This is a genomic window from Serratia sp. NA_112.1 (genome assembly GCF_052691715.1).
The window spans coordinates 509,447-566,461 of record NZ_JBQZFO010000001.1; the positions used below are offsets into that span (position 1 = coordinate 509,447).

At 56.6% G+C, this 57,015-nt stretch carries 53 protein-coding genes and 1 pseudogene (2 of these 54 only partly in view); 36 read left to right on the plus strand and 18 right to left on the minus strand.

The features are described from left to right. The 4 genes from ACUTQ5_RS02570 to trpS form a co-directional block, all read left to right on the plus strand. Window positions 1-341, plus strand: partial view of a suppressor of fused domain protein gene (locus ACUTQ5_RS02570; protein WP_445649943.1) — the end only. 763 nt of this gene lie to the left of the window's left edge; only the last 341 of its 1,104 coding nucleotides appear in the window; the start codon falls outside the window, past its left edge; its stop codon occupies window positions 339-341. A gap of 27 nt (window positions 342-368) precedes the next feature. Beyond that, on the plus strand, window positions 369-896 hold the full coding sequence (locus ACUTQ5_RS02575; protein WP_445649944.1) for a cysteine hydrolase family protein: 528 nt from the start codon (window positions 369-371) through the stop codon (window positions 894-896). A 39-nt stretch (window positions 897-935) separates the two neighbouring features. Beyond that, window positions 936-1,208 (plus strand): hypothetical protein, encoded by a 273-nt coding sequence (locus tag ACUTQ5_RS02580; RefSeq protein ID WP_445649945.1) that lies wholly within the window; start codon window positions 936-938, stop codon window positions 1,206-1,208. Window positions 1,209-1,307: 99 nt separating this feature from the next. Continuing rightward, window positions 1,308-2,315, plus strand: coding sequence for a tryptophan--tRNA ligase (trpS, locus tag ACUTQ5_RS02585; RefSeq protein ID WP_445649946.1), 1,008 nt, complete (start codon window positions 1,308-1,310; stop codon window positions 2,313-2,315). A 27-nt stretch (window positions 2,316-2,342) separates the two neighbouring features. Here the strand turns inward: trpS and ACUTQ5_RS02590 are convergent, their stop codons facing one another. Together ACUTQ5_RS02590 and ACUTQ5_RS02595 are read right to left on the minus strand one after the other, a co-directional pair. Beyond that, entirely contained in the window at window positions 2,343-3,701 is a 1,359-nt protein-coding gene (locus ACUTQ5_RS02590; protein ID WP_445649947.1) for an MFS transporter, read from the minus strand. 225 nt (window positions 3,702-3,926) lie between these two features. Further along, window positions 3,927-4,832 carry a GntR family transcriptional regulator gene (locus ACUTQ5_RS02595; protein WP_445649948.1) on the minus strand — a complete coding sequence of 302 codons (906 nt, stop codon included), beginning with the start codon at window positions 4,830-4,832 and terminating at the stop codon, window positions 3,927-3,929. Between the two features lie 138 nt (window positions 4,833-4,970). On the opposite strand from ACUTQ5_RS02595, the gene ACUTQ5_RS02600 reads away from it, so the two are divergent. From ACUTQ5_RS02600 to ACUTQ5_RS02630, 7 genes are all read left to right on the plus strand, one after another. After that, window positions 4,971-5,993 (plus strand): zinc-binding alcohol dehydrogenase family protein, encoded by a 1,023-nt coding sequence (locus ACUTQ5_RS02600; protein WP_445649949.1) that lies wholly within the window; start codon window positions 4,971-4,973, stop codon window positions 5,991-5,993. Window positions 5,994-6,112: 119 nt separating this feature from the next. Next, a complete protein-coding gene (gene phnC / locus ACUTQ5_RS02605; RefSeq protein WP_012005843.1) occupies window positions 6,113-6,946 on the plus strand; it encodes a phosphonate ABC transporter ATP-binding protein in 834 nt (277 codons plus the stop codon). Window positions 6,947-7,051: 105 nt separating this feature from the next. Beyond that, window positions 7,052-7,984: a phosphonate ABC transporter substrate-binding protein gene (gene phnD / locus ACUTQ5_RS02610; protein ID WP_445649950.1), complete on the plus strand. Its 933-nt coding sequence runs from the start codon at window positions 7,052-7,054 to the stop codon at window positions 7,982-7,984. A gap of 261 nt (window positions 7,985-8,245) precedes the next feature. Beyond that, the gene (gene phnE / locus ACUTQ5_RS02615) at window positions 8,246-9,109 is read left to right on the plus strand and encodes a phosphonate ABC transporter, permease protein PhnE (protein WP_445649951.1); all 864 of its coding nucleotides are present in this window, start codon (window positions 8,246-8,248) and stop codon (window positions 9,107-9,109) included. Then, entirely contained in the window at window positions 9,106-10,005 is a 900-nt protein-coding gene (gene phnE, locus ACUTQ5_RS02620) for a phosphonate ABC transporter, permease protein PhnE (RefSeq protein ID WP_445649952.1), read from the plus strand. Before phnE (ACUTQ5_RS02615) ends, phnE (ACUTQ5_RS02620) begins: the two co-directional genes overlap by 4 nt. Before the next feature lie 292 nt (window positions 10,006-10,297). Further along, on the plus strand, window positions 10,298-10,765 hold the full coding sequence (locus ACUTQ5_RS02625; RefSeq protein WP_174353070.1) for a YehS family protein: 468 nt from the start codon (window positions 10,298-10,300) through the stop codon (window positions 10,763-10,765). Window positions 10,766-10,932: 167 nt separating this feature from the next. Further along, window positions 10,933-12,543 (plus strand): AAA family ATPase, encoded by a 1,611-nt coding sequence (locus tag ACUTQ5_RS02630; RefSeq protein ID WP_445649953.1) that lies wholly within the window; start codon window positions 10,933-10,935, stop codon window positions 12,541-12,543. Window positions 12,544-12,648: 105 nt separating this feature from the next. On the opposite strand, the gene ACUTQ5_RS02635 is transcribed toward ACUTQ5_RS02630, so the two are convergent. After that, window positions 12,649-14,148 carry a SulP family inorganic anion transporter gene (locus ACUTQ5_RS02635; protein WP_445649954.1) on the minus strand — a complete coding sequence of 500 codons (1,500 nt, stop codon included), beginning with the start codon at window positions 14,146-14,148 and terminating at the stop codon, window positions 12,649-12,651. Beyond that, a complete protein-coding gene (locus ACUTQ5_RS02640) occupies window positions 14,145-14,756 on the minus strand; it encodes a carbonic anhydrase (RefSeq protein WP_445649955.1) in 612 nt (203 codons plus the stop codon). The genes ACUTQ5_RS02635 and ACUTQ5_RS02640 overlap by 4 nt, the downstream gene beginning before the upstream one ends. A gap of 616 nt (window positions 14,757-15,372) precedes the next feature. Here ACUTQ5_RS02640 and atzF point away from each other — a divergent pair. The 9 genes from atzF (at window position 15,373) to acpA (ending at window position 28,046) form a co-directional block, all read left to right on the plus strand. After that, window positions 15,373-17,202, plus strand: a complete 1,830-nt coding sequence (atzF, locus tag ACUTQ5_RS02645) for an allophanate hydrolase (protein ID WP_445649956.1) — start codon at window positions 15,373-15,375, stop codon at window positions 17,200-17,202. Window positions 17,203-17,204: 2 nt separating this feature from the next. Continuing rightward, a complete protein-coding gene (gene uca, locus ACUTQ5_RS02650) occupies window positions 17,205-20,828 on the plus strand; it encodes an urea carboxylase (RefSeq protein ID WP_445649957.1) in 3,624 nt (1,207 codons plus the stop codon). A gap of 51 nt (window positions 20,829-20,879) precedes the next feature. Next, on the plus strand, window positions 20,880-21,575 hold the full coding sequence (locus ACUTQ5_RS02655; protein WP_445649958.1) for a GntR family transcriptional regulator: 696 nt from the start codon (window positions 20,880-20,882) through the stop codon (window positions 21,573-21,575). 108 nt (window positions 21,576-21,683) lie between these two features. Beyond that, window positions 21,684-22,952, plus strand: a complete 1,269-nt coding sequence (gene urtA, locus ACUTQ5_RS02660; RefSeq protein ID WP_445649959.1) for an urea ABC transporter substrate-binding protein — start codon at window positions 21,684-21,686, stop codon at window positions 22,950-22,952. A 61-nt stretch (window positions 22,953-23,013) separates the two neighbouring features. After that, window positions 23,014-24,594, plus strand: a complete 1,581-nt coding sequence (urtB, locus tag ACUTQ5_RS02665) for an urea ABC transporter permease subunit UrtB (RefSeq protein ID WP_445649960.1) — start codon at window positions 23,014-23,016, stop codon at window positions 24,592-24,594. Continuing rightward, complete coding sequence (gene urtC / locus ACUTQ5_RS02670) at window positions 24,594-25,670, plus strand: urea ABC transporter permease subunit UrtC (protein WP_445649961.1); 1,077 nt, start codon at window positions 24,594-24,596, stop codon at window positions 25,668-25,670. The genes urtB and urtC overlap by 1 nt, the downstream gene beginning before the upstream one ends. Then, window positions 25,667-26,473, plus strand: coding sequence for an urea ABC transporter ATP-binding protein UrtD (gene urtD, locus ACUTQ5_RS02675; protein WP_445649962.1), 807 nt, complete (start codon window positions 25,667-25,669; stop codon window positions 26,471-26,473). The genes urtC and urtD overlap by 4 nt, the downstream gene beginning before the upstream one ends. An 8-nt stretch (window positions 26,474-26,481) precedes the next feature. Next, window positions 26,482-27,180 carry an urea ABC transporter ATP-binding subunit UrtE gene (gene urtE / locus ACUTQ5_RS02680; RefSeq protein ID WP_445649963.1) on the plus strand — a complete coding sequence of 233 codons (699 nt, stop codon included), beginning with the start codon at window positions 26,482-26,484 and terminating at the stop codon, window positions 27,178-27,180. Between the two features lie 17 nt (window positions 27,181-27,197). Beyond that, window positions 27,198-28,046: an acid phosphatase gene (acpA, locus tag ACUTQ5_RS02685; protein ID WP_445649964.1), complete on the plus strand. Its 849-nt coding sequence runs from the start codon at window positions 27,198-27,200 to the stop codon at window positions 28,044-28,046. Between the two features lie 3 nt (window positions 28,047-28,049). Here acpA and ACUTQ5_RS02690 read toward each other — a convergent pair whose 3' ends face one another. Continuing rightward, window positions 28,050-28,562: a GNAT family N-acetyltransferase gene (locus ACUTQ5_RS02690; protein WP_445649965.1), complete on the minus strand. Its 513-nt coding sequence runs from the start codon at window positions 28,560-28,562 to the stop codon at window positions 28,050-28,052. Between the two features lie 144 nt (window positions 28,563-28,706). Between ACUTQ5_RS02690 and ACUTQ5_RS02695 the strand changes: the two genes are divergently transcribed. Continuing rightward, complete coding sequence (locus tag ACUTQ5_RS02695) at window positions 28,707-29,576, plus strand: LysR substrate-binding domain-containing protein (RefSeq protein WP_445649966.1); 870 nt, start codon at window positions 28,707-28,709, stop codon at window positions 29,574-29,576. Here ACUTQ5_RS02695 and sseA read toward each other — a convergent pair. The 4 genes from sseA to ACUTQ5_RS02715 are packed head-to-tail and all read right to left on the minus strand — an operon-like array spanning window position 29,573 to window position 36,823. After that, complete coding sequence (sseA, locus tag ACUTQ5_RS02700) at window positions 29,573-30,418, minus strand: 3-mercaptopyruvate sulfurtransferase (RefSeq protein ID WP_445649967.1); 846 nt, start codon at window positions 30,416-30,418, stop codon at window positions 29,573-29,575. The genes ACUTQ5_RS02695 and sseA overlap by 4 nt on opposite strands. 41 nt (window positions 30,419-30,459) lie before the next feature. Further along, on the minus strand, window positions 30,460-32,679 hold the full coding sequence (locus tag ACUTQ5_RS02705) for a virulence factor SrfC family protein (RefSeq protein ID WP_445649968.1): 2,220 nt from the start codon (window positions 32,677-32,679) through the stop codon (window positions 30,460-30,462). Further along, on the minus strand, window positions 32,676-35,621 hold the full coding sequence (locus ACUTQ5_RS02710; protein WP_445649969.1) for a virulence factor SrfB: 2,946 nt from the start codon (window positions 35,619-35,621) through the stop codon (window positions 32,676-32,678). The genes ACUTQ5_RS02705 and ACUTQ5_RS02710 overlap by 4 nt, the downstream gene beginning before the upstream one ends. Further along, window positions 35,621-36,823, minus strand: a complete 1,203-nt coding sequence (locus ACUTQ5_RS02715) for an SrfA family protein (RefSeq protein WP_445649970.1) — start codon at window positions 36,821-36,823, stop codon at window positions 35,621-35,623. Before ACUTQ5_RS02715 ends, ACUTQ5_RS02710 begins: the two co-directional genes overlap by 1 nt. 114 nt (window positions 36,824-36,937) lie before the next feature. Between ACUTQ5_RS02715 and ACUTQ5_RS02720 the strand changes: the two genes are divergently transcribed. The 3 genes from ACUTQ5_RS02720 (at window position 36,938) to ACUTQ5_RS02730 (ending at window position 38,938) form a co-directional block, all read left to right on the plus strand. Further along, a complete protein-coding gene (locus ACUTQ5_RS02720; protein ID WP_445649971.1) occupies window positions 36,938-37,363 on the plus strand; it encodes an NUDIX hydrolase in 426 nt (141 codons plus the stop codon). A gap of 2 nt (window positions 37,364-37,365) precedes the next feature. Continuing rightward, window positions 37,366-37,656, plus strand: coding sequence for a hypothetical protein (locus ACUTQ5_RS02725; RefSeq protein ID WP_445649972.1), 291 nt, complete (start codon window positions 37,366-37,368; stop codon window positions 37,654-37,656). 151 nt (window positions 37,657-37,807) lie between these two features. Beyond that, complete coding sequence (locus ACUTQ5_RS02730) at window positions 37,808-38,938, plus strand: Gfo/Idh/MocA family protein (protein WP_153857522.1); 1,131 nt, start codon at window positions 37,808-37,810, stop codon at window positions 38,936-38,938. Between the two features lie 87 nt (window positions 38,939-39,025). Here the strand turns inward: ACUTQ5_RS02730 and ACUTQ5_RS02735 are convergent, their stop codons facing one another. The 3 genes from ACUTQ5_RS02735 to ACUTQ5_RS02745 are packed head-to-tail and all read right to left on the minus strand — an operon-like array spanning window position 39,026 to window position 42,155. Further along, complete coding sequence (locus tag ACUTQ5_RS02735; RefSeq protein WP_445649973.1) at window positions 39,026-40,897, minus strand: amidohydrolase; 1,872 nt, start codon at window positions 40,895-40,897, stop codon at window positions 39,026-39,028. Between the two features lie 21 nt (window positions 40,898-40,918). Next, the gene (locus tag ACUTQ5_RS02740) at window positions 40,919-41,464 is read right to left on the minus strand and encodes an antibiotic biosynthesis monooxygenase (protein ID WP_135315703.1); all 546 of its coding nucleotides are present in this window, start codon (window positions 41,462-41,464) and stop codon (window positions 40,919-40,921) included. 46 nt (window positions 41,465-41,510) lie between these two features. Then, window positions 41,511-42,155 (minus strand): hydrolase, encoded by a 645-nt coding sequence (locus ACUTQ5_RS02745; protein WP_445649974.1) that lies wholly within the window; start codon window positions 42,153-42,155, stop codon window positions 41,511-41,513. A gap of 142 nt (window positions 42,156-42,297) precedes the next feature. Between ACUTQ5_RS02745 and ACUTQ5_RS02750 the strand changes: the two genes are divergently transcribed. Both ACUTQ5_RS02750 and ACUTQ5_RS02755 read left to right on the plus strand, forming a co-directional pair. After that, a complete protein-coding gene (locus ACUTQ5_RS02750; protein WP_445649975.1) occupies window positions 42,298-43,206 on the plus strand; it encodes a LysR family transcriptional regulator in 909 nt (302 codons plus the stop codon). A gap of 38 nt (window positions 43,207-43,244) precedes the next feature. After that, window positions 43,245-43,616: a cell envelope integrity TolA C-terminal domain-containing protein gene (locus ACUTQ5_RS02755; RefSeq protein WP_445649976.1), complete on the plus strand. Its 372-nt coding sequence runs from the start codon at window positions 43,245-43,247 to the stop codon at window positions 43,614-43,616. 43 nt (window positions 43,617-43,659) lie between these two features. Here the strand turns inward: ACUTQ5_RS02755 and nudI are convergent, their stop codons facing one another. After that, complete coding sequence (gene nudI / locus ACUTQ5_RS02760) at window positions 43,660-44,085, minus strand: nucleoside triphosphatase NudI (RefSeq protein WP_445649977.1); 426 nt, start codon at window positions 44,083-44,085, stop codon at window positions 43,660-43,662. 243 nt (window positions 44,086-44,328) lie between these two features. On the opposite strand from nudI, the gene ACUTQ5_RS02765 reads away from it, so the two are divergent. Genes ACUTQ5_RS02765 through ACUTQ5_RS02790 form a run of 6 tightly spaced genes read left to right on the plus strand, consistent with a single transcriptional unit; the run spans window position 44,329 to window position 50,060 of the window. Continuing rightward, window positions 44,329-45,393: a fatty acid desaturase gene (locus tag ACUTQ5_RS02765; protein ID WP_445649978.1), complete on the plus strand. Its 1,065-nt coding sequence runs from the start codon at window positions 44,329-44,331 to the stop codon at window positions 45,391-45,393. Window positions 45,394-45,422: 29 nt separating this feature from the next. After that, window positions 45,423-46,355, plus strand: coding sequence for a glycine betaine ABC transporter substrate-binding protein OsmF (gene osmF, locus ACUTQ5_RS02770; RefSeq protein ID WP_445649979.1), 933 nt, complete (start codon window positions 45,423-45,425; stop codon window positions 46,353-46,355). 47 nt (window positions 46,356-46,402) lie between these two features. Continuing rightward, the gene (locus tag ACUTQ5_RS02775; protein WP_445649980.1) at window positions 46,403-47,563 is read left to right on the plus strand and encodes an ABC transporter permease; all 1,161 of its coding nucleotides are present in this window, start codon (window positions 46,403-46,405) and stop codon (window positions 47,561-47,563) included. Then, on the plus strand, window positions 47,560-48,495 hold the full coding sequence (locus tag ACUTQ5_RS02780; protein ID WP_445649981.1) for an ABC transporter ATP-binding protein: 936 nt from the start codon (window positions 47,560-47,562) through the stop codon (window positions 48,493-48,495). The genes ACUTQ5_RS02775 and ACUTQ5_RS02780 overlap by 4 nt, the downstream gene beginning before the upstream one ends. Further along, window positions 48,492-49,271: an ABC transporter permease gene (locus ACUTQ5_RS02785; RefSeq protein WP_445649982.1), complete on the plus strand. Its 780-nt coding sequence runs from the start codon at window positions 48,492-48,494 to the stop codon at window positions 49,269-49,271. The genes ACUTQ5_RS02780 and ACUTQ5_RS02785 overlap by 4 nt, the downstream gene beginning before the upstream one ends. Window positions 49,272-49,280: 9 nt before the next feature. Then, on the plus strand, window positions 49,281-50,060 hold the full coding sequence (locus ACUTQ5_RS02790; RefSeq protein ID WP_445650242.1) for a phosphate/phosphite/phosphonate ABC transporter substrate-binding protein: 780 nt from the start codon (window positions 49,281-49,283) through the stop codon (window positions 50,058-50,060). 2 nt (window positions 50,061-50,062) lie between these two features. Here ACUTQ5_RS02790 and ACUTQ5_RS02795 read toward each other — a convergent pair whose 3' ends face one another. Beyond that, window positions 50,063-50,797, minus strand: a complete 735-nt coding sequence (locus tag ACUTQ5_RS02795) for an SDR family oxidoreductase (protein ID WP_445649983.1) — start codon at window positions 50,795-50,797, stop codon at window positions 50,063-50,065. Between the two features lie 129 nt (window positions 50,798-50,926). Here ACUTQ5_RS02795 and ACUTQ5_RS02800 point away from each other — a divergent pair, with 129 nt between their 5' ends. After that, a complete protein-coding gene (locus tag ACUTQ5_RS02800; RefSeq protein ID WP_445649984.1) occupies window positions 50,927-51,838 on the plus strand; it encodes a LysR family transcriptional regulator in 912 nt (303 codons plus the stop codon). Here the strand turns inward: ACUTQ5_RS02800 and ACUTQ5_RS02805 are convergent. The 3 genes from ACUTQ5_RS02805 to ACUTQ5_RS02815 all read right to left on the minus strand — a co-directional run bounded on the left by ACUTQ5_RS02805 (window position 51,826) and on the right by ACUTQ5_RS02815 (window position 53,957). After that, window positions 51,826-52,002 carry a hypothetical protein gene (locus ACUTQ5_RS02805; RefSeq protein ID WP_445649985.1) on the minus strand — a complete coding sequence of 59 codons (177 nt, stop codon included), beginning with the start codon at window positions 52,000-52,002 and terminating at the stop codon, window positions 51,826-51,828. The genes ACUTQ5_RS02800 and ACUTQ5_RS02805 overlap by 13 nt on opposite strands. A gap of 220 nt (window positions 52,003-52,222) precedes the next feature. Then, a complete protein-coding gene (yedA, locus tag ACUTQ5_RS02810; RefSeq protein WP_445649986.1) occupies window positions 52,223-53,137 on the minus strand; it encodes a drug/metabolite exporter YedA in 915 nt (304 codons plus the stop codon). 166 nt (window positions 53,138-53,303) lie between these two features. After that, window positions 53,304-53,957 carry a helix-turn-helix transcriptional regulator gene (locus tag ACUTQ5_RS02815; RefSeq protein ID WP_445649987.1) on the minus strand — a complete coding sequence of 218 codons (654 nt, stop codon included), beginning with the start codon at window positions 53,955-53,957 and terminating at the stop codon, window positions 53,304-53,306. A gap of 104 nt (window positions 53,958-54,061) precedes the next feature. Here ACUTQ5_RS02815 and ACUTQ5_RS02820 point away from each other — a divergent pair, with 104 nt between their 5' ends. The 3 genes from ACUTQ5_RS02820 to ACUTQ5_RS02830 all read left to right on the plus strand — a co-directional run bounded on the left by ACUTQ5_RS02820 (window position 54,062) and on the right by ACUTQ5_RS02830 (window position 56,717). Next, window positions 54,062-55,516 (plus strand): MFS transporter, encoded by a 1,455-nt coding sequence (locus ACUTQ5_RS02820; RefSeq protein ID WP_445649988.1) that lies wholly within the window; start codon window positions 54,062-54,064, stop codon window positions 55,514-55,516. Window positions 55,517-55,626: 110 nt separating this feature from the next. Further along, on the plus strand, window positions 55,627-56,196 hold the full coding sequence (locus ACUTQ5_RS02825) for a helix-turn-helix domain-containing protein (protein ID WP_445650243.1): 570 nt from the start codon (window positions 55,627-55,629) through the stop codon (window positions 56,194-56,196). A gap of 2 nt (window positions 56,197-56,198) precedes the next feature. Further along, a complete protein-coding gene (locus tag ACUTQ5_RS02830; RefSeq protein ID WP_445649989.1) occupies window positions 56,199-56,717 on the plus strand; it encodes a GNAT family N-acetyltransferase in 519 nt (172 codons plus the stop codon). Here ACUTQ5_RS02830 and ACUTQ5_RS02835 read toward each other — a convergent pair. Beyond that, window positions 56,717-57,015: pseudogene (locus ACUTQ5_RS02835) on the minus strand (5'-nucleotidase, lipoprotein e(P4) family) (its annotated part continues 106 nt past the right edge of the window); the annotation flags it as partial. The gene ACUTQ5_RS02830 and the pseudogene ACUTQ5_RS02835 sit on opposite strands and share 1 nt — an antisense overlap.

Here is a 57,015-nt window from a genome sequence, read left to right on the forward strand (position 1 = left end):
CCGAGGAGAACGCTGTGCAGATGGCCAGCGCACTGGCCGGGTTCGCTCACGCGCCATGGGCTAAAATTACCTGGTTTGGCGAAGGTCATACTCTGGAGTCTGAGGTGGCACCACAGGGCTATGAGGGCTACGTGCTGTCCTCCTCGTTTTACCCCTATAATGAACATCTGAACCTGCCGAAACAGTATAGCGACCCGGTAAATGTTTTTTGGGCCAGCCCGGTTTTTGAAGCCGAGCGCCTGCTGGCGCACGCGACGCCGAATGGCGGTCACGATCTGGTGAGTAAGTTGCGTGAGCAGGGTGTTGACCATATCTTCCGCCCGCGCCAACCGATATGCTGATCGCCGATTAAATTTACGGGAGTTATCATGACGTCCGCTCTGTTAATTATAGATGTGCAGCAAGGGTTGTTTACGCCACCGCCGGCCGATGCCGAAGCGACGCTTGATCGTATTAACAGTTTGAGCAACGCTGCCCGTCGGGCCGGAGTTCCGGTGATTTTTATCCAGCACCAGACCCCGGACGATGAGCTGGCGTACGGCAGCGATGCCTGGCAGATTGACCGCCGTTTGCAGGTGAAAGACGGCGATCATCGGGTGGAGAAAACCACGCCGGACTCCTTCCTGCGGACCGGACTGGGACCGTTGCTGGTGGCTAATGGGGTTTCACACCTGGTGGTCTGCGGTTACTCCAGCGAGTTTTGCGTCGATACCACCACCCGTCGTGCCGCCGGGTTAGGCTACCCGGTGACGCTGGCCGCCGACGCCCATACCAGTCATGACAAAGCGCACGCCACTGGCATACAGATCCGTGCCCATCACAACGCCACGCTGTCGAATATTGAAAGCTTCGGCGTGTTGATCAACGCACTGCCGACGGCGGAAATTCACTTCTGATCGCCAGATAAAAAACGGGCCGGTCTATGTACCCGGCCCGTGAGCGTTATTTCAATCCCGCCCTGCGTGCTGCCACTTTGGCCAGCGCTGACCCGGGTAAATCCGGTGTTGATGCCGGCCCTGTTTGCAAGCCTGCCATCCCCCAGCGTGGTGTTCCGCGAACTGAGCGGCACCGGCAGCCCGGTACCCTATACGTTGGCGCTGAATTGGCAACCTGCGGTGATTGACAACCTGCATACCGGGGGATACCTTAAAAGCATGAATATACCGATGCAATCCACACTCAATCAGTCTTGGTGGCGCCTCTTCTGAAGGCGGCACGGGTATTCACACCTCTTTTCAATGCCGCCGGTTCTGGCGGCATTTTTATTGCGTTGATCCGGTGGTGTATTTACTTTCAGGAGCAAGGCAATGAGCTATACCATTCTGACCGGCGATCGTCCCACCGGGTCGCTGCATTTAGGCCACTACGTCGGATCACTGCGCCAGCGCGTTGAGCTGCAACAAAACCATCAGCAAACGGTGTTGGTGGCGGACCTGCAGGGGCTGACCGATAACGGCAACAATCCGCAAAAAATCAGCACCAACGTACTTAATCTGGTCGCCGACTATTTGGCGGTCGGTATAGATCCGCAGAAAACCACCCTTTGCCTGCAATCCGCGCTGCCGGCGCTGGCCGAACTGACGATGTATTATCTCAATCTGGTTAGCGTGGCGCGGCTGGAACGCAATCCGACGGTGAAAAGTGAAATCCTCGAAAAGGATTTTTCTCGCAGCCTGCCAGCCGGCTTTCTGGTCTACCCGGTTAGCCAGGCGGCGGACATTACCGCCTTTGGCGCCACTCACGTGCCGGTCGGCGACGACCAATTGCCGATGCTGGAGCAAACCAACGAGATCGTACGGCGTTTCAATCGCATCGTCGGCCGGCAGGTCTTGACGGAGTGCCAGCCGCTGTTAAGTAACGTCAGCCGCCTGCCGGGGCTGGACGGGCAGGGCAAGATGTCGAAGTCGCGCGGTAACACCATCACCTTGGGTGCCGACGCCGATCAGGTACATAAGGCGGTGATGAGCATGTTTACCGATCCTGAGCACTTGAATATCAACGATCCCGGCCGGGTGGAGGGCAATATGGTGTTCACCTATCTGGATGCCTTCTGTGACGATGCCGCGCTGGTGGCGGAGCTGAAAGCGCACTATCGCCGCGGTGGGTTGGGCGACATGAAAATCAAACGCCTGTTGGAGGATTGCCTGCAAAGTCTTCTGGAGCCGATCCGCACGCGCCGGGCGCAATACCTGGCCGATAAAGGCGAGCTGTTGAGCATTCTGCAACAGGGCACCCAACGTGCCGACCAGGTCAGTCGGCAAACGCTGGGGCAGGTGAAGGCAGCATTGGGGCTGGATTTCTTTACCCTCAATTGAATGTCAGCTCCTTTGTTGGGAAGGGCGTCAGGCGGCGCTGTCAACGATCGGGTGTTTAACCACGAAGATATACGACAGCGCGCCGATGACAGTAAAGCAGGAGCAGAGGGTAAGGGCCAGGCTGAAAGAGTGGGTGGTATCGAGGATCCAACCGGTGACCACTGGCGCGAACGAGGCAAAGATAAAGCTGGCGAAGTTTTGAATGCTGCCGACCGAAGCGGTCATGCGTGAATTCACCGCCACGTGGATCAGGCCCCAGCAGGAGGTACCGGCAAAGTGAATGCAAAACAGCGCCATGCCGATCAACAATACTGCGCTGTAGGTGGCGGTGGCCTGAGCGACCACGGCGGTAAAGGAAGCAGACAGCAACATACCGGCGACGATACAAATTTTGCGACTTTTCAGCGGTGCCATGCCGCGACGCACCAAAAAGTCGGTGACGAAGCCGTTCGACAACATGCCGGCGGCGCCAAACAGGAACGGAATGGCACTCAGCAGCCCGGTGCTTTTCAGATCCAGATGGTAAGTGGTCTGCAGATAACCCGGCAGCCAGGCCAGGTACAGCCAGGCGGTGTAGTTAATGCCGCTGAAGCCAATCATCATGCCCCACATGGTACGGTTTCTGAATAGCGCACGCCATTCACGAAAGTTCATTGGTTCAGGTCGGGCGCTGACGCTACCGGCATTCAAATAAGCCTGTTCCTGAGCACTCAGGCTGACGTCCTGTCGGTTGCGGTACAGCATGTACCAGCCGATGGACAGTGCGATACCCAATACGCCGATGGTGATAAACATGCCGCGCCAGCCGAAGGCCAGCATCATGGCGGTGAGGATCGGTGGGCTGATCGCCAGCCCAATGGTCGATGCGGCATTAAAAATCCCCATCGGCATACCGCGATCCTTGATATTGAACCAGTCGTTGATCACCTTCACGCCGCAGGGGTTCATGGGAGCTTCGCCAATCCCTAGCCCGATACGTACCCAGATAAATTGGGTAAAGCTGTGGATCATGCCGGACAAAGTCTGGAATGCCGACCAGACAAACATGCCGATCCCCAGCATGATGCGTGGACCTTTACGATCCAGCAGCAGGCCGCAGGGCAATTGGGCGATGCCATAGGCCAGGGAGAATGCCGACAGTAACAGGCCGATTTCGGTACCGCTCAGCCCCATTTCTTGGCGGATGGTGGAGTTCGCCACCGAGAGCGAGCTGCGGTCAAGAAAGTTGATTATGGCGGCCAAAAATAACAGCAACATGGCCGTGGTTTGAATTTTTTTAATTCTGGCCGAACGAACCAGTATTCCCTCCGGCGGCATCGGAATTATGTGATCGGAATAGGGTTCATCCTGTTCTTTCCCGGTATTAATCGTATGACTTCTTTCCATTTCATCCTCCAGAATTTCGCATTAATAATATTTATTATTCCGGGTATTCCCCTGGGTGGTGTCTTAATGAAGGTATTAGCAGGTGGTCGGCAGTAAGCCTAGAGGGTGAAATATTTTAGGCGGTGGGTTTTGTTACGGTTCCGTGCGACAGCCAGTATTTTGCTGCTTTTTATCGGTTTTAAATGACGCCAGGGTGTTTTTTATCGATAAAAAACACTCTGTAGCTCAGGCGATGGTCTGATTAAGTGAGCGGATCATCGACTGTTTGGCAGTATCCAAATGACGGTGCAGCGCGTTGATGGCTTCCTGATCGTTACGGCAAATAAGCGCGCTGAGAATGGTCATGTGTTCTTCAATGGCAATGATATTACGCTGTTTAAGATCGGTCTCATCCCACTGATAATGGAAGTGGAAAATCACCGAAATGATCTCCAGCGACTGATTGAAAAAAGGGTTATTGGCGGCGGAGAGGATCAGCCGGTGGAAGTCGCGATCCAACTGGGAAAACAGGCGATAGTTGTCGCTGATGCTTTCCCGCAGTTGGCGGTGGCGGCTCAGCAACTCCTTGGCCTGCAGCCAGCGTGGGTCATGCGCCGGCAGATTGATAAAGTGGGACAGGGCGTGCGTTTCCAGCATTTGGCGCAGCTCAAACAGCTGTTCGGCATAACGCTGGTCAAACTGCTTCATCCGCCATTGCCCGCGCTTGATGCTGTCGATCAGATTGTAACGGCTAAAATGCAGCAGAAATTCCCGCACCACCACCGGGCTCACATTGACCGCGCGTGCCAATTGCAGCTCGCTGAAGCTGTCCCCGGCGCGCAGTTGTTTCTGATTAATCATCTGGTAGAACGCTTTTTCGAACCTTTTTCCCTGCTCGTCCAGAGAAGGGCTTTGGCAGTCGAAGCCGTCTTCCGGCTGGGGCTGGCGTAAAATCACATAGTCGTCCCCGACCTTTTCCAGCACGCCGCGTTGGAACAAATGCGTCAGCGTATGGCGCACCGTGGTGCGGCTGATATTGTACATTTCGGCCAGCGCGGCCTGGGACGGCAGCGGCGAGCGCAGGTGGTTATTGTTGATGCCATCAATCATTTGGTTAACCACGTTGTGCCGCAGGTTTTGGGTTCTGCTCATGCGAGCCTCGGATGTTTTTTATCTATTTAAAACCAATTTAAAGCGGTTTATTTTGTACTGCTTCACAGAATTTGCTTCCGACTTCATGCTTGTCGACGCTTTTATTTAATAACTGATCCCATAAATAAAGGGGAGGTTATGAAAACAATGAAAGTATTAGTTCTCGAACAACCAACGAAATTAATTTATCAGCAGCGTCCGGTACCTATTCCTGCGCAGGCCGAAGCGGTGATAAAAATGATTACCGTGGGTATTTGTGGCACGGATATTCACGCCTGGTCCGGTCAGCAACCTTTCTTTAGTTATCCGCGGGTTTTGGGCCATGAAATATGCGGCGAGATTGTCAGCCTGGGCAGTCAGACGGCCGGCTGGCAGGTCGGGCAGCGCGTGACGCTGATGCCCTACCTTGCCTGCCATCATTGCGGTGCCTGCCAGAGTGGCAAAACCAACTGCTGCGAGAATATTTCGGTGATTGGCGTACATCAGGACGGCGGCTTTTGCGAGTATCTCAGCGTGCCGGTCAGCAACCTGCTGGCGGTGGACGATGTGGCGCCAGAGGCCGCAGCCCTGATTGAGCCGTTTGCCATCAGCGCTCATGCGGTTCGCCGTGCGGCCATTGCGCCGGACGATCCGTTATTGGTAGTGGGGGCCGGGCCTATCGGCCTGGGGGTGGCGGCAATCGCCAAGGCTGACGGGGCGCAGGTGGTGGTGGTTGAAACCAGCGCCGAACGGCGGCGGCATGTCGAGCAGGTGCTGCAACTACCGACGCTCGACCCACAGGATGACCAGTTTGAAGCCCGGCTGTGCGGCCACTTTGGCGGTATGCTGGCGGCGAAAGTGATCGACGCCACCGGTAGCCGACAGGCGATGAACAATGCCGTCAACCTGATCCGTCACGGCGGCAGCATCGTTTTTGTTGGGCTGTTCAAGGGGGATTTGCAATTCTCGGACCCCGAGTTCCATAAAAAAGAAACCACCCTGATGGGCAGTCGCAATGCAACCGAAGAGGATTTCGCCAAGGTCGGCCGTTTGATGGCGGCAGGGGCGATCACCGCCCAAATGATGTTGTCCCACCATTTCGACTTCGACAGCCTGGCGCAGCATTATGAAGAACAGGTGATCAATAACAAGCAGTTAATTAAGGGCCTTATTCGCTTTTGACCTCTGCGGGGAATGGCGGTATTCGTCATTTCCCGGCCATAAAACCATCATCCCGTTGTCATAAAGTTATTCGTTAATAGGTGCCCATAATGATTAGCCACTGAAACCAGAGAAATCATATGGGTCAGGCACAGTTAAAATTAGCAACCACCGACTTTCCAGGGCAACAACCGCTATCATCCCGCAAGGTGTTATCGGTAAAAGGCCTGGGCAAAGCTTATAAATCACAGCAACGGGTGCTGGACGATATCAACTTCGACCTGCACGTTGGCGAGTTCGTGGCGGTGATCGGCCGTTCCGGCGCCGGTAAATCTACTCTGCTACACACCCTGAACGGCACTATTCCTTCGAGCTGCGGCGAGATGCTGCACTTTGAAGATGACGGTGTGGCACAGGACATCGCACAGCTGAGCGCCCGTCAAATGCGCCAGTGGCGTGCCCGTTGCGGCATGATCTTCCAGGACTTCTGCCTGGTACCGCGGCTGGACGTGATAACCAACGTGCTGTTGGGCCGCCTGAGCCACACTTCTACCCTGAAATCCTTCTTCAAACTGTTTGATGACGCCGACCGCGCCCGCGCCATCGAACTGTTGCAATGGCTCAACATGTTGCCGCATGCGCTGCAGCGCGCCGAGAACCTGTCCGGTGGCCAGATGCAACGCGTGGCGATCTGCCGTGCGCTGATGCAAAACCCCAAAATTCTGCTGGCCGATGAGCCGGTGGCATCACTCGATCCGAAAAACACCCGTCGCATTATGGATGCGCTGCAAAAAGTCAGTGAAAACGACATTGCGGTGATGGTGAATCTGCACTCGGTCGAACTGGTGAAAGAATATTGCACCCGGGTGATTGGTATTGCCCAGGGCAAAATTGTGTTTGACGGTCATCCGTCGCAACTGAACGAACGGATACTGCATCAGCTGTATGGCGAGGAAGCCAATCAAATCCATTGAGACTTTTGACAACATGGGGAAAAAGCGTGGTTTTTCCCTACTTTGTGGTTATCAGTCTGATTGAAACCCTTATTTTCACTTTTACCTTACACACAAGGCATCGTAATGAAAAAAGTATTGAGTCTGACCACCCTGATGGCCGGCGCGATGGTGGTATTTAACGCTACCGCAGCGGACGCGCCTAAAGTACTGAATCTGGGCATTCTCGGTGGGCAGAACGCCACCCAGCAAATTGGTGATAACCAATGCGTTAAACAGTTCCTGGACAAGGAGCTGAGCGTTGACACCAAGCTGCGCAACTCTTCCGACTATTCCGGCGTCATTCAGGGCCTGTTGGGCGGCAAAATTGACCTGGTGTTGAGCATGTCGCCGTCGTCGTTTGCCTCGGTGTACATCAAGGATCCGAAAGCGGTGGATATCGTCGGCATCGCGGTTGATGACGTCGACCAATCCCGTGGTTACCACTCGGTAGTGGTCGTTAAAGCCGGCAGCCCGTATAAAAAGCTGGAAGATCTGAAAGGCAAGGCCGTGGGCTTCGCCGATCCGGATTCTACTTCCGGCTTCCTGATCCCGAACCAGGAATTCAAGAAACTGTTTGGCGGCACGGTAGACAACAAATACAACAATACTTTCTCCAGCGTGACCTTCTCCGGTGGCCATGAGCAGGACGTTCTCGGTGTGCTGAACGGTCAGTTCGAAGGTGCAGTGACCTGGGCGTCGATGATCGGCGACTACAACACCGGCTACACCAGCGGCGCGTTCACCCGCATGATCCGTATGGATCACCCGGACCTGATGAAACAGATCCGCATTATCTGGCAGTCGCCGCTGATCCCGAACGGCCCAATCCTGGTGAGCAACGCACTGCCGGCAGAGTTCAAAGCCAAAGTCGTCACCGCGATCAAGAAGCTGGATAAGGACGATCACCAGTGCTTTATCAAAGCGATGGGCGGTAAGCAGCACATCGGCGACACCACTCTGGCGGAATACCAGAACATCATCGATATGAAGCGTGAGCTGACCAAAGGCGACCGTTAATGCTGCCGGGGCTTGGCCAGGCTGAGCCCCGCTGATTTCCTCACGTCGGAAGCCTATACCCAATAGATTTCATATCGCAGGTAGGCGGCAACTGAGTGAGCCCTCAGGAGCTTGGCTTCACCAAGTGACTGGGGTGAGTGACAAATCTGCCGGGAGCAGATTTGAACGCTGCTTGCAGCGGCCCCGTCAGGGGTGAGGCCCAGAGGATGGGCCGAATAAGGCAGTCAACACCCCTGCGGTTTGAAAGATGAAGGGTATATTTTGAATAAAGATTTTGCACACTATTACCAGCAAATCCGCAGCAAGCAAAAACGCGAGACGTTGATCTGGTCGCTCGGCCTGGTGGTGCTTTATCTGGGCGCCGGCAATATCGCCGAGTTCAACTTGCACACCGTGTGGCTGTCGATCCCTCACTTTTTTGATTATCTGGCGGAAACCATTCCGACCCTGCACTGGAAGTTGCTGTTCGCCGATGGCCATACCGAAGGGTCATTGGCCTACTGGGGTTATCGGCTGAACATTCAACTGCCGCTGATCTGGGAAACGCTGCAATTGGCGCTGGCGGCGACCCTTCTGTCAGTGTTGGTGGCAGGCGTTCTGGCGTTTCTGGCGGCCAACAATACCCATAGCCCGGCAACGTTGCGCATGGCGATCCGCACGCTGGTGGCCTTTTTGCGCACCATGCCGGAGTTGGCGTGGGCGGTGATGTTTGTGATGGCGTTCGGTATCGGGGCTATTCCGGGTTTTCTGGCATTGGCGCTGCACACCATAGGCAGCCTGACCAAACTGTTTTATGAGTCGATTGAAACCGCCTCCAACAAGCCGATTCGCGGGCTGACGGCCTGCGGCGCGACATCGCTGCAACGTATGCGTTTTGGCATGTGGCCTCAGGTGAAGCCGGTGTTTCTTTCGTACAGCTTTATGCGGCTGGAAATCAACTTCCGCCAGTCGACCATTCTGGGGTTGGTGGGGGCGGGCGGCATTGGCCAAGAGCTGATGACCAGTATCAAGCTCGATCGCTACGATCAGGTCAGCATGACGTTGCTGCTGATTATCCTGGTGGTCTCGCTGCTGGATTACACCTCAGGTGAGCTACGCAAACGCGTCGTGGAGGGAAAAAAATGATAACGGCACCCACTATTTCGACGGAAAAGCTGCAAACGCTCAAACAGCAGCACCCGGAGATTTTCTCACAGCAACGCCGCTACCTGCGCACCATCGGTATAGTGACAGCGGCTATCGCGCTGTATTACCTGTTCTTCTTCCAGTTTTTCGGCATTGCCTGGCCGCAGTTTATTAACGGCTGTCATCAGCTTGGCCGCTATTTTATGCGCATGTTTGTCTGGCATGACTTCGTCAACTGGCCGTTTATGTACTACTTCCAGCAGATATTTATCACCATTGGCATAGTGTTCGCCGGCACAATCACTGCCTCGTTGATTGCCTTGCCTCTGTCGTTCTTTGCCGCGCGCAACGTGATGTCGACGCCGTTGCTGCGACCGGTTTCGCTGCTGGTGCGCCGCCTCTTGGATATGCTGCGAGGTATCGACATGGCCATTTGGGGGCTGATTTTCGTCCGTGCCGTCGGCATGGGGCCACTGGCTGGGGTATTGGCTATTGTGATGCAGGACGTCGGGTTACTCGGCAAACTCTATGCCGAAGGGCACGAAGCGGTAGATAAATCCCCCAGCCGTGGTCTGACGGCAGTGGGTGCCAACGGCCTGCAAAAGCACCGTTATGGTATCTTTACCCAATCGTTCCCCACTTTTCTGGCGCTCAGCCTGTACCAGATTGAATCCAACACCCGATCTGCGGCGGTGCTGGGCTTTGTCGGCGCCGGTGGTATCGGCCTGGTCTATGCGGAGAACATGCGGCTGTGGAACTGGGACGTGGTGATGTTCATCACCCTGATCCTGGTGGTGGTAGTGATGATAATGGATAAAGTGTCATCCATCCTGCGCAATAAATACATCATTGGCGAAGACATCCCGCTGTATCAGCAAAAAAGCCAAATCGATTGAGAAACCCCGCTCTGATCCCTATACTGCCGCACATATTCAAGATGTGCGGCCATACCCGTCGTCTTTCAAGCCGCAGCGTTGTTACCTGCTTACAAGGTCCATCCATGGTCCTTGCCCCTACGGGGCCGCTGAGCGCGCGTTCAAATCTGTTTCCGACAGATTTGTCGCTCACCCCAGTAACTTACTCGAGTAAGCGCCTGGGGGTGAGCGAGCTGGGAGCCTGGCTGCGACTTGAAAGCCATAGGGTATTACAATGTGCATGTATCTCGGTTTACAAGCTAAAGGCAATTCTATGATCAACAATGACGTGCTGCGCAGCGTGCGCTACATGCTGGGTATCAACGACGCGAAAATGGTGGAGATTATCAAGCTGGATAATTTCGACGTTGCGGTCTCGGCAATGAGCACTTATGTCATCAAGGAAGGTGAGCCGGGGTTCGAAAACTGCCCGGACGAAGTGATGGCGCACTTCCTGAACGGCCTGGTGTTCTTCAAACGCGGCAAGGATGACAAATTCCCGGCACCGGAAGTGGAACTGCCGATCACCAACAATCTGGTGTTGAAAAAGCTGCGCGTAGCCTTCGAGTTGAAAGATACCGATATGCACGAGATCTTCACCGCGGTTGATTTCCGTATCTCCAAGCCGGAACTGAGCGCGCTGTTCCGCAAAGAAGGCACCAAAAACTTCCGCCCCTGTGGCGATCAGATGCTGCGTTATTTCCTGAAAGGTTTGGCGCAGCGTATTCGCGGCGTAAAATAAAAATCTAAAAAATTTTAAGCGCTGTCGTAAGACGGCGTTTTTTTTGTTGACTATTTACTTGCTGGGAAATATAAGTAAGTTGTCTTATCGGTTTTTTTAAGGTTGATTACTTTTTTTTCATTACTGTGGGATTTAAACTAACGGACAGTATTTTGAGGGATTAAATTTTGAATTTTAACTTCGCTATTCCGATTGAAAATTCTCAAATGAGTTTTACGCTTGAGAATGGGAACTCTATTATATTTGTTGGGGCTAATGGTGGTGGAAAAACACGCCTGGCCGTTAAAATAGAGAATGAGCTAGGGTTAAGTGCACATAGAATTTCTGCACATCGTGCATTAAGTTTAAACCCCTCAGTGGCAAAAATAAGTGAAAGGCAAGCCCTCTCTGGATTACGAACGGGATATGCAGATGAAAGCTCAGGTGTTCAGTATAGGGACGGTCGTCGCTGGGGAGGCAAACAGGCAGTAAACCTGCTGAATGATTTTGATTATCTTATTCAGGCACTGTTTGCAGATCAAGCCAATACCTCCTTAATTGCATATAACAAATATAAGCCTGGTGGCCAGGGGGCTGCATCTGATTTTAAACTGACTAAGCTTGATAGGCTTAATGATATATGGTCACGATTACTTCCACATCGAGTGCTACATATTTCTGGTGATGATATTTTGGTCTCACTGCCAGGCCAGGAAACCATGTATAAAGCCTCCGAGATGAGCGATGGAGAACGGGCCATTTTCTATATGATTGGTCAAGTGCTTGTTGCAGATGATAATCAGGTGTTGATCATCGACGAGCCAGAGCTGCATGTCCATCGTTCTATTATGTCAAAGTTGTGGGATGAGCTTGAAGCGGCACGCTCTGATTGTGCATTCGTGTTTATTACTCACGAATTAGAGTTTGCTGCCGCGCGTACCGCCCAAAAGTATGTTATTCGTGATTACAACCCTGCACCGTTTTGGTCTATAGAGGCGGTTCCGGAAGATACGGGTTTTGGCGAGGAGCTGACTACCCTAATCCTGGGAAGCAGAAAGCCGATTCTTTTTGTCGAAGGGAGCAATAGCAGCCTCGATTTAGCCATATACCGTAGTTGTTATCCCGAATGGACTGTAATACCCCGTTCATCATGTAGTGAAGTTATTTATTCAGTTGTAACATTGCGGCATAACGCTATGTTTACCCGTATAACATGTTCTGGAATTGTCGACGCTGATGACTATGATGAGGATGATAAAACGTATCTTGAAACTCTAGGTATTACCACGCTGTCAGTTTCAGAAGTTGAAAATTTAATTTTATTGCCTGATGTGAGCCGTGCTATTGCTGTTAGCGAAGGCTATGCTGATGATGAACTATCTACCCGACTCTCTAACTTGTCAGAGGCAATATTTAATTCCGTTTCTGTACCCGAGGCTATAGAACTGGTTGTTGCTCAATATTGCCGGCGGCGTATTGACCGAGCACTGAAGAAAATCGACTTGAGCAGGGCAAGGACCATTTCTGAAATTGAATCTGAATATGCTGAAAAGACGAATGATTTAAATATCCGTGAAATGGCTGATGGTTTGATGGGTAAAATTCAGCTTGCAATAGAGACCAAGGATTTACCGATGCTGTTGGCGCATTATGATAATAAAGGTTTTGTATCTTTGGCTGCGACACACCTTAAATCTTGTCAGAAGAGAAATTTCGAGGCTTGGCTACTTAGGGTTTTGAGAAACAAAACAAATCCAGGTGTTACGGCCGCGATATCTGGTTACTTACCGGTAATTTAAAGGTGTAAGTTGTGGCGAACAAGAGGGTTTGGTGAGTTTGTTCGTGGCAAGACGGTTAGCTGTTAGATTGAAGGTGCCGGGCTATTTGCCCGGCGCCGTTTTAAATCAGGATGCATCACGTACCAGAATATTCGTTGGCGGATGCAGACTGATGCTGATCTGTTTTTCCGCCGCCGTTTGGCGGTATTCATTGAGCATTGCGCGGATATCGTCGTCCAGATAATTAATCCCTTCGCAATCGATAATCACCGTGCTGTTGTGCTCAATCTGCCCCAGCAAATGCATCAACCGCATCTTATTGAGGAAGGTCAGGTTTTGCTGACACTGCAGCAGATAATGGTCGTCGTAGCGGGTCAGCCGCAGGGCGTGACGGTTGCTTTGATACAGGCTCCACAGTAGTTGCGCCACCAGGCCGATGGCAATACCCGCCAGCATGCCAAACACCAGAATACCGCCGAGGGTGGCGGCAAAAGGGACGAACTGTTGCAGGCCCTGACGCCACAGAGTGATAAAAATACGGGGGTGCGCCAGCTTAAAACCGGTGTAGATCAGGATGGCCGCCAGGCTGGCCAATGGAATGCTGTTGAGCAGTTCGGCAAACAGCAAGGCGCTGAGCAACAACAGCACGCCATGCAGCAGAATAGAGACCCGGCTGCGTGCACCGGCCTGCACGTTGGCAGAGCTACGCACAATGACGGAGGTAATCGGCAAGCCGCCCAACAGCCCACTAATGCAGTTGCCCACCCCCTGCGCGCGCAGTTCTTTATCGGGTGACGGTTCCGGCATCATTGGCGCCATCTTTTTCAACGCTTCCTGACTCAGCAGGGTTTCCAGACTGGCAACTATCGCCAGAGTAATGGCTACCAGATAGACCGCAGGATTACTCCATGCCTGCCAGTTGGGCAACGAAAATTGCCCTTGCAGGGCTTCAAGGCTATCGACTGCCGGTAATTCAATTCGGGGTAGCGTGTCGATGGCGGGCCAAATCTTCTGGCCCAGCCAGACAAACAGACAACCCCACAACACGGCGACCAGCGGGCCAGGTAATGCCGTCAGCCGCAGGCGTTGTTTGAGCGCTGACTTCCCCCAAAAAACAATCAGTAGCAGCGCACCCAGCGTAAGCATGACTGCCGCCGGGGCAATATCTCCACGGAGTTGCTCGGTGGACGGTGTTTCACTCAGACCATGCCCAGACGGATAGCCCATTGCCAGCGGCAACTGTTGCAGGATCAGTAAAATGCCGATGGCGGCCAACATGCCGTGGATCACGGCTCCGGGGATCAATGCTGCCAGTTTGCCGCCGCGCAGCAGGCCGAAGGCCAGTTGCAATATGCCGGCCAAGAGCAGGGCGAATAAGAAGGTGGAAAAGTCGCCCAGCGTCAACATGGCACCGGTGACAATGGTCACCAGTCCGGCGGCCGGGCCGCTGACTGAAAACGGTGAAGGGCTGAGCAGGGTGACGACTATGCCGCCAATCACGCCGGTGAGCAGGCCAACGAACGGCGGGACACCGCTGGCTTGCGCAATGCCCAGGCTCAATGGCAGGGCAACCAGAAAGACCACCAGCCCGGCGGGCAGGTCAAAACGCAGATTGGCACGATTCATGTGACCTTCCCGGCAGCGTTGCGCTGCTCCAGCACATTCAAAAATCCGTTATGCATATCGTAAATGCAGCCGACCAGCGTCAACCCGGCATTATGTCGCCAGGCGCGTTGGATTAACTGGGTTTTGCTGAGGGTATTGAGTTGGAGTTGTACGTTGATGTGGGCCGCTTTATTCAGGTTGTCGTCATGGGTTTCGGTCTCAGTTGGCAAATGCGGCTCTAGTTTGGCACGTAGCGAATTGAGTCGGCGTGTGAGTGAGTCCTTACTGGGGGTATTAGGATTATTCAGAGCCGCTTTGATCCCACCGCAACCGTAATGTCCGCAAATCACGATGGCCCCGACATCCAGATGTTCGACCGCGTATTGCACCACGCTCATCAAATTATCATCCTGCTCTTCGACCACGTTGGAGATATTGCGGTGTACAAACAGCTCGCCGGGTTGCGCACGAACAATAGTTTCGGCAGGGACCCGGCTGTCGGAGCAGCCAATCCAAAGAATGTGCGGTTTCTGCGCCTGTGCCAACTGTGGGAAGTAATGGGGATCGCGGGATTGTTGCTGAGTTGCCCAACTGCGGTTTTTAACCAGCAGATGATTAATCGATGTCATGATAGCTCCTTGGGTCAGGGTATTAAGTCGCGATAAAAGTCAGCGCTGAAATTCAGGCCGCCGCCACTAGCAATAATTCCTGACCAAGGTTAGTTCAATCACACCACCAATGATAAGAAGGCTTTGTGTAAAGTTTTCTATATTGAGGCGGGTTTGGTTGGTTTCTGGGCTTTTAATTCTATTAGGTTATAAATATATATCCGTTATTTTATGGTCTTTAATTCTGTGTTTTTAATTTTTCCCAGTATTTAAGTTTTGCTTGTCGTTAGTTATATAATTCATCATTCTTTTTTGTTTTTGTATTAAAAATCAGTTAATAAAATTATTTAGTAACTAAATAATTTATCATATCCCCAGGCTAATGATTTCTGATTAATCGTAAATGGGTATTCCATTACACGCATGGAATTCAGGGTTAATTAATGAAATCCATTTCGGTAGATCGCCAAAATACTATTTAGTGCACCTTTTTTGTTCGTCACTTGCCCACGAATAGTGCAGGTTTTTGCTGTTTTATTATAAGTTTTTCTTATATTTCATTGAAATCAGCCGATTAAAAATTGGCACGCCGGTTGCTATATGAATCCCATCTTGTGTACCAGATGGAATTTTGCCGATGACTCAGTCCGTTAGCCTACGCGGTTTCACCCTCAGCGAGTGGCAGCACCATTATCATACCCGCCCGGCCGGCGAGCGCATGGCCAGCGTGCGTGCCTCGCTGGTTGCCTGGCTGGCCAATTTGCCAGCGGATGACAATGCCTGGCTGTATCTGGCCAGCGTTGCACAACTGGAGGCGCAGTACCAACAACTGGCCCAACGGCTTGAAGCCGTCGCCGGGGACATCAGCCGCCTGCCGCTGTTTGGCGTGCCTTTCGCGGTCAAAGACAATATCGACGTCGGCGGCTGGCCGACGACCGCCGCCTGCCCGGAGTTTGCCTATCAGGCGGCGACGGATGCAACCGTGGTTGCCAATCTGCGCGCCGCCGGTGCGCTGGTGATCGGAAAAACCAATCTCGATCAGTTCGCTACCGGCCTGGTAGGCACCCGCTCGCCGCACGGCGCGGTAGTGAACAGTTTCGACAGTCGCTACGTCAGCGGTGGTTCTAGCTCAGGCTCGGCCTCGGTGGTGGCACGCGGCCTGACGCCGTTTTCCTTGGGCACCGATACCGCCGGTTCAGGGCGCGTCCCGGCCGGATTCAACAATATTGTCGGCTTGAAACCGACCAAGGGCTGGTTGTCGAACTGTGGCGTGGTTCCCGCCTGTCGGCTCAATGACACGGTATCGATATTCGCCCTGACGGTGGCGGATGCCGCGCTGGTGGCCGAATTGGCGGGGGGCTATGACCCGGCAGATGCCTATTCCCGCATCAATCCCCATACCGCCCCGGCGAGTTTCCCCGCGGCACCCCGCTTTGCGGTACCGGCACAGCTCGAGTTTTTCGGCGATACCCAGGCCGAGCAGGCATTTCAACGGGCGCTGGAGCAACTGAAAAGCTGCGGCGTAACGCTGGAAACCCTCGACTTTACCCCGTTCCGCGTACTGGCAGAGCAGCTCTATTACGGCCCCTGGGTGGCGGAACGCACCGTGGCGGTTGAAAAGATGCTGAGTACCAACCCGCAGGCGATTAATCCGGTGGTGCGCGGCATCGTCAATAACGGCCTGAAGTACAGCGCCTGCGACGCCTACAAAGCCGAATATCTGCGTGCCGAGCTGGCGCGGCAGATTGAGCAACGGCTGGCTCCCTTCGACGCACTGGTGGTGCCGACCTCACCGACCATTCGCACACTGGCGGAAATGGAGCAGGAGCCGGTGTTGTTCAACTCGCAGTTTGGCACCTACACCAATTTCACCAATCTGGCCGATCTGAGCGCGCTGGCGCTGCCGGCGTCGATGCGTGACGACGGCCTGCCCACCGGTATCACGCTGGTCGCTCCCGCCTGGCACGATCGGGCGCTGGCCGCCTTCGGGCTGCGCTGGCAGCAGGCACAGGATCTGCCGTTGGGTGCCACCGGCCGCCCATTACCATCGGCGAATAGCCTTATACCTTCGACCCAGCACGTGCGGGTGGCGGTGGTGGGTGCGCACCTCAGTGGAATGCCATTGAATTTCCAGCTCACGCAGCGTGCAGCGGCTTTGGTGGAACAAACCACCACCGCGCCGTGCTACCGGCTGTACGCGTTGGCCAATACTCAGCCGCCAAAGCCGGGGTTGGCAAAAACCGAACAGGGGGCCGCTATCGATGTCGAGCTGTGGGATATCCCGCTGGCGCGTTTCGGCGAATTGGTGGCGGAAATACCGGCACCGCTGGGTATCGGCACGCTGTTACTGGCGGATGGTCGCCGGGTGAAAGGCTTTATCTGCGAACCCTGGGCGCTACAGGGTGCCACGGATATCACTGAATTTGGCGGCTGGCGCAACTATGTCGCCAGCCTGAAGGGGGCTTAATCATGTTTTCTACCGTACTCATTGCCAACCGTGGCGAAATTGCCTGCCGCGCCATCCGCACCCTGAAACGGCTGGGAGTGACCAGCGTAGCGGTTTATTCCGACGCCGACCGCAATGCACCACACGTCACCGAAGCCGATTTGGCGGTGGCGCTGGGCGGTGAAAAGGCCGGTGACAGCTACCTGTGTATCGACAAGATCCTGGCGGCGGCGGCAGAAACCGGCGCACAGGCGATCTATCCCGGTTACGGCTTCCTTTCCGAGAGCGCTGAGTTTGCCGACGCCTGCGAAGCGGCGGGCATCGCTTTTATCGGCCCGACGGCGGCGCAAATTCGTGAGTTCGGCCTGAAACACCGGGCGCGTGAGCTGGCGGCACTGGCACAGGTGCCGATGACGCCGGGTACCGGCCTGTTGGATAGCGTTGAGCAGGCGGTCAACGCCGCCAGCCAGATTGGCTACCCGGTGATGTTGAAAAGCACCGCCGGCGGTGGCGGTATCGGCCTGACGCGTTGCGACGACGAAGCCGCACTGCGTGAAGCCTACGACAGCGTGAAACGGCTGGGTGAGCAGTTCTTCCGCGACTCCGGGGCCTTTATCGAGCGCTTTGTCGATCAGGCCCGTCATGTCGAAGTGCAGATCTTTGGTGATGGTCAGGGCTGGGTGGTGGCGCTCGGTGAGCGCGATTGTTCATTGCAGCGCCGCAACCAGAAAGTGGTGGAAGAGACCCCGGCACCGAACCTGCCGACGGCTACCCGTCAGGCGCTGCATCAGGCGGCGGTAGCACTGGGGGCGTCGGTTAATTATCGCAGCGCCGGTACCGTGGAGTTTATCTACGACGGCGCGCGCGACGAATTTTATTTCCTCGAGGTCAATACTCGCCTGCAGGTGGAGCATCCGGTGACCGAGATGGTTACCGGGCTGGACTTGATCGAATGCATGTTGCAGGTGGCGGCGGGGGATGCGCTGGACTGGACGGCGCTGCAACGCCCGCCGCAGGGGGCGTCGATTGAGGTGCGCATTTATGCCGAAGATCCGCTGAAGAACTTCCAGCCCAGCCCGGGCGTATTGACCGAGGTGCATTTCCCGGATGGGGTGCGGGTGGACGGTTGGGTCGCCACCGGCAGTGAGGTATCGGCATTTTACGACCCGATGATCGCCAAGCTGATTGTTCACGGTGAGGATCGCCAACAGGCGCTGGAGAAAATGCGCGAGGCGCTGGATGCCACCCGGCTGCACGGCATCGCGACGAATCTCGATTACCTGCGGCAGGTGATTGCCACCACGGCGTTCCAGACCGGCAGCGTCTGGACCCGCATGCTGGACAGCTTCCGCTTCCAACCCAGCAGTATCGAAGTGCTGCAACCGGGCACTTACAGCAGCGTGCAGGATTTTCCGGGTCGTGTCGGCTATTGGGATATCGGCGTGCCGCCGTCCGGGCCGATGGATGACTTCGCTTTCCGGCTGGCCAACCGCATTGTCGGTAACCACCCCAGCGCCGCCGGGCTGGAGTTCACCCTGCAGGGGCCGACCCTGCGTTTCCATTGCGACGCCACTATTGCGCTGACCGGTGCGGACTGCCCGGCAGATTTGGATGGTGAAGCGCTGGCTTACTGGCAGCCAATAGCGGTTCGGGCCGGGCAGACACTAACGATGGGCCGCGCCCGGCACGGGTGCCGTACCTATCTGGCGGTGCGAAACGGTTTTGATGTGCCGGTGTATCTGGGTAGCCGTTCGACCTTTGCCCTGGGGCAGTTTGGCGGTCACGCCGGGCGCACTCTGCGGGTAGCAGATATGCTGGCGGTGTCGCAACCGGCGTTGGCCGCTACCACCACTCCAGCACCGGTTGCCGCGCCGCAGGCAATGGATGAAAGCCTGATCCCTGAGTACGGCAACCTGTGGAACATCGGCGTGCTGTATGGGCCGCACGGCGCACCGGACTTCTTTACCCCGGAGTCGATCGACAGTTTCTTCGCCGCCGAATGGCAGGTGCATTACAACTCCAACCGCTTGGGGGTGCGCCTGTCCGGGCCAAAACCCGAGTGGGCGCGGCAGGACGGTGGCGAGGCCGGGCTGCATCCGTCCAACGTACACGACTGCGAATACGCCATAGGTGCGATTAACTTCACCGGCGACTTCCCGGTGATCCTTACTCGCGACGGGCCGAGCCTGGGTGGCTTTGTCTGCCCGGTGACTATCGCCAGGGCCGAGCTGTGGAAGGTCGGTCAGGTGAAGCCGGGCGATCGCATTCGCTTCCATCCGATCGGCTTCAAACAGGCGCAATCGCTGGAACAGGCGCAGCTTGGCAGCATCGAAGCGCTGGCGGCGGTGAAGGCCATCACCCTGCCGGCACCAGATCTGACGCCGGGTGCCACGGTGTCTGCTGCTATCCTGGCGGCACTGCCGGCGACCGACAGCCGCCCGGCGGTAGTCTATCGCCAGGCCGGTGACGGCTACATCTTGCTGGAATATGGCGACAACGTGCTCAGTCTGGCGTTGCGGTTACGCATTCATCTGCTGATGCAGTCGCTCAGGCAGGACGCGATCCCCGGCGTCGAGGAGCTGGCTCCCGGCGTGCGATCGCTGCAGATCCGCTATGACAGCCGCGTCCTGAGCCAGGCCGATTTATTGGCGCGCCTGCTGGCGCGTGAACAGGCGCTGGGCGATGTCAGCCAACTGAAGGTGCCGACGCGCACGGTTTACCTGCCAATGGCGTTTGAAGACTCCGCCACCCTGGGGGCGGTGGAACGTTATCAACAGACGGTGCGTTCGTCCGCGCCCTGGCTGCCGAACAACGTTGATTTTATCCGGCGCATCAACGGGCTCAGCACGCGTGAGCAGGTGCGCGACATCATCTTTGATGCCAGCTACCTGATCCTCGGCCTGGGCGATGTTTACCTCGGCGCACCTTGCGCAGTGCCGATTGACCCGCGTCACCGGCTACTCAGTTCCAAATATAACCCGGCCCGGACCCATACCGCCGAAGGTACGGTCGGCATCGGTGGAATGTACATGTGCATTTATGGCATGGACTCACCGGGGGGGTATCAGTTGGTCGGGCGCACGCTGCCGATCTGGAACAAATTCCTCAAAAATCCGCAGTTCAGCGCCGGTGAGCCTTGGCTGCTGCACTTCTTTGATCAGGTGCGTTTCTATCCGGTCAGCGAACAGGAGCTGGATGAGCAGCGCGAGGCATTCCGCGAAGGGCGCGCGCAGGTCCGTATTGAGAACAGCGAATTTGATTTTGCCGAATATAGCCGTTTCCTGGCGGACAACGCCGAAGACATCAGTGCCTTCCAGCAGCGTCAGCAGCAGGCGTTCAGCCATGAAGTAATGCTCTGGCAGGAAGAGGAGGGCGAGGCCGAGGCCCAGTTGCTGCCGCCACAGGATGATGAAGAAAAGGTTGATGGCTATCTGGTCAGCGCCGACCTGAACGGCAGCGTGTGGAAAATTCTGGTGGAGCCGGGGCAGCAGGTCGAAGCTGGCCAGCCGTTGATCGTGGTGGAGGCAATGAAAATGGAGCTGGCGGTCACCGCGCCGCGCGCCGGGATCATCAAGCGCATCAGTTGTCAGCAGGGGCGACCTGTCGGGCCGGGTGACGCCCTGCTGTGGCTGGAGCACGCCAGTTAACCCTGTTTAATTGTCGGGACGCGGCAGACAGCGTCCGCAGAGAGGAATGCGATGCAAATCACCAACAACCGCAGCAAGGCGCGGCCGGAGGGGCTGGCGGAGCGTATCTACCTGCAGCTTAAGGACGACATTTTTGATTTTCAACTGCTGCCGGGCGATCGCTTTAGCGAAAACGAAGTGGCGCTGCGCATGGACGTCAGCCGCACGCCGGTGCGGCAGGCTCTGTTTTGGCTGGAGCGCGAGGGCTACGTCGAAGTGCATTTTCGCAGTGGTTGGCAGGTGCGACCGTTCGATTTTGCCTACTTCGAGGAGCTGTATGACCTGCGCATCGTACTGGAGTGTGAGGCGGTTAAACGGCTGTGCGCGCGGCCAATGGATGAAGTGCCGTTGCAGTTGGAGGCGCTCGGCAGTTTCTGGATCGACGAGCCACGGCGGGAAGACGGCAAAACCGTCTCGCTGCACGACGAACAGTTCCATATGGCGCTGGTGGCGGCGGCGGGCAACGGTGAAATGGCACGCATTCATCGCGAGCTGACCGAGAAAATTCGCATTATTCGTCGGCTGGATTTCACCCAGGGCAGCCGGGTAGAGGCGACCTATAACGAACACGCCGCCATTTTGCGGGCGATTCTGCAACAGCAAACTGGGGAGGCGCAAACGCTACTCAGTAACCATATCGCCGTCAGTAAGGCTGAGGTCAGAAAAATAACCTTACATATGTTGCATCAAGCACGCCTCCAACCCTAACCCGTCGTCTTTCGAGCTGCAGCGTTGTTAGCCGCAACTCGAAATCCATTGGGTCAGATTTTCTTGAAAAGAAGGTTGTTTACTTATCACACATCAGGAGTTTGAATTATGCAACGTCGTCACTTTATAAAAGCTTTTGCGCTGTCCGCCACCATGATCGGCATGAGTATGGCCTGGGGGGCGCAGGCTGCCGATACCATCAAGGTCGGCATCCTGAGTTCGCTTTCCGGCACCATGGCCATTTCTGAAACGCCGCTCAAGGACGTGGCGCTGATGACCATTGATGGCATCAACGCCAAGGGCGGGGTATTGGGTAAAAAACTCGAGCCGGTGATGGTGGATCCAGCCTCCAACTGGCCGCTGTTCGCCGAAAAGGCGCGTCAGTTGCTGAGCCAGGACAAGGTGGCGGCGGTGTTTGGCTGCTGGACTTCGGTATCGCGTAAATCCGTGTTGCCGGTGTTTGAGGAACTGAATGGCCTGCTGTTCTACCCGGTGCAGTACGAAGGGGAAGAGATGTCGCCCAATGTGTTCTATACCGGTGCGGCCCCTAATCAGCAGGCGATCCCGGCGGTGGAATACCTGCTGAGCGAAGACGGCGGCTCGGCGAAACGCTTCTTCCTGCTGGGTACCGACTACGTTTACCCGCGTACCACTAACAAGATCCTGCGCGCCTTCCTGCACTCGAAAGGCATTCAGGATAAAGACATCGAAGAGGTCTATACGCCATTTGGTTACAGCGACTACCAGACCATCGTCGCCAACATCAAGAAATTCTCTGCCGGTGGCAAAACGGCGGTGATCTCCACCATCAACGGTGATTCCAACGTTCCCTTCTACAAAGAGCTGGCCAATCAGGGCATCAAGGCCACTGATGTGCCGGTGATCGCCTTCTCGGTAGGAGAAGAAGAGCTGCGCGGCATCGACACCAAACCGCTGGTGGGCAACCTGGCGGCCTGGAACTACTTCGAATCGGTGGATAACCCGACCAACAAGCAGTTCGTCAGCGAATGGCGGGCCTATGCCAAGGCGCACAACCTGCCGAACTACGCCACCGCAGTGACCAATGACCCGATGGAAGCCACCTATGTTGGCATCCATATGTGGGCGCAGGCGGTCGAGAAGGCCGGTACCACGGACGTTGACAAGGTTCGCGCCGCGATGGCCGGGCAAACCTTTGCCGCGCCGTCGGGCTTTACCCTGACCATGGATGCCACCAACCATCATCTGCACAAACCGGTGATGATTGGCGAAATTGAAAGCAATGGCCAGTTCAACGTGGTGTGGCAAACCGATGCTCCGCTACGCGCCCAGCCGTGGAGCCCGTACATTGCCGGCAACGACAAAAAGTCGGAAAGCCCGGTAAAAGGCGGTAAGTAATGCCCAGCCCCCGTTACGGCGGGGGCTGACTGAGCCATGCCCTATTGCGACGAGACATCTGATGAAACTTTTATCTTTAAGCCATCTCAGGCATCTGTGGTTATTGCTGTGCTGCCTGCCCATGTTCGCGCAGGCGGGGCCGGCTAATGACTTTGCTGCGGCCAACCGTACGCAGCAGGTCAAATTATTGCAGGCGTGGGCGACGGCGCCGGATGCTGTGCGCTTGCCGTTACTGCAGGCGTTAAAGCAGGAAAGCGTGGTGATCGACGAGGCCAAACATGCCTTTATCCAGAAGGGCGATCGTTATCAGCCGCTGGAAGGCAATGCTGCCCTGGTCGGTACGCCGAAGAAGCTGTGGCTGAATAACCGGCTGCGGATCCTGATTGCCAACGCGCTGTCGGCCCACCGGCTGGTCAGTGAAGATCCGGCGCTGCGTTTACAGGCGGCGCAGGCCCTGCAGCAGGAGGCGCAACATAGTCAATTGGCACTGCTGACCCAGCGTCTGGCGCAGGAAAAAGACAGTCGGGTGCATGAGGCGCTCCGCATCGCGCTGGCCAATCTGCAACTGACCGACGCCGATGCCAAAGTGCGCCTCAATGCGGTGCGGTTGCTCGGCAGTTCGGGGGCAGCGGAAACCCAGACGCGGTTGCAGGCATTGACCGATGCCGCCCATGAACCGGACGCTGCCGTGCGCGCTGAAGCGCTGAACAGCCTGGCCAGCGTGAAACACCGGTTGATGATCGGCGACCTGATTGGCCAGGCGTTTACCGGCCTGTCGCTCGGCTCGATCTTACTGTTGGCGGCGCTCGGACTGGCGATCACCTACGGCCTGTTGGGGGTGATCAACATGGCGCACGGCGAAATGCTGATGCTCGGTGCCTACTCGGCCTATCTGGTGCAGGGATTGTTTCAGCAGTTTGCGCCGCAGTGGTTGGCGCTGTATCCGCTGGTGGCGTTGCCGGTGGCGTTCTGCATCACCGCCTGCATAGGCATGGCGCTGGAGCGAACGGTGATCCGCCATCTGTATGGACGACCGCTGGAAACCCTGCTGGCGACCTGGGGTATCAGTCTGGTGCTGATCCAATTGGTTCGGGTGTTATTTGGCGCGCAAAACGTGGAAGTTGCCAACCCGGCCTGGCTGTCGGGCGGTATTCAGTTACTGCCCAACCTGGTTCTGCCGTGGAACCGTATCGCGGTGATCCTGTTTGTGGTGCTGGTGTTGGTACTCACCTGGTTGCTGCTAAATAAAACCCGCCTGGGTATGAACGTGCGCGCCGTGACGCAAAACCGCGCCATGGCCGCCTGCTGCGGCGTACCCACCGGCCGCGTCGATATGCTGGCGTTCGGCCTGGGTTCCGGCATTGCCGGGCTGGGCGGAGTGGCGCTGTCGCAGCTGGGCAACGTCGGGCCGGAGCTGGGTCAGGGTTATATCATCGACTCGTTCCTGGTGGTGGTGCTCGGTGGCGTTGGTCAACTGGCCGGGACCGTGGTGGCGGCCTTTGGCCTCGGTATTCTTAACAAAGTTCTTGAACCGCAGATTGGCGCCGTGCTGGGTAAAATCCTGATCCTGGCGCTGATTGTGCTGTTTATTCAAAAACGTCCTCAGGGACTGTTCGCCTTCAAGGGCAGGGTGATTGACTGATGAGCCAACCATTGACTGTAACCGGCCTGCAGAAGGCACCCCGACTGGCGCTCTGTATCGGCGGGCTGGCGTTGCTTGCGCTGCTGATCATGCCGTTTCTGGCCCTGCTGCCGGCAGACCACCCGCTGGCGATCTCCACTTACACCCTGACGCTGGTGGGTAAAATTTTGTGTTATGCGGTGGTGGCGGTGGCGCTTGATCTGGTGTGGGGTTACGCCGGGCTGCTGTCGTTGGGGCACGGGTTGTTTTTTGCCCTCGGCGGCTATGCCATGGGCATGTACCTGATGCGTCAGGCGGCGGGCGATGGCCTGCCGGCATTTATGTCGTTTCTTTCGTGGAATGAATTGCCGTGGTTCTGGAGCGGCACCCAGTACTTCGCCTGGGCGCTATGCCTGATCGTATTGGTGCCCGGCGTGCTGGCCTTTATCTTCGGTTACTTCGCTTTCCGTTCGAAAATCAAAGGGGTGTATTTCTCCATCATGACTCAGGCATTGACCTACGCCGGTATGCTGCTGTTCTTTCGTAATGAAACCGGCTTTGGCGGCAACAATGGCTTTACCGGTTTCACCACCCTGCTGGGCTTTCCGATCACCGCCACCGGCACGCGGGTGGCGCTGTTCCTGACCACGGTGCTGCTGCTGGCTGCCAGTCTGGCAATCGGCTTTGCGCTGGCCCGCAGCAAATTCGGCCGGGTACTGACGGCGGTGCGCGATGCGGAAAACCGCCTGACGTTCTGCGGCTACGATCCGAAAGGCTTCAAACTGTTTATCTGGACGCTGTCGGCGGTGCTGTGCGGGTTGGCTGGGGCGCTGTATGTGCCGCAGGTGGGCATTATCAACCCCGGCGAAATGTCACCGACCAACTCGATTGAAGCCGCCATCTGGGTGGCGCTCGGCGGGCGCGGCACGCTGGTGGGGCCGCTGCTGGGGGCAGGTATCGTCAACGGTGCCAAAAGCTGGTTCACCATGGCCATTCCGGAATACTGGCAGTTCTTTCTTGGCCTGATGTTTATTGTCGTCACGCTGTTCCTGCCGAAAGGGGTTATCGGCCTGCTGCGCAGAGGAAAATCACAATGAATTCGCTGCAAATGACCGAAGAGCTGTTCACCCAGCCGCTGCCGGCCGATAAATACCGCCAGCAAACCGATCCGGTACTGCTGCTCGACAAGATCAACGTCAGCTTTGACGGTTTTCGGGCACTGAGCGATCTGTCGCTGCAAATCGGGGTGGGGGAATTGCGCTGTGTGATCGGCCCCAACGGCGCGGGGAAAACCACGCTGATGGATGTGATCACCGGCAAGACCCGGCCGGACAGCGGCAGGGTGTTTTACGATCAAACCGTCGATCTGACCGCGCTGGATCCGATGCAGATCGCCCAGGCCGGCATCGGTCGCAAGTTCCAAAAGCCCACGGTGTTTGAGGCACTGACGGTATTCGAGAATCTGGAGATCGCCCAGAAAACCCAGAAGTCGGTATGGGCCTGCCTGCGCGCCAAACTGAGCAGCGAACAGCACGACCGCATTGATGAAATGCTGAAAACCCTGCGGCTGGGTCATGAACGCCATCGTCCCGCCGGGTTGCTGTCCCACGGACAAAAGCAGTTTCTTGAGATCGGCATGTTATTGGTGCAGGAACCGCATCTGCTGCTGCTCGATGAACCGGCGGCCGGCATGACAGATGCGGAAACCGAGTACACCGCTGAACTGTTCCGCTCGCTGGCGGGCAAGCATTCGCTGATGGTGGTGGAGCACGACATGGGGTTTGTCGAAACCATTGCTGACCACGTCACGGTACTGCATCAGGGCCAGGTGCTGGCGGAAGGTTCATTGGCGCAGGTACAGGCCAACGAGCAGGTGATCGACGTGTATTTGGGGCGTTAGGAGTAGCTATGTTGCAAGTGAATGAATTGAATCAATATTACGGCGGTAGTCACATTTTGCGCGGCCTGTCGTTTGAAGCTCATATCGGCGAAGTGACCTGCCTGCTCGGGCGCAACGGCGTAGGGAAAACCACGTTGCTCAAATGCCTGATGGGGCTGATCCCGGCGAAGAGCGGCAGCATCAGTTGGCAGGGTGAAAGCCTTAACGGCAGAAAACCGCATCAGCGGGTGCAGGCTGGGGTGGCCTATGTGCCGCAGGGGCGTGAGATCTTTGGTCGCCTGACGGTGGAAGAAAATCTGCTGATGGGGTTGGCGCGTTTTTCCGGTAACCAGGCGCGCAGGGTACCGGATCAGATCTATGAACTGTTCCCGGTGCTGTTGCAGATGAAAGATCGGCGCGGCGGCGATCTCTCCGGCGGGCAACAGCAACAGTTGGCGATTGGGCGTGCGCTGGCCTGCCGACCGCAGCTATTGATCCTGGATGAGCCGACGGAGGGGATCCAGCCTTCGGTGATCAAAGAGATCGGCGCGGTGATCAAACAGTTGGCGGCCCAGGGGGATATGGCGATCCTGCTGGTGGAACAGTTTTATGATTTTGCCGCCGAACTGGCGGACCGCTATCTGGTGATGTCGCGCGGCAGCATTGTCCAGCGCGGTACCGGCAGCGCGATGGAGCAAGACGGCGTGCGCGGGCTGGTGGCGATATAGGGCTCAATAAGGCGGAGATGCACTCACGTAGACCGCTGTTTGGCAAGAGCCTGCTGACGCCGGACGGCTATGCGGTCAACACCATGGCACCGCCGTACTGGCCGTCGTGGACTCAGGATGAGAAAGACCCGACACTGGCGGACGCCACCATGCCCAACGTTATGCCACCACAGAAGCATCAGCACATCGGCGATTTACTGAGCCAGAAAGGGATCGACTGGGCATGGTATGCCGGGGGTTGGCAATACGCGCTGGACAACCGCAAGGATCAGGGCGATTTCCCCGGTGCGCCGGATTTTCAGTATCACCATCAACCGTTCAACTATTTCGAAAATCTGGGGCCGAGTAACCCGCAGGCTCGTGAGGTGCATTTGCGTGACGGCGGTATTGGCGATTCAGCCGGTAGCAATAAATTTCTGGCCGCGGTAGAAGCGGGGACTTTACCGCCGGTGGCATTCTACAAACCGCAGGGCAACCTCAACATGCACGCCGGTTATTCCGATGTGGAGGCCGGCGATCGTCATATTGCCCATATCATCAACAGTCTGCGCAATGGCCCACAGTGGGAAAATAGTGTGGTAGTCATTACCTTTGATGAGAACGGCGGCTGGTGGGATCATGTGGCTCCGCCGCAGGGCGATCGTTGGGGGCCTGGCTCACGTATCCCGGCATTGGTGGTTTCGCCGTTTGCCCGCAAAGGTTATGTCGATCACGAGGTGTACGATACAGGTTCGATCCTGCGATTAATCAGCCGGGTGTTTGATCTGCCACCGCTGGACGGGCTAACGGAGCGCGATAAGGCAATGGCGGCGCGCAGCCAAAAACCGCTAGGGGATCTGACCGGCGCGCTGGAGTTTCCGGGCTAGGGGTTACAGCGGCTTAGACATATACCAGAGACCGATGGACCCCTGGGCGCTGGTGTAGCAGGTTTCACCGCAAATACTCAGCCCCTGGCGTTGGTAAAAACGCTGGGCGCTGGTATTGCGCTGCAACACTTCCAGCCACAGCATGGGTTGTTCACGTTCGCCCGCCCGAAGCTGTATCTGGTCAAAAAATTGCTGGCCGTAACCCTGGCCGGCATATTCCGGCAGGAAATAGATTTTCTGCAGCTCTGCACCGACCTGTTCAGTGGGTGCCAGAAGGCTATTGAAATTCACCCGCGCATAACCCACCAGGTTGTCGTTTTCATACCCCAACAGCCAGCAAACATCCCTATCCTGCAGCGTCTTCTGCAGAGCTTCAACAGCAAAGTCTTGCGCCAGAAAAGCGTCCAACTCCTCTTTATGGTGCCAAAGTTTGCCAAAATGGGCCTGGTAGGTGCGCATACCCACATCACGAACCTGCGCTAAATCACCGCTCAAAGCCTGGCGGATGGTGAACATAAGGACCTCTTGTAATAAATGAGAAACGGCGGGCAAGCAGAGCAATGCACCTGAAAGTTATTGACCGGCTGAGCATGACACACCATCTTTGTTAGTAATATCGGTATTATTTTGACTGATGGTTCTTAAAACGGGATGCTTGGTATGGGGCGAGTCACTTTTGATCTCGACGATTTGCGCAGCTACGTGACAGGTCTTGAGCTGGGCAGTTTTGCAAAAGCAGCGGAACGGCTGGGGCGATCTACCTCGGCGGTCAGCGCGCATCTGAAAAAGCTGGAGCAGCAGGTTGGCAGCCCGATCCTGCGTAAGTCCGGACGCGGTATGGTAATGACCGAGGCCGGCGAAACACTGCTGGGCTATGCTCGCCGTTTGCTGGAGCTCAATGATGAGGCTGCCGTTGCGGTGCGCGGGCTGGACCTGCACGGCACTGTCAGGCTGGGTTTGCAGGAAGACTTCGGGGAAACCTTTTTACCGCAGGTCTTGGGCAGTTTTGCCCGAGCGCATCCGCGAGTGCGTATCGAAGCACGTATCGCCCGCAATACCGAACTGCTCGAATGGGTGTTGAAAGGGCAACTGGATTTGTCACTGGCGTGGGACGGCGGTATCAGCACGCCGTTTTATCAGACATTGGGTCAGCGGCAGATGCGCTGGATCGCCTCACCCCATTTTGAACTCGTGCCATGGAGCCAGGGAGATGAGCCGCTGCCACTGGTGATGTTTGACGCTCCTTGTCTGATGCGCAGTGCCGCGACTCAGGCGCTGGATCGTGCCGGTATATCCTGGCGTATTGCCTTTACCAGTCGCAGCCTGAACGGCGTATGGGCCGCGGTCAGCGCCGGATTAGGGGTGACGGTGCGCACCGACGCCGGGCTGCCAGCGGGACTGTCCCCTTTGCCACCTGACGTGTTGCCGCCGCTAAATCAACTAGGCGTGGTGCTGCACCGTGCCGAAGAAAACCCGTCAGCGGCGATCCAGCGTTTGGCGCAGATCGTCGCCGATAGGATCAACAGCTAGTCCTGCTCGATCGGCTGTTTGCCGCTTAATGCTCCCCATTCGCTCCAGGCACCGTCATACAGTTTTACCTGGGGTGCGCCGAGTGACAGCAGGCCGAAAGCCAGCACTGCTGCCGTTACGCCGGAGCCGCAGCTAGTGATTATCGGCCCGTCGAGACTCACGCCCTTGTCGGCGAAGGTTTGCTTCAGTGCTTCCAGCGATTTGAAACGGCCGTTTTCCAGCAGTTCGCCGTAAGGAATATTGATGCTGCCGGGAATATGACCGCGGTGCAGACCGGGGCGCGGCTCAGGGGCTTCGGCGTAAAAACGCGGTGCAGTGCGCGCGTCCAGGATTTGCACTTCGCTGCTTAGCGCCTGTTCCACCTGCTGCATATTGACTACCGCGCCCGCATTAAAGCGGGCGTTGAAGGTTTGCGGCCTAGGCTGAGCCGCACCGGTAGCCAGCGGTTGGCCCAGTGCTGTCCAGCCGTTCAGGCCTTCGTCCAGCACATAAACCTGCTGAGCGCCAAAGTTGCGGAAGGTCCACCAACCGCGCGGGGCCGAGAACTGATTGCCTTCGTCATAAAACACGATGGTCTGTTGTTCGCTGATACCCAATTTTCCCACCGCCGCGCTGAATTCCTCTGCCGTTGGCAGCATATGCGGCAATGTGGTGTTTTTATCCGCGACGTCATCGATGTCAAAATATACCGCGCCGGGGATATGGCCGCGTGCAAATTCGGCGAGCATGTCTTTTTTCGGCACCAGGCCGACTGGGGACATCCTGACATCAACCACTACCAGGTTTTCATCGTTGATATGCTGCGCAAGCCATTGCGGAGTAACCAGAAACGGAGAGTTCATCGTTTTGTTCGCCTGTGGTGAAAACGGTTTTTCACTATACCTTAAATAATTGGCGTTGCCTCGGCGTTCAGTGGGGCGACAATGGCGGCCAAAGCTCGATGGGCAGCTTCATCGATTGTGCCTTCCGCCGCTGTTGCCATATTCTCTGCCAACAGCGCCTGCAGGCCAACCAACCAGTCGTAGACATAAAACGCGGTGTTTCTCGCTGGGGTGGGGGCCAGTTTGGTTAACCGTTGTTGGCTACTCCAGTCCACGGCGGGCTGCGGTGGAGGGGTAAAGATGGGTTGGCCGTGATTGATTCGGCTGACGGGGCGTAGTCTCGCCTCGCGCTGCTGGAAGCCCAGCCAGGTGACGAAATCACCCAAGATCGCTAACGCTTGGCTGACCTGTCTGTCCTCAGCTTGCTCAGGCAGCGTCCCGGCAGACAATGCGCGCTCCAGTGATTCGGCAATTTCCAATCGGCAGGCGGCGGTGATTAACGCGTCGACCAGCATCTCCAGATGCTGCTTGCCGACGCCCAGCAATGCCAGCAGTTGTCTATTGTCCGGCAGGCTGCGCAGATGGTTTATCCAATCGGCAAACACCCGCTGGGCAAACGAATCACTGTCTTGCCCGATGGGTGCCATACAGGTGATATCTCCCTCGCCAAACAGATCGATCTCAACATCAAACGCTGGGGTCGCGGCCACCGGTGCGGGCAAGTTATGCTGTTGCTGGCTATACAGTTGGCGCAGGGTATCGTACTGCGGCAGTAGCCACTCGAGTAGTTCGCCGTGTATTCCTGCCTGTGCCTGTAATTTGCGCAGTAGCTGCTGGGCGCGCTGCTGTGTTAACGGCGTATCCGTTGCGTGCAGCCAGTTGCCGAGCAGGCTTTCCGTCAGCTCGCGTTGCAGTTCCTGCTGTTGTTCAAGAATGCGTTCCTGTTTCAAGGTCGGATGCGCCTGTGCCGCCAGCCAGGTCACCATGCGCTGGCAGTCGCTTTCATCCATCGCCAGCAGGGTGGCCCAACTTTCGCCCGGTTCACCGACATAGCGTTGAACGGCGTCGTCGGGGCGCGGTTTCCCTTCCTGACGTGAGTCGAACGCGGTGACTGCCCAAATTAAACCCGGTTTGCGGCGGCTGCGTAGTTCCAGGGTTTCCCCCTGGGTTTGTCTGACCCAGTAGGCCAGCGCATTGCCCGTACGGCTGGCATCTTGTGGCGTAAGGGCCGCATCGCTTATTAGCAGCAGACTGGCGTGCAGGCCATCGGCAGCGAGAGTCAGCAGGTTGGCGCGTTTTGCCTGCTGCATGCGTTGTATCAGCCCAGCACCCGGGCATGGGCCGCCGGCCGGCAGGTCTAGCAGCTCGATGTTGTTCGGTAACCCGACGTTTCCCCTTGCGGGCAAGGTTGTAGTGACCGAGGCCGCCAACCACGCCAGGTCAGCCAGCGCGATCCCAACTTCGACGCCATTTTCTGTCAGCACGGCCAGTTTTTCTCCGGTCGATGCATGGATTATCTGGGCATGCAAAATCCCCTCATCCTGGCTCAATATCTGGCGGGGAGCATACAGGTGCTCGCAGTGGTCCAGGGTGTGCAGGGTATGCGCCAACTGGCGATAACAACTTGTCAATGCCGGGTCCTCGCCCCAAAGCGGTGCGAACAGCCCGGCGCGGTCGTCAACACTCAAATAGGGTGCCAATGAGATGGCATGTGGCCAGAAGTGTCTCGCCAGCGGTGTTTGCCATTTGCCGCCCTGATGACGAAGGTTGTCCCACAGCAATACCATGGCGTTGCTGTCCAGCCCGCCGATAGCCATCGGCTGGCGGAGACGCTCCAGTGCCTGCAAATGTGCGGCCATGGCACGGGCATCCCAATCCGGTCGAAAACCGCCCATCAATGCGCTGCCGATCAACATGGCCACCAACTGCGCCTCATCCAACAGGGAAACGGCAACAGGGTAAGACGGCGGATTTTGGGTGTCACCACAGCGGTAGCGTATCGCCAGCGTGGCATCTTCGGTCAATAGCCTGGCACCGGGAGCCAGTGCAGCCAACAAGTGGGCCTTGGCCGCGGCGTTATGACCATAGAGGCCGATGGCCAGGGGCTGATGCATGGCGCTGTCCAACTGTCTGGCCCGGTTGTAGCTGCGGCGCAGACGGACAGTCAGGTTATCGGCCTCCCGGTTCAGCCGGGTGGACTGCTGCCGGGTAGCCGCCACCCAGTCAATCGCCTGTGCAATGCTGTTTATCGGCTCGGGTCGGCCGGAGGTGATAGGTTTCATGGCTGATAAATGCTCCCGCTGTCAATCCAATAATGGGTTGCGCCAGAGGCGCTGGCCGCCAGGGTATTGAGTTTTAGTTGCAGGCTGTCTGCGGGCACCGGCGTGCCGTCGGCCAGTCGGGCTTCGGCAATGCTGACGCCTTCGGCTCCCTGCCCATCATTGCCGGTGATGGCCAAACGCAGGCTGATGACCGCATCGCCTGCCAGTTTGCGCGCCAGAGCGGCATCAGTAATGGTCAGCGTGTAGAGCGGCGATGCCGGCCAGCGCGGGTTATCCAACTGACGGAATCCCAGACGCAGCGGGCCACGTAGCTGGAAATAGCTGTCGGGATCTAGCGCAAAGTCTGCGCAGTCCAGATCGATATCGCGATAATAGACATTATCGTCTGCCAGCATGTTATTGCTGTCCAGCATGCCCAGATGACGAATCGTGGAATAGGGTTGGAAGTCGCCGACGTTAAAGTAAAAACTCTTCAGCCGTAGGTCGATAGCCAACAGGCACAGCATGGCGCCCACGGCGGCAGTTGATTTGGGATTATCGATGCGCCCGCCTTGGTTAAACGGGTACCAACTGCGAGTGTGATAACCCTCAAGCGGCAAAATTCGGCTGGCGGGCAAGGGTTGAAGATGGCGCAACAGCGCCTGAACGCCGGGGAAACACGCCGGGCGGCCGGTGAGCAACAGCACATCGCAGTGATACAACGCCACAACCTCGCACAACAGGCGCAGGCAGTGGCTGATGCCGATCCGGTCAGACAGGAAAGCGGCATGCACGGCACCCAGCCGGATGACCAGCGGGGTCTGCAGAATATCGAAGGCGGCGTTGCCGGATTCACGCTGAACCTCGTCGTTGATAAATGCCAGCACTTGCAGAGTCGGCATCTGTGGCAACAGTTCACCCAGCGTGGCGGCGATTTCCGCGTGGCTGTCCAGCGGATCATAATCCTCATAGACACTGAGCAGCGCGCGCCCGACGGGTATGAAAATCTGCAGCGTGGCCTGCTGGCGCAGGGTGGAAAACCCATCCATACGCCCCTGGTTGCCAAACAGCTTGTCCATGGTCGCCGCTGCGGCGCTGACCCCAGCTTGTTCAAACGCCTGCTGTACGGCGGGCAAGATAAATTGCCCAATCACATCCAGCAAAATGTCGTCGCCGGCGAGCTTGAATCCTTCACGGAACAACAGACGCGGATTGATTTTGATGTTGTTGCCCACGCCATCATCCAGCCGGTATTGGGTAATCGCCAGATCGGTAGTGCCGCCGCCGATATCGATAGAGGCGATACGCAGTGATTTTCCCGGTTGTTCTCCCGGCACTGGCGGTCGGTCCGGCCGGGCCATGGCGGCGAAAAATGCGTCGGTGCGGCCGGCAAAATTGACCTGGGTTTCGTTATACAGATAAACCATTTGGCCGCAGGTGGCTTCGTCCCATTCCATATGCACCAGAGGTACCGGCATACGGGCTTGCTCAGCGCTGAACGGGGCATCCAGCGGGTGCCAACCCATGGCTTTCCATAGCAGGCCAATCGCCTCCTGCATGCGGCGGCGGAAAATTTCACGCTCCGGCTTGGGCATCGCCGAGGGCAATGTCAGGATGATGGTACGCAGACGCCGTGGCGCAGCGGTGTTCAGCATTTTGATGCGTTGGGCGGCGCTGTTGATTTGCATCAGTGCCTGCGCCAGCAGCTCGGTCAGCATCAGCGCCATGACCGCGCTGCGGCTATAGTGGGCGGCAAAAACCGGCAACCGCTCATCTACCGGCAGCGCAGAGAGTGGGACACCCTCGTCGTTGATCAGTGAGCTTAACGGCGCGGCGGCAGCCATCGGTTCTTGTTGGCGGTTAAAACGCCAACCGGGCGCATAACGTTCTTCGTCCCACAGGTAACGGCGTGGGCTGGAAATGCCGGTGGTGCCTTCGGTACCTTCACGCTGCAGGGCCAGTTGCGCGGCTTCCCGGCCCACACGGAGGATGGAAGGCCAGACAAAGGCATCATCGCGCCCGCTTTGGTATGAAAGGTGGGGTTTGCCAAATGTTGCCTGGGCAAACTCCACCCGGCTTTCAAACAACTCGTTGTAAACGCAATGTGGTGCAGACAGAGAACGTAGCTGCAGTTCATTGGTCTGTTTCAGGCCATTATTTTCTTGCGGATGATCTTCGACCAGCACCCCACAGGTGTGCGAATTGCCGACATCCAAAATCAGATCTACGTTGATCGTGGGCTGTTGTGGCGTCTCCCTGATGATTTTTATCTGCGGCAGTGTTAATTGGCTGCCAAGCAGGTTCAACAGATTGAGGTAGTGCGCCTGATATTCGAAGGTTTTCAGCCCGGCGTTTATTTCTGATTCGCTACGTAGTTCCTGGCTGCTCGCGGATTGGCTAAAGACTTCGCGCAGCCAACTGTCTACCCAAGTCAGGTCAAGAAACTCACCCAGCTCATGGTTTTGGTGGCCCAGCGAGAAGCTGATCCCGGTGTTGATATCACTTTCGCTGGGGGCGAGTGCCTCCTGGCCTGCGGCGGCGAGCCGGGTATCAAAGGCCAGGACCACCCGTAGCAGGTTGCCGTCCTGGTCGGGGCTATCGAGCAACAGCGTCTGCATGCGTGCCCAGTTATCCGGCCCGGACAAAAACACCCCTGAGGAAGTACAACGAAAGAAAGGCAGCGGTAACCAAGTTTTATTCAGCAGTTGCAGCGATTGTTGCAGGGAATGGCTGAACTCCGGGCGAACCACTTCAGCGCTCTGCCCCGGTTGGGCGGGCAACAGGTATTTGCCACTGTCGGCATCCCATTGCAGGCGCAGTAGCGGGCCACTGGCGGTCTGGCGGACAAACTTGCCCGGAAACTCATCATCCAAAACCGGCGTCAGGGCAAAGTCCAAAAATTGAATGCCACTATCCTGAACCAGCGTCATGCTGCGTGGGTAGTCGGTTAGAGGGGCCAGCATTATTTACTCTCGCGCTTTAACATCATGGGATAGAGGGTATCTTTATCGTAGCGGCCGACGCAGGCTGCCGGGCCGGTTTCATTTTGCGTACAGGTAATTTCCGGCATTTGGTAGCGGCTGCCGTCGCTACAGCGTGCTTTGGTGCGGCTGTTAATCACCAGATTACCGGACTGCATCAGCCCGGCCTCAATCGGCACCCGGCAGGTGATGGCATCACCGTAAGTAATGCTTGCAGTGCCTTTCCCTTCCCTGATGCGGTATTGCAGGCTGGGACGTTTACCGGTAGGCAGATCTTTCAGTGCCACAGTGGCTCGCCATTTACCGTTCAGAAAACGGACTGAACCGGCTCTGACCGAATCGGCGGGCAACACCAGCGCATGCTTGTCCGCCGGCGGCATGGCAACGGGGAGCGGTGCGGGTGGCATTAACGTCGCCGGTGCTAACGGCAGTTGCAGTTTGAATGCGGGGGCGGCAGCGTGGTGCGACGGTGCCGGTGCGACAGCAGGCTCTGCAAGTGGGGCGTTTGGGCGGTTCAGCCAGCCAACCAGCAGGGCAATCAGCATCATCACAGGTAACATCCAGCTATAACGGCGCCATTGGCGACGTGCTTGCACCGGCGTAGTTGCAACAGGCGGCGTAACCACCGGTTCTGGTGCGGGTTTGGCGGCGGGAATGACCACCGGGCGAGGTGCTGCGGCGATAGGCGTCGGTGTTTCTTCTTCGGTCGGACGCAGGCACGCCAGCGGGTCGTCCTGGCACTGAGCGGCTGGTTTGATAAAGCCCCAGAAGGTCAATACCGGTTTGCCATCGACCAGATAAACATGATTGGGGTCAGGGATTTGCATGGCCTTAGACAGCAATGCGCCAAACAGACGATGGCTGGGGTGTGGGTTAGTCTGTGTCTGAGCGACCAGAGTGCGGAATGTCGCCAGGCTTTGTTCCAGCAACTGTACGGCCTGCGCGCGTTGGGCATCACTCGCTGCCAGCCAGGAAGTCACTTTCCCTGGGAAAGGGGAATACCAGTCAATGCGGGCACCCGTTTCATTCGGCTGCGGGACAGCCAGGCAGTCTGCGGCCGGTTGCTGTTGGCGAATGCGCAATGTTTCTCGCAATTGCAGTGCGCAGGCGTAAATTGGTTGCCCATTTTCGCCCAATGCAAGCACATCATCTAAACTGCCACTGCGTAAAAAGGGTTTCACCACGGCAAAAAACCTTGTCCTGTTCGGCTAAACAAATAATCGGCCATAGTAACCCGTGACCTGAACGGTCAAACGGGTAAGGACAGGGGTAAAATGCCGTTCTTTAAGAGGTTCAAAATGTCACAGATTGATGACTCATACTTTGGTGGCGCGAAAATCGCGTTGTTGTGCGGTGACCACTTGCTGACCTACCAGCGTGATGACAAGGTGGATATTCCCTGGCCCGGCTGTTGGGATTTGCCGGGGGGCGGGCGGGAAGGGGATGAGACACCGCTACAGTGCGTGCAGCGGGAAACGCTGGAAGAGTTCGGTTTGCAGATTGACGCACAGCAGGTGAGTTTACGCCAGCGTTACGAAGGGATCTCCTTGGGCTACCCGCCGACCTGGTTTATGCTGGGTCACATTACGCCGAAGCAGATAGCCGCCATTCGCTTTGGCGATGAAGGGCAGCGCTGGCAGATGATGGCCATTAACAACTTTATTGCACATCCACAGGGCATCTCGCACCTGCAGCAACGGTTGGCGCAGCACCTGCAGCGCTAGGCTTGTTCCACGGCTTCAATCCGGGCGATCAGCACGTCGATCTGACGGTGGGAATACACCTCAATACCATTCTGGCGCAGCAGTTCGGCGGTGACGCCGCTGCTGACTTCAATCCCTCTTGTCTATTGTCGGCAGACGATGCGCAGTTGGCGGATATTGGCATGACGCGCGACGGGAAGGGCGCAAGCCTTTCTGGCGAGGTTAAACACGGAGGGTGTTTTTTTAGAATAAAAAGTTCATTTATACTCGCCGGACTGGTTTCTGCTTGCCCGGTTTTATGTCGTTTCATTTGAGCCTGCAAGGATTTATGAACGGCATCACGAATATCACCTTTATTTTATCTCTCACTTGTTATTGAAATTTATATTCCATATAAAAGTTTATCAGATGGTGTGTTTCATTGTGCGCACTGGCAGGTTATGGGATCGGTAACGGGAGAAAGTAATGAAACAGGTACGCGTTGGGTTAATTGGCACTGGCTACATTGGGCGCTGCCACGCTATTGCTTATGCGCAGGCTGCCACGGTATTCCCATTGAAGGGAGAATTGGTGCTGGAAATGCTGGCGGAGGTGACGCCAGAGCTGGCACAACAGCGCGCTGCAGAATTTGGTTTCTCGCGCTCCACCGGTGACTGGCGGCAACTGGTGGCCGATCCGTCGATAGATGTAGTGGATATCTGCGCGCCCAACTTCCTGCATAAAGAAATGGCGCTGGAGGCGATCCGTCACGGCAAGCATGTTTATTCTGAAAAACCGCTGGCGCTGGACGCCAAAGACGCCGCCGAAATGGTACAGGCCGCGCGGGCTAAAGGGGTCAAAACGCTGGTGGGTTTCAACTATATGAAGAACCCGACCAGCCAGTTGGCGCGTGAAATTATTGCCAATGGCGAGATAGGTGAAGTGGTGCATTTCTACGGTACCCACAACGAAGATTATCTCGCCGATCCGCGCACGCCGATCGACTGGCACTGCCGCAAGGCCACGGCCGGGTTAGGGGCGCTGGGCGACCTGGCGGCGCATATCGTGAATATGGCGCACTATCTGGTGGGGGACATTGTCGCCGTCTCCGGCGATATGCAGACCATCATTAAACAGCGTCCGGATGCGAAAGACCCTACGCTGATGCATCAGGTGGAAAATGAAGATCAGGCCAGTGCGCTGGTACGCTTTGCTGGCGGGGCGATGGGCACCATTGAAACCTCACGTATTGCCTGCGGGCGCAAAATGGGGCTGACCTATGTGGTCACCGGTACCAAGGGCACGCTGAGTTACACCCAAGAGCGGATGGCGGAACTGAAGCTGTATCGTCATGATGAACCGGCGGAGCGTCAGGGCTTTAAAACCTTGCTGGTGGGGCCAAAGCATCCGGATTACGCCGCTTTTTGCATTAGCGCCGGGCATGGCATTGGCTTTAACGATCAGAAAACGGTAGAGATCCGCGATCTGGTCAACGGTATTGCCGCCGGTGACCCTATGTGGCCGGACTTTGAAGAAGGCTGGAAAGTCTCTTGTGTGCTGGATGCGATCGCCGCTTCCGCCGAACAGCGCCGCTGGCTGGAGATCAACCGCGACTGAGAATGGCTTATGGCGCTCGTAAATTAAGAGCGCCATAAGTTGCCAGGTGGTTAAGTTATTAAGTTATTAAATTCGTTACTTAATAACTTAAAAGGCAAAGCACGAGCAGCCGAACGCACCCCAGAAGGCATTCTCATCCGAGACGGGAATGCTGGAGCGACGAGCGACATCATGTTGATGCGCATGCACACCGCACGGGCCGCAGCACTGGTGCGCCTGGCTTAATACCCCACTACGGGTCGTGGCGACAGGTGGTGCAGAGCGATAATGCCCCGGCACCTGAGTGACCGGCGACCACTCCGGCAGCACCGGTATTGCCGGTGGTGCCAACGGTGAGAAGCTACCGGCGGCATAAACCACTTTGCCGTCCACCACCGTCATTACCGATTCAATCCCTTTGATTTGCTCCTCCGGTACGCTGAAATAGTCCTGCGACAGCACCGCCAGATCTGCCAACTGCCCGACCTTAATCTGACCTTTTTTGCCCTGCTCGGTAGAGAACCAGGCGCTGCCCTGGGTCCACAGCATCAGCGCCGTTTCACGATCCAGCCGCGCGTTATCGTCGTACATTGCCATGCCGCCGACGGTGCGGCCGGAAACCAGCCAGTACAGCGCGGTCCACGGGTTATAACTGGCCACGCGGGTGGCGTCGGTGCCCAGCCCAACCGGCAGTTCGGCCGCCAACATTTTGGCCACGGGCGGTGTCTGTTTGGTGGCTTCTTTACCGTAGCGTTCGGCGAAGTACTCGCCCTGGAATGCCATGCGGTGCTGTACCGCAATGCCGCCGCCCAGTGCTTTCACCCGCTCGATATTGCGATCCGAGATGGTCTCGGCGTGATCGAAAATCCAGTGCAAACCGTTGAAAGGAATTTCGCGGTTCACCTTTTCGAAAACATTCAGCATGCGGCTGATGGATTCGTCATAGGTGGCATGCAGGCGGAATGGCCAGCGGTGTTCGACCAAATGGCGTACCACGCGCTCAAGTTCGTCTTCGGTACCTTCCGGCAGATCCGGACGTGGCTGCAGGAAATCCTCGAAGTCGGCGGCGGAGAATACCAGCATCTCACCGGCGCCGTTATGGCGGTAAAAATCGGTACCCTGACCCGGTTGCAGCATGTCGGTCCACAGCTTGAAATCCTCCAGTTCCTGTTTGGGGCGCTGGGTGAACAGGTTGTAGGCAATCCGCAGGGTCAACTGCTTCTTCTCGTGCAGCTCGGCGATCACCTGATAGTCCTCCGGGTAGTTCTGGAAACCACCCCCGGCGTCGATGGCGCTGGTCAGGCCAAGGCGATTCAACTCGCGCATAAACTGGCGGGTCGAATTGACCTGTTGTTCCAGCGGCAGTTTTGGCCCTTTTGCCAGAGTGGCATACAGGATCATCGCATTGGGTTTGGCAATCAGCATACCGGTCGGGTTGCCGTTGGCGTCACGCTGAATTTCGCCCCCAGGCGGGTTCGGCGTGTCTTTGGTGTAGCCCACCACTTTCAGCGCTGCGCGGTTGAGTAGAGCGCGGTCATACAGATGCAGGATAAATACCGGGGTGTCCGGTGCTGCCTGATTGATTTCATCCAGCGTCGGCATACGGCGTTCGGCAAACTGAAACTCGGTCCAGCCACCGACCACTCGTACCCACTGTGGGCTGGGGGTACGCAGCGCCTGTTCCTTCAACATGCGTAACGCATCGGCCAGAGAAGGTACCCCTTCCCAGCGCAGCTCAAGGTTATAGTTCAGGCCGCCGCGGATCAGGTGCAGGTGTGAGTCATTGAGGCCGGGTACTGCGGTGTGGCCGTGCAGGTCGATCACCTGCGTTTCTGGTCCTGCGTGCTGCATGACTTCGTTTTCATTGCCGACGGCGAGGAATTTGCCGTCGCGGATCGCCACGGCCTGGGCGGTAGGTGCCTGGCGATCGACAGTGTGAAATTTACCGTTGGTGATAATCAGGGAAGCATGGTTACTCATAACGTTCTCCCGGCAGGCCGCCTAACGGCGGGTAAGCCATTGATGAAATACACGGGTCACTATTGGCATCCAGAGAAACACCACCAGGGCAACTACGGTGGCGTCATTAAGAAAATGGCCGGTCAGGGTGCCGTTCAATTGCGGCAACAGTTTGCCCCAGAACCAGGGCACCAAATTGGTGGAGGGGAAGATCACCAGCAGGGTGATCAAAAATTGTTTCCACTTGGCAGGCTGGCGGGTGTTGGGGCTTGGCGGCGTGAACCAGAATTCCGCACCGGGCCGAATTTCAATGCGATCGCTCTCCAGCAGCAGCGGTGAGACCTCCTCGATGTAGCGCTTGCGCAACGGCGAGTTAATCCACAGATAGAGATTGTCCAGGTTGTCAAAACGCACCAATACGGTATAGGCCTGTTCGTTGCCGGTAGGACGGATCACGTTAACGCCGAGGTGGCCGGTAAAGTTGGCAGCCTCGGGCATGATGCGTTTTAGCCAGGCCTCATAGGCCTGTTCCTGTCCCGGAGCCAAAAGATGGGTGATGACTAACGTGACATGCTGCGGATGGGCCATAGTATTCCACTCCAGAAAAACCCCGGCGCGAGGCCGGGGTGAAGGGTTATTTCACCACGCGTGCTGGAGCGTGATGCACCATGGTGTAAGCGTAGTCGACGCCCATGCCGTATGCGCCGCTGTGTTCGCGCACCAGCGTCATCACCGCGTCGTAAGTATCTTTACGTGCCCAGTCACGCTGGTATTCCAACAGTACCTGCTGCCAGGTCACCGGGATGGCACCGGCCTGCACCATACGGTCGATTGAACGCTCATGCGCATCGACCGAGGTACCGCCGGAAGTATCGGTGACCACATAAACTTCGTATCCGGCTTCAAGCGCCATCAGCGCCGGGAAGGTCAGGCACACTTCGGTCCACAGGGCGGAAATCACCAGCTTTTTGCGACCGGTAGCCTCCACGGCCTTCACGAAGGCGGCGTCTTCCCAGGAGTTCATCGAAGTTCGTTCAATCGGGGTGATTTCAGGATGTACGGCCAACAGTTCTGGCCAGATATAGCCGCTGAAACTTTCGGTTTCCACCGAGGTAAAAATCGTCGGGACGTTAAAAATCTTGCCGGCTTTGGCCAGACCGACCACGTTGTTTTTCAGCAGCTGGCGATCAATATTAGCCACGCCAAAAGACATTTGCGGCTGGTGGTCGATGAAAATCAGTGCGGAATTATCTTTATCAAGCAATTGAAATTTAGACATGATTTACCTTCCCAGTGATACTTCGGTTTAACAGATGATGAATGTCATCTCGATTAATTAAAGAGTAGGCAGGGGCAGATTTCAAAGATAGCGCAGAATTTTTGCCGTCTTGTTGAGTTTTTTTATACACGTAGGGGTAGCAGTGAGATTAAACCTGGAAGCGTTACTGATTTTGGATGCGCTCGATCGGCATGGTTCCTTTGCCGCCGCGGCGGCAGTGCTGTTCAAAACGCCGTCGGCACTGAGCTATATGGTGCAGAAACTGGAGAACGACCTCGATATTACGTTGCTTGATCGCTCCGGCCACCGGGCTAAATTTACCGACACCGGCAAGCTGATGCTGGAAAAAGGCCGGTCGATATTACGTGCGGCGCAAGATTTGGAGCAGCAGGCGCGTTATGTAGAAAATGGCTGGGAAAGCGAGATCACGCTTGGCATTGACGCTTCATTTCCGTTTGAGCGTTTGCTGCCACTGATTGAGGAGTTCTATCAACAGCATCACCATACCCGCCTGCGTTTTGGTCATGAGGTACTGGCCGGATCATGGGAATCACTGGTTTACGGCTGCGCGGATATTATTGTCGGTGCAATCTGTGAGCCCCCGTCGCAGGTAGGCTATGCTTTTAGCAAATTGGGAAGGTTGGATTACGTGTTTGCCGTGGCTCCGCAGCACCCGCTGGCGGTGTTGGAGGAACCCTTGCCAAAGGACCAAATCCGCCAGTACCGGGCGGTAGTGGTGCGTGATACCTCGCGGGTGAATGCGCCGCAAAACCTGAACATCCTCGAGGAACAAGACACCTTGACGGTCTTCGGTTTCGACGCCAAGTTACGGGCGCAGCTCAGCGGCCTGGGTTGTGGTTACTTGCCGCGTTATTTGGCTGAACCTTACCTGAAAAGCGGCGAACTGGTGGCGAAAAGCATTGAATCAGAACGCTGCAGCGACGTCGCTTATTTTGGCTGGCGAGAAAGTGCCAGCGGCCTGGCGGCAAAATGGTGGCGTGAGCGGTTACAGCAATATGCCGATGCCGGGGGCGTCTACCCGGAACACTGATTTGACACCTTCGGGTGATAATACAAGGGTGCAGAGAGATGAAAACAGGGATGTGGCTATGGGTGATGTTACTGGCCGGTTGTAGCGCCGGCAGCGAAAACCGCACTGCGTTGGAAAGCGTGGCGACTTCAGTTCAGCCAACGAAGCTCCAGCGCAGCAATTATCCGGAAAGAATGCGGCAGGCCATAACGCAGGAAATGCAGTTGCCCGGCAAATATAAGTCCAAAAGTTGTTCGATCAGCATTCATCTGCTGCCGGACGGCTCCTTGAAAGACTTTAAGGTGCTGGAGGGCGATACCGAGTTGTGTGCAGCGGCAAGCCAGGCGGTACAACGTGCCAAACTGCCGAGCATGGCCAATGAGACCGAGTACGCGTTATTTCACAGCGTGGTACTGGACTTTGTTCCCTGAGGTAGTTGGTTTACCGCATCGGATGCGGTAAGCCATGCACCAGTTACAAAATACCTTTCTGCACAAAGGTGATGCGAGTGGCCTCATTGAGCTCGAGTTCAGGTATCCGGTCGGGCCTGAGCCAGGCGACTTCCTGAAACTCTTCATTGAAAGTGATCTGACGATTGGCACTGACACAATCGAAGATCAGATACAGCATGTAGATCTGTTCTGTTGTCCCATCAGGATAAGTCTTGGTACGAACATCATCCCTGAAAGTCCAGGGGGTGATCTGGGTAATTTCCAGTGCTTCCCCCAGTTCTTCCCTGATCTCACGACGAAGGGCTTCCTCAATCGTCTCTCCGGGTTCCATACCTCCACCGGATAGCGCCCATTGGCCGGGGAAAACGCCGCGGTCATCGGCCATTTTGCACAGTAAATACTCGCCATTATTTTCAATAATCGGGCAGACGATGATCCTTTGACGCATGTAACCTCCTGATGTCATAAGTTCTTATTAGCTAATCAGATAACAGCTGTTATCAAGCCAGAATGCTCGCAATACCACCCACGGTAGTATCCCGTTGAACTGGATGGGGTATCCGTGATCGGGTTATCATCAACAGCAATGATGCAAATAGCTGATTTTTAAATTTGCTTTGCCGCTTTCGTTATTTTGAGTGCTCTTGCCGCTCGCTGATACTGAGCAAAATCTCAAACAGCGAGCCGCGCAATGTCTTCACCAAAAAGCCACAGCCACTATTTGCACCCTGCCCAACGCCATTGGATACAGCAGCTTAGCCAGCGTTGGCACTGGCGGCTGGAGCTGCCGACCTGGGGCATTATGGCGGCGGTTTACTGCGGCTGGTTTGGCGTGGTGCAGTACTGGCAGGCGCTGGGGCCGTGGCTTGGCACGCCATTGTTAATCCTGCTGACCACCTGGTATATGTCGCTGCAACACGAGTTGATCCACGGCCATCCCACGCGCTGGCCGCGGCTCAATCAGTTATTCGGCTTGCTGCCATTGGCGGTATGGTATCCCTACGGGCTGTATCGCGACTCGCATATTCAGCACCACCGTAATGAACATCTGACCGTTCCGCATGCAGATCCCGAAAGCTATTACTTTAGCCAGGCACAGTGGCAGCGCTTCCCACGACTGAACCCGTTATTGGCCAGAGTCCGCAATACGCTGAGCGGACGCATATTGGTGGGGCCAGCACTGGATATTGTCACCACCGGGGTTAATGCCCTAAAAGCGATCGCTGCCGGTGAATTACGTACTCTGACAATGTGGCTGGTGCATTTGTTGTTGTTGGCGGGGGTATTGAGCTGGCTGCAACAGCACGGCATTGGCACCGCGTTTTATCTGCTGGCCATCAGCTATCCGGCGTTGGCGTTGACCAAGGTAAGATCGTTTTTTGAGCATCGTGCCGTTGAAGCTCCGCAGGCACGTTCTATCATTAATGAGGCGGCCTGGCCGTGGCGGCTGTTGTTTCTTAATCTGAACTATCATTTAGTTCACCATGATCTCCCCGGCTTACCGTGGTACGGTTTACGTCAGGTGTATCTGGCGGAACGTGATGAATATCAGCAGCGCAGCCAGAGATTTGTCGTGGCGGGCTATGGCCAGTGGGTGAGCGAATACGCGTTTACCCCGGTTGCCGTTGAGGTTCATCCGTTTAATGCCGGCGAGCTGTCAGAAACACTGGGCGAAAATGAAGCCTGGCCGGCAGAGACATTCATTTTGCGATGGAAGCGCGTTTCTCAGGATTTTCCAATCGATCTGGCCAAATAGCCGGAAAATACACAACAAGAGGAAAAAAAATGGCAATCACCCCATCACGTGGTCGCGTATTAGCTTTGGCACTGAGTTTACTCGCTGCAAGCATCGGCGTGGCGCAGGCGGCTGACACGGTGCGCGTTGGCTCCAAAATCGATACCGAAGGTTCGTTGCTCGGCAATATCATTGTGCAGGTGCTGGAATCCAACGGCATCAAAACCACCAATAAATTACAGCTCGGTACCACCAAGGTACTGCGTGGGGCGATCACCTCCGGCGAAATTGACGTCTATCCGGAATACACCGGCAACGGCGCATTTTTCTTCTCTGATGAAAAAGACCCGGCGTGGAAAAACGCCCAGGCCGGTTTCGAAAAGGTGAAGAAGCTCGATTATGACAAGAACAAAATTATCTGGCTGGATGCGGCTCCGGCCAACAACACCTGGACCATTGCTATCCGTCAGGACGTGGCAGATGCCAATCATCTGAAAACGCTGGCCGATTTGGGCAAGTGGATCAACGGCGGTGGCAAGTTCAAGCTGGCAGCCTCGGCGGAGTTTATCGAGCGCCCGGATGCGCTGCCTGCGTTCCAGAACGCTTATGGCTTTAAGTTGAACCAGGACCAATTGCTGTCACTGGCCGGCGGTGACACGGCGGTGACCATCAAGGCGGCGGCGGAGCAAACCTCTGGTGTCAACGCGGCCATGGCCTACGGTACCGATGGCCCTGTGGCGGCGCTGGGGCTGGTAACGCTGGAAGATCCAAAAGGGGTGCAGCCGATTTACGCACCGGCACCGATTATCCGCGAGGCGACGCTGAAACAGCATGCCAACATCGCCGAACTGCTGAAGCCGGTATTTGCAACACTTGACGGCCCAACGTTGCAAAAACTCAATGCGCAGATTGCAGTGGGAGGCCAGGACGCCAAACAGGTGGCGGCTGCCTACCTGAAAGAGAAAGGGTTGGTTAAGGGATAACGTCGCTGGCCCCCGTTGGGGGGCCAACATGGAGTTGGAGATTTTCTTTGATTATTGCCGTAAAAAACCGCGTATTACTGACGCTGCTTATTCTGTTGCTGCTGGCCGCATTTGGCCTGCCGTTTCTCAGCTATGCCCCCAACCGCCTGCTGTCGGGCAAGAGCATTTCCCTGATTTCCCTGTTGCACGGCCCGGCGCTGTGGCTGCTGGTGCCCATGTTGGTGTTGGCGATACTCAGCCTGTTGGCACCGGTCAGGCGCCATGCGTTGCTTACCGCGCTGGCGGCTTCGGTATTGCTGGCATTGACCTTCTGGTTGAGTGGGCACGCAGCCCAACAGTTGGCGTTGGAGGGATCAAAACTGGCGCGTACTTCCTGGGGCAGTGGCTGCTGGTTGATGCTGGCGCTGAGCCTGCTGATGGCCGCCGACGCCCTGACCCGTATCACCACCTCGCATTTTTGGCGCATTCTGGGCAACCTGTTGGTGGTGCTGCCTGCGCTGGTGTTGTTGTTTAGCCATCAGCTGGATCAGCTTTCGCTGCTGAAAGAATACCACAACCGGCAGGACGTATTTGACGCCGCACTGTTGCAGCATTTGACCATCTTGCTGGCCACGCTGGTACCGGCGTTGTTGATTGGCATTCCGCTCGGGGTGCTGTGTTTTCGCTCTGTCAGCTTACAAACACCGATATTTTCTACTCTGAACATTATCCAGACCGTGCCGTCGATTGCGCTGTTCGGCTTGCTGATCGCGCCATTAGCCGGGCTGGCAAAGGCGCTGCCCTGGCTGGCAGAACACGGCGTCAGCGGTATCGGCATGGCTCCGGCGATTGTCGCCCTAGTGTTGTATGCGCTGTTACCTTTGGTGCGCAGTGTCGTGGCCGGATTGCAAAGCGTGCCGGCCAGCGTGATTGAATCCGCCAGCGGTATGGGTCTGACGCGTGGGCAGATCTTCTTGCGTGTGCAGTTGCCATTGGCGTTGCCGCTGTTCCTGACCGGCGTGCGCATTTTGGCGGTGCAGACCGTCGGCATGGCGGTGGTGGCGGCGCTGATTGGTGCCGGAGGTTTTGGCGCCATCGTTTTCCAGGGTCTGCTCAGCAGCGCGCTGGATCTGGTGCTGCTGGGAGTGATCCCGGTGATCGTGATGGCGGTAATCGTCGATTCGCTGTTTAAATTTTTGGTTTCAATTTTGGAAGTGTCACGCCGATGATTCAGTTTAATCAGGTCAGCAAGATTTTTCAGGGCAAGCCAGCGGTGGACGATCTTACACTGCGGATTGCCAAGGGCGAATTTGCCGTACTGATCGGTACCTCTGGCTCTGGGAAATCCACCACGTTAAAAATGATCAACCGACTGATCGAGCACGATCAGGGCAAAATTTACTTTGCCGATGAGGAGATCCAGAAATTTAAACCGCAGGATCTACGTCGCCGCATGGGGTACGCCATTCAGTCGATCGGCCTGTTCCCGCACTGGACGGTGGAAGAGAACATTGCCACTGTGCCACAACTGCTGAAATGGCCGCGTGCGCGCATTCGCGACCGGGTGACCGAGTTGCTGGAGCTGCTGCATCTGGAGCCGGATCTGTTCCGCCGTCGTTACCCGCACCAACTTTCTGGTGGCCAGCAGCAGCGGGTTGGGGTGGCGCGTGCGCTGGCCGCCGACCCTGAAGTGCTGTTGATGGACGAGCCTTTTGGCGCACTGGATCCGGTGACCCGTGCAGCGCTGCAGACAGAGATTGCACGTATCCACCATCTTTCCGGACGCACCATCGTACTGGTGACGCACGACATCGATGAAGCGTTGGCACTGGCGGACCGCATTGTACTGCTCGATCAGGGCCGCATTGTGCAGCAGGGCACGCCGCTGGAGCTGTTGACCGCACCGGTCAACGATTTTGTGCGTGATTTCTTTGGCCGCAGCGATCGCGGCATCAAGCTGCTGTCGCTGGAAACGGTAGCGCAACGGGTGCGGCCTGGCCAGGTGGAGGGGGAACCTATTGCCGCCACCATAAGCCTGCGTGAAGCGCTGTCGGTGTTTGTGGCACGCGGCAGCGAATGTTTGCCGGTGATTGGCGAACAGGGCGAAGCGCTTGGCGTGCTGCATTTCAGCGATCTGATTGTCCAAAAGGTGCTGTCATGAGTGCGCCCCTGGCCCTGCGCTGGCTGCGCGATCCGCTGCCCTGGACCTTTGCCCTGCTGTTGGCACTGGTGTTTGGCATGAATCATTTACACGGCCTGTTTGCCGCCTGGTTCCCGGAGCTGGATCGGCCGGTGTATCAGCAGGACAGTTTTCTCTCACTGGTATGGGCGCATCTGTTGCTGGTGGCGGTTTCCAGCCTGGTTGCCGTAGTGATTGGCGTCAGCGCCGGCGTCGCTGTCACGCGCCGCGCCGGTAAGGAGTTCCGCTCGTTGGTGGAAACGTTGGTGGCGGTGGGGCAGACTTTTCCGCCGGTGGCGGTACTGGCGATCGCGGTGCCGGTGATGGGCTTTAGTGAGCAGCCGGCGATCATCGCGCTGGTGCTGTACGGTTTACTGCCGATTTTACAGGGTACGCTGGCGGGGATTGAATCGGTGCTCAGCGCCACCCGCGAGATTGCGCAGGGGGTAGGGATGAGTCCCCGGCAGATCCTGTGGCGCGTCGAACTGCCGCTGGCGGCGCCGGTGATCGTTGCCGGGATCCGTACCTCGGTGATCATTAATATTGGCACGGCGGCGATAGCTTCTACCGTCGGCACCAAAACCCTGGGATCGCCGATTATTATTGGCCTGAGCGGCTTTAATACCGCTTATATTATCCAGGGGGCGGTGGTGGTGGCCCTGTTGGCGATCATTACCGATATGCTGTTTGAGCGCTGGGTACGCCATCTCACCGCCTGGCGTCAACAGACGCTGGTGGCTTCTTCTTCTGCCGGATAAGGGAACATGATGCAGGTATCTTTACCGATGTACGGCGTGACACATCAAGCGACGGAAGCCTTCTGGCGGGTGCTGCGCGGCAAGTTACTGCAACTGGGATTACCGCAAGCGCCCGAGTCGCTCAGTTGGCCGCAAGATCTGGCGCAGCATTGGCAGCGCGATGACTTGTTGCTCAGCCAAACCTGCGGCTATCCGCTGGCTATCAGCCTGCCGCAGGTGCAGCTGGTGGGCACCTATCATTATCGCGTTGAAGGTTGTGAAGGGCCGGAATACAGCAGTTGGCTGGTAGTGCGTGATGACGAACCCGGCGAGCGGTTGGAGGATTTTCGCGGCCGGATTGCGGCCTATAACAGTACCGACTCGCAGTCTGGCCATAACAGCCTGCGGACGTTGATTGCGCCGCTGGCTCAGGAGGGAACATTCTTCTGCGCTGCCATCGCCTCTGGCGCGCATTATCAGTCGATCAAACTGATCCAGAATCGGCAGGCGGATATTGCAGCCGTTGACTGTGTCAGTCTGGAACTGTTGAAGCGGGCACAGCCGCAGGCACTGGCGGGGCTAAAAATTATTGGGCGAACGGCCCGCGTACCAGGGTTGCCGCTGATTACTTCGCGACAAACCCCGCCGGAACAGCTGGAGATACTGCGCGCCGGGGCCAGGGCGATGGTGGGTGAAGCGGTGAGCGACAGCCTGTTGATCGGTGATTTCAGCCTGGTGCCGCGTTCGGCATACCAAAAAATCGCCGTGCTGGAACAACAGGCCGCCGCGCTTGGGGTGACAAGGCTGTAAGCTTACAGCAGCCCGCCACCGTCAATATCGATGATGCTGCCGGTGATAAAGCCGTTTTCCATCGCCAGCAAATAACCCGCTGCTACCTCTGCCGCCTGGCCAACACGCCCAGCCGGTAGCCCGGCACCGATCTTGGTAAACATCGCCTGACGCTGTTCGGCACCCATACCGTCGTAAGCTTCGGTGACCGTAACACCAGGGCTCACCACATTAACCCGCCGCGGTGCCAACTCTTTTGCCAACTGCTTGCCGATGGCCTCCAGTGCCGCATTGATACCGGTTTTAATCAGCTGGCCACTGAGGTATTTCCGCGACAGCTGGCCGGAGGTCAGGGTGATGGAGCCCTGTGGCGCTAGGGTGGGCAACGCCGCCTGAATGGCGCGCAGGGCACCCCACAGTTTGACGTCGAAGTTGGCCTGCGCTTGGTCAAAATCGGTTTCCGCCAGCAGTCTGGCCTGCACCAGCGGCCCTGCAGTGAAGACCAGATGATCGAACTCGCCGACTTCGGCAAACAGCGCACGCAGTGAGCTTTCATCGGTCACGTCAGCCTGCATCACCCGCAGGTTACCGCTACCGTCGGCAGGCTGATAGTGCTGCATGCTGCCGACGCGGCGGGAGGCCAACACCACATTGGCCCCGCGTTCTATCGCGGCATAAGCCACTGCCGCACCAATGCCGCTGTTACCGCCGAGGATCACCAGTTTTTGCAGGTTTAGGGAAGAAGAAGGAATAGTCATGATTGCGCCTCAATTTCAGTGAATTTCAGTGCTATCTATCATTCATGATTGAAAATCCGTAAACAATTGGCCTAAATGGCAAACACTTGTAAAATTATTTTAATAATTTGCGTGCCGCAGGAATAACTCATGACATCCTTTATCGACCTCGAAGTGTTTGTCCGGACGGTGGAAGGCGGCAGCTTTTCAGCGGCGGCGCGTGCGTTGGATATGACGCCGGCAGCGGCCAGCATTGCGATAAAAAGGCTGGAACAGCGCCTGGGAGTACGGCTGCTGGTGCGTTCTACCCGAAGCTTACGCCTGACGGAAGAAGGGCAGCGCTATCTCGACAGTGCCCGGTTGGCTTTGGGAGCACTGGCGGAGGGGGAACAGGCGATACGCGAGAAACATCAGGGGTTGTCCGGCGTGCTGCAGATCTCCGCACCCTCAGATTTTGGCCGTAACCTGTTGCTGGGTTGGCTTGATGAATTCAAACGGCAACACCCGCATATCCAACTGCAGTTACTGATTAATGATCGCCATGCTGACCTGTTTCGCGAACCAGTCGACATTGCGTTGCGATTTGGTCAACTGGCGGACTCTTCGCTGGTGGCGCTACCGATCCTGCCGCAGCACCGACGGTTGATTTGTGCCAGTCCGACTTATCTGCAGCAACATGGCACGCCGCAAACGCCAGCCGAACTTGCTCAGCACAGCATTCTGATTTATCAACCCAGTGGGCACAGACAGGCGGAATGGCGATTTTGGCGCGGAGATGAATTGACGGAGGTGCCGCTGGCTGGCCGCTACTTTACCGATGACGGTGAAATAGCGCGTCGCTGGGCGCTGGCTGGGCACGGGATTGTCCGTAAATCCGCCATTGATGTGGTGGCGGATATTCAGGCCGGGCGTTTGGTAACGCTGCTGCCGGAGTGGCAAAGCGACGCGGTGCCCATCAGCCTGGTTTGTCCACATCGCTCGCAGGTGTCGGAGCGCGTCAGGTTACTACAGCGCTTTTTACAGCAGCGCTGTCAGGACTGGATGGCGCATCACTTGGTCTGAATGCTGGTTGCCGGGGTAGCGCTGGCAGCGGTTTCGTTGGAAGTGGTGGTTTCTTCGCTTGGCGTAGTGGAACGGGTGTACATATTCAGCCCGGCCAGGAAGACGCCGCCGAGTGAACCAAAGGCACAGAGAAAGATAACGATAATGAACGATTTTTTAAGCATTGGGATAATTTCGCAGGTTGCTCGGAACAGCAGGAATTATAGTCTCTTTGCCAAGTGAAACAAGAATCGTTTTTATACCCGTCGTCTTTCAAGCTGCAGCGTTGTTACCTGCACTCACTCACCCCAGTTACTTACTTAAGTAAGCGCCTGGGGATGAGTGAGCTGGGCCCCTAGCTGCAACTCGAAAGCCATAGGGTATATACACCCGTTATTTTGATTGCTATTCCACGTTTTTTATACGATTGGTCGGACGCGCAAACAGGAATTTGCCCAGAGTCACCAGTACCACCGCCGCGACGATAATCACCAGTGCTGCCCATTCACGTGGTGCCAGCGATTCGCCGGCAAAGCCGATGCCGAGCAGCACTGCTACCACCGGATTGACGTAGGCATAGCTGGTTGCCACCGCCGGGCGCACGTTTTTCAGCAAAAACATATAGGCGCTGATCGCCAGCATCGAACCGAAGACAGTCAGATAACCCAGTGCGAAGAAGCCTTTGGCACTGGGCGGTTGCGTCAAACGCTCACCGCTGAGCTGGCTGACGACCAGCAGCACCACACCGGCCACCAGCATTTCCGCTGCTCCGGCCATTGGCCCGGCTGGCAGAGAAATGCGCGATCCCAGTACCGAACCAAATGCCCAACTGGCGGAGGCCAGCAGGATCAACAGCGCGCCGGTGGGGTTACCGACCAGATTATTACCGGTATTGAGCAATATAATTCCCACCAACCCCAGCCCAATGCCAGCCCATTCCAGTTTGGTATTACGCATGCCCCACAGCAGGCTGAAGCACAGGGTGAACAGCGGCACTGTCGCTACCATTACGGCGGCAATGCCGGAAGGTACATGCTGATGTTCTGCCACCGTCACCAGGCCGTTGCCCACCGCCAGCAGCAAAATGCCAATGGTTCCGGCGGCCAGCCACTGCTTTGCCGTCGGTAATGCATGGCCGCGCAGCGCTAAAAAGCCAAACAGCACAATACCGGCGACCAGGAAGCGGATACCGGCCATCATCAATGGCGGCCAGCTTTCCACACCCAGACGAATAACGAAATAGGTCGAACCCCAGACAATATATAACGTGAACAGCGCCCCGATTAACGGCAGGACATTACGGCTACTTTGGCTCAGCATGGATTTTAATTCTGTAGAGAAGGTTATTATTAGAGGACTCAGTAAACCCGATCGGGCAGAGGATAAGCAACGCTTTTCACTACTTTTTTAAGCGTGCAATGGGCTGGCTTTCCGGTGGTTATTCATCGGAAAGCCAGCCTGTGGGCTGCCTTACGCCGGGTGTCGGTTACAGCAATGAAATGCGGTAGGCGCAGCGGCGTGCACCGGCCAGGATATGTTCGGAACGTTCAACCTGCGCCTGTAATACCTCGGTGAAAACGCTCAATTCTGCGCGGCAGAATCCCTGGCAAACGGCGGCGGCGGCGCAAATAGGGCAGTGGTTTTCTACCAGCAGAAAAGAGCCGTCTTCCTGTAGGCGTGATTCGGCCATGTAACCTTCGCGACAACGGATCGCCGTCAGGCGCGCTACGCGTTCCTGCAAATCCGTGGCGCCGATCATTGCCTGTTTGTAGTTAATGCGCGTTTCCTGCTCGCGGGTGTCGATCAACAACTCGATTGCCTGTTCGCCCAGCTTGTCGCGCACGGTGCGCAGCAGTTGCACTGTCAGTTCGGAATGGGTATCCGGAAAGCGTGCATTGCCTGCGGCAGTCAGGTGCCATAGCTGCACCGGTCGGCCGACACCGCGAGTTTTCGCCACCGCTTCAACCAACCCATCTTTTGCCAGTTTGACGAACTGCTGGCGTGCGGCTTCACCGGTGGTACCAAGGACTTTGCCTGCATCAGAAGCTTGCTGTGGGCCGCGGGTTTTTAAAAGTGTCAGCAAACGGTCACTGACCGATTGTGCGGGACTACCGCTATTTTCCAAGTTTATTATTGACATATTTCTCCGCCTCGCCCTACCCTTATTCCAAGATAATTCTTGTTAAATCTAACGCAGTCTCACAATTAACTCAATGCCATTCCTCTGAAAACAGGACGACAACTGTGATAACCAACGATGATAGCCGCTGGGCCGATCTCTTTTCCGGTAAAAATGGTGCCAGTGCGATCGCGCTCTCACTCGGCGTAGCGCTGCATGCCATCAATATTCTGGTCGCCACCACCATTCTGCCCTCGGTGGTGCAGGATATTGGCGGTCTGAGTCTGTATGCCTGGAATACTACGCTGTTTGTGGTGGCGTCGATCCTGGGTTCGGCATTATCGGCTCGTTTACTCAGTGGTTACGGGGCTCGCAGTGCCTACATGGTGGCGTCACTGTTCTTTATTGCCGGGGCGATGCTGTGCGCGTTGGCGCCGTCAATGCCGGTGATGCTGATTGGCCGAACCGTGCAGGGCTTCGGCGGCGGGCTGATTTTCGCGCTTTCGTACGCCATGATCAATCTGGTCTTTGAGCAAAAGCTCTGGCCGCGGGCGATGGCGTTGATTTCGGCGATGTGGGGCATCGCGACCCTGGTGGGGCCGGCGGTGGGCGGCATTTTTGCCGAACTGAATGCCTGGCGCTGGGCCTTTGGCATCCTGTTGCCGGTGATGGTGCTGTACGCCGGGTTTACCTTCCTGATCCTGCCAAAAGGCAAACCGCAGCAACAGGCGGCACCGCTGCCGTTGGCTCAGCTGTTGTTGTTGGCGACAGCGGTACTGGTGGTGTCCGCCGGCAGCCTGGCAGACAGCGCGTGGGTCAATCTTGGCGGCATTGCGTTGGCCACGCTGATGATGGTCTGGCTGATACAGCGTGAAGCGCACTCCCGTGCCCGTCTGTTGCCGAAAGGGGCTTTGCGTCGCGGTTCGCCGCTGGCCTCGTTGTATGTCACCGTCTCTCTGCTGGTGGTGGGTATGACCAGTGAAATCTTCGTGCCTTATTTCCTGCAAACGCTGCACGGCCAGTCCCCGCTGATTTCGGGTTATATCGCAGCCACCATGGCGGCGGGGTGGACGTTATCGGAAATCCTCAGTTCCGGCTGGCGTAGTACGGGCATCCGCCGGGCCATTGTCAGCGGGCCGCTGTTGGTGTTGGTGGGGCTGCTGGCATTGGGCCTGTTGATGCCGATACCTTCCGGCGGCCATTGGGCCGGGCTGACGCCGATTGTGATTGCCCTGACGCTGGTAGGCTTTGGTATTGGTTTTGGTTGGCCGCATCTGTTGACGCGTATTCTGCAGGTTTCGCCTGAGGCCGATAAGGATATTGCCGGGGCATCGATCACTACGGTGCAACTGTTTGCGACCGCCTTTGGTGCCGCACTGGCCGGGATGATTGCCAACCTGGCCGGGCTGAATGTGCCGGGTGGTTCGGCGGGAGCGGCCTCTGCGGCGCGCTGGCTGTTCCTGCTGTTTGCATTGGCGCCGCTGCTGGCGGTGTTCAGCGCCTGGCGCTGCGCGGCAATTGCACCGCCGGTTGCTGACAGCGACAAGCGGGTACCAGACTCGTCGGCTCTGTCGTCCTAGTAGCAAAAGGCTTTTCATCAAGTTGTAGCGCCAGTTAAAAAACCGATTGACGAATCCCGTATTTGAGATTATTTCTCTTATATGGGATTTTTCGTATCGGAGAATCAATGATGGATAACGGATTGGAAAGCGCCGATCTAAGGCTGGCGCAGCGACTGTCTGATTTACGTCAGCAGCAGGGCTGGTCGCTGGATGAATTGGCGCAGCAAACCGGCATCAGCCGGGCGACGTTGTCGCGGGTCGAACGCGCTGAAACCAGCCCGACCGCTTCATTGCTAAACAAACTGTGCTCGGCCTATGGGCTAACCATGTCGCGGTTGCTCAGTGAGGTCGAGGACGAGCCGCCGGAATTGCTGCATCGTGAACAGCAGACGGTGTGGGTTGATCGCGCCAGCGGTTTTCATCGTCGTTCGGTATCACCGCCTGCCGCCCTGTATAAGGCCGAATTTATTGAATGCACACTGGAAGCCGGGGCGGTGGTTGCCTATGACGCGCCTTCGGTGCATGCGCTTGAGCACCATCTGTGGCTGCTGGCAGGGCGGCTCGAACTGACGCTGGAAGGGCGCACCTTCCAGCTTGAGCCGGGTGACTGCCTGCGTTATCGGCTGTTCGGTGCTTCAAAATTTTATGCCCCCGGCCCTGAGCCAGCCCACTACACCCTTGTTATCAGCAGGCCGTAATCATGATTGAGATACAGCAACTGAATGCCGAAGCGGCAAAAAACGCGATCCCGGAACTGGCCGAAATGTTGCAAGCCAGCGTCGCCCAGGGCGCGAGTATTGGTTTTGTTATGCCGTTCACTCTGGAGCAGGCGCAGGCGTTCTGGCGTGGCTTGTTACCGGCGATTGAGCGTGGGGAAAGGTTGTTGCTGGTGGCATATGATGCCGGGCGCGTGGTGGGCACGGTACAGTTGTTGCTCGCGATGCCGGATAACGGCCGCCACCGGGCCGAGGTGGTAAAACTGATGGTGCACCCGGACGCTCGCCGCCGGGGTATTGCCCGTAGCCTGATGCTGCAGGTACAACACAGCGCACTTGAGCAGCATCGGCATTTATTGGTGCTCGATACCCTGACAGGCGATACGGCGGAGGGCATGTATCGCCTGTTGGGTTTTCAACTGGCGGGCAGCATTCCGCAATACGCCCTCGCCAGCAACGGCAGTGCGCTGGATGCCACCAGTTATATGTATAAATTACTTTAATTTTCCCCGTCGCCGTACAGCGGGTTCGGCAGCACGATGTATTGGATGCCGAACTTGCTTTGGTTGTCGACGACAAACGCGCGGCGCTGTGCATTATCCTTGTGGTAGGTCGCGGCACCGAAGTCGTTCAAGTTGTCACCGGCGTACACTACAATATCGTAGCCCGCGTTTTTGATGGCGTCGAAGCGGGGCTGTTTGTTGGAGGTGTCACCGCTGAGCAGTACGGTTTTTTCCGACATGCCGGTAAAGCCCAGTTTCTGCATATTGGCTACCGTGGCGGCGTATTCAGACTGCTTGC

Bases quoted from the DNA above. Each gene is read 5' to 3' on its own strand.
- ACUTQ5_RS02575 (WP_445649944.1), top strand. From the start codon at position 369: ATGACGTCCGCTCTGTTAATTATAGATGTGCAGCAAGGGTTGTTTACG.
- trpS (WP_445649946.1), top strand. From the start codon at position 1,308: ATGAGCTATACCATTCTGACCGGCGATCGTCCCACCGGGTCGCTGCAT.
- ACUTQ5_RS02590 (WP_445649947.1), bottom strand. From the start codon at position 3,701: ATGGAAAGAAGTCATACGATTAATACCGGGAAAGAACAGGATGAACCC.
- ACUTQ5_RS02595 (WP_445649948.1), bottom strand. From the start codon at position 4,832: ATGAGCAGAACCCAAAACCTGCGGCACAACGTGGTTAACCAAATGATT.
- ACUTQ5_RS02600 (WP_445649949.1), top strand. From the start codon at position 4,971: ATGAAAACAATGAAAGTATTAGTTCTCGAACAACCAACGAAATTAATT.
- phnC (WP_012005843.1), top strand. From the start codon at position 6,113: ATGGGTCAGGCACAGTTAAAATTAGCAACCACCGACTTTCCAGGGCAA.
- phnD (WP_445649950.1), top strand. From the start codon at position 7,052: ATGAAAAAAGTATTGAGTCTGACCACCCTGATGGCCGGCGCGATGGTG.
- phnE (WP_445649952.1), top strand. From the start codon at position 9,106: ATGATAACGGCACCCACTATTTCGACGGAAAAGCTGCAAACGCTCAAA.
- ACUTQ5_RS02625 (WP_174353070.1), top strand. From the start codon at position 10,298: ATGATCAACAATGACGTGCTGCGCAGCGTGCGCTACATGCTGGGTATC.
- ACUTQ5_RS02635 (WP_445649954.1), bottom strand. From the start codon at position 14,148: ATGAATCGTGCCAATCTGCGTTTTGACCTGCCCGCCGGGCTGGTGGTC.
- ACUTQ5_RS02640 (WP_445649955.1), bottom strand. From the start codon at position 14,756: ATGACATCGATTAATCATCTGCTGGTTAAAAACCGCAGTTGGGCAACT.
- atzF (WP_445649956.1), top strand. From the start codon at position 15,373: ATGACTCAGTCCGTTAGCCTACGCGGTTTCACCCTCAGCGAGTGGCAG.
- uca (WP_445649957.1), top strand. From the start codon at position 17,205: ATGTTTTCTACCGTACTCATTGCCAACCGTGGCGAAATTGCCTGCCGC.
- ACUTQ5_RS02655 (WP_445649958.1), top strand. From the start codon at position 20,880: ATGCAAATCACCAACAACCGCAGCAAGGCGCGGCCGGAGGGGCTGGCG.
- urtA (WP_445649959.1), top strand. From the start codon at position 21,684: ATGCAACGTCGTCACTTTATAAAAGCTTTTGCGCTGTCCGCCACCATG.
- urtB (WP_445649960.1), top strand. From the start codon at position 23,014: ATGAAACTTTTATCTTTAAGCCATCTCAGGCATCTGTGGTTATTGCTG.
- urtC (WP_445649961.1), top strand. From the start codon at position 24,594: ATGAGCCAACCATTGACTGTAACCGGCCTGCAGAAGGCACCCCGACTG.
- urtD (WP_445649962.1), top strand. From the start codon at position 25,667: ATGAATTCGCTGCAAATGACCGAAGAGCTGTTCACCCAGCCGCTGCCG.
- urtE (WP_445649963.1), top strand. From the start codon at position 26,482: ATGTTGCAAGTGAATGAATTGAATCAATATTACGGCGGTAGTCACATT.
- acpA (WP_445649964.1), top strand. From the start codon at position 27,198: ATGCACTCACGTAGACCGCTGTTTGGCAAGAGCCTGCTGACGCCGGAC.
- ACUTQ5_RS02690 (WP_445649965.1), bottom strand. From the start codon at position 28,562: ATGTTCACCATCCGCCAGGCTTTGAGCGGTGATTTAGCGCAGGTTCGT.
- ACUTQ5_RS02695 (WP_445649966.1), top strand. From the start codon at position 28,707: ATGGGGCGAGTCACTTTTGATCTCGACGATTTGCGCAGCTACGTGACA.
- sseA (WP_445649967.1), bottom strand. From the start codon at position 30,418: ATGAACTCTCCGTTTCTGGTTACTCCGCAATGGCTTGCGCAGCATATC.
- ACUTQ5_RS02705 (WP_445649968.1), bottom strand. From the start codon at position 32,679: ATGAAACCTATCACCTCCGGCCGACCCGAGCCGATAAACAGCATTGCA.
- ACUTQ5_RS02710 (WP_445649969.1), bottom strand. From the start codon at position 35,621: ATGCTGGCCCCTCTAACCGACTACCCACGCAGCATGACGCTGGTTCAG.
- ACUTQ5_RS02720 (WP_445649971.1), top strand. From the start codon at position 36,938: ATGTCACAGATTGATGACTCATACTTTGGTGGCGCGAAAATCGCGTTG.
- ACUTQ5_RS02730 (WP_153857522.1), top strand. From the start codon at position 37,808: ATGAAACAGGTACGCGTTGGGTTAATTGGCACTGGCTACATTGGGCGC.
- ACUTQ5_RS02735 (WP_445649973.1), bottom strand. From the start codon at position 40,897: ATGAGTAACCATGCTTCCCTGATTATCACCAACGGTAAATTTCACACT.
- ACUTQ5_RS02740 (WP_135315703.1), bottom strand. From the start codon at position 41,464: ATGGCCCATCCGCAGCATGTCACGTTAGTCATCACCCATCTTTTGGCT.
- ACUTQ5_RS02745 (WP_445649974.1), bottom strand. From the start codon at position 42,155: ATGTCTAAATTTCAATTGCTTGATAAAGATAATTCCGCACTGATTTTC.
- ACUTQ5_RS02755 (WP_445649976.1), top strand. From the start codon at position 43,245: ATGAAAACAGGGATGTGGCTATGGGTGATGTTACTGGCCGGTTGTAGC.
- nudI (WP_445649977.1), bottom strand. From the start codon at position 44,085: ATGCGTCAAAGGATCATCGTCTGCCCGATTATTGAAAATAATGGCGAG.
- ACUTQ5_RS02765 (WP_445649978.1), top strand. From the start codon at position 44,329: ATGTCTTCACCAAAAAGCCACAGCCACTATTTGCACCCTGCCCAACGC.
- osmF (WP_445649979.1), top strand. From the start codon at position 45,423: ATGGCAATCACCCCATCACGTGGTCGCGTATTAGCTTTGGCACTGAGT.
- ACUTQ5_RS02780 (WP_445649981.1), top strand. From the start codon at position 47,560: ATGATTCAGTTTAATCAGGTCAGCAAGATTTTTCAGGGCAAGCCAGCG.
- ACUTQ5_RS02785 (WP_445649982.1), top strand. From the start codon at position 48,492: ATGAGTGCGCCCCTGGCCCTGCGCTGGCTGCGCGATCCGCTGCCCTGG.
- ACUTQ5_RS02790 (WP_445650242.1), top strand. From the start codon at position 49,281: ATGCAGGTATCTTTACCGATGTACGGCGTGACACATCAAGCGACGGAA.
- ACUTQ5_RS02795 (WP_445649983.1), bottom strand. From the start codon at position 50,797: ATGACTATTCCTTCTTCTTCCCTAAACCTGCAAAAACTGGTGATCCTC.
- ACUTQ5_RS02800 (WP_445649984.1), top strand. From the start codon at position 50,927: ATGACATCCTTTATCGACCTCGAAGTGTTTGTCCGGACGGTGGAAGGC.
- ACUTQ5_RS02805 (WP_445649985.1), bottom strand. From the start codon at position 52,002: ATGCTTAAAAAATCGTTCATTATCGTTATCTTTCTCTGTGCCTTTGGT.
- yedA (WP_445649986.1), bottom strand. From the start codon at position 53,137: ATGCTGAGCCAAAGTAGCCGTAATGTCCTGCCGTTAATCGGGGCGCTG.
- ACUTQ5_RS02815 (WP_445649987.1), bottom strand. From the start codon at position 53,957: ATGTCAATAATAAACTTGGAAAATAGCGGTAGTCCCGCACAATCGGTC.
- ACUTQ5_RS02825 (WP_445650243.1), top strand. From the start codon at position 55,627: ATGGATAACGGATTGGAAAGCGCCGATCTAAGGCTGGCGCAGCGACTG.
- ACUTQ5_RS02830 (WP_445649989.1), top strand. From the start codon at position 56,199: ATGATTGAGATACAGCAACTGAATGCCGAAGCGGCAAAAAACGCGATC.